The following is a 55160-nucleotide window of genomic DNA, read 5'->3' as shown; positions in this document are numbered from 1 at the left end:
TTGATGTGGCTCACCGACCTGTTCCTGTCGCTGCCGCAGCTGCCGCTGCTGCTGCTGCTGATCTATCTGTTCCGCGACGGGCTGAAGCAGGTGTTCGGGCCCGAAGGCGGCATCTTCATCTTGATCGTGCTCGTGATCGGAGGTCTGCGCTGGATGCCGGTGGCGCGGCTGGTGCGTGCCCAGTTCTTGTCGCTCCGCGAAAAGGAGTTCGTCGAAGCCGCCCGTGCGCTCGGTGCCAGTCCGGTGCGGCAGGTGGTACGGCACATCCTGCCCAATGCGGTCGGCCCGGTGATCATCGCCGGTACCATCGACGTCGCCGCCGCGATCATCGCGGAATCGACGCTGTCCTTCCTCGGCCTCGGCTTCCCGCCGGATACCCCGACCTGGGGCCGGCTGCTGTTTGACGCCAAGGATTTTCTCGACATCGGCCCGCACTGGGCGCTGTTTCCGGGCGGCGCGATCTTCGTCGCGGTGGTGGCCATCAACTTCATCGGCGACGGTCTGCGCGACGCGCTCGATGCGCGACGGGTGATCTGATGGCGCCGCTGCTCGAGATCAAGGGCCTGAAAACCCACTTCTCCACGGACGACGGCATCCTCCAGGCCGTCGACGGTGTCGACATCTCCATCAACAAGGGCGAGACGCTCTGCGTCGTCGGCGAATCCGGCTGCGGCAAGACCGTGACCGCGATGTCGATCCTGAAGCTGATCGCGATGCCGCCGGGCCGGATCGCGGCGGGCCAGATCATCTTCGAGGGGCGCGATCTGGTGCCGCTGACCAGCAACCAACTCGACGAGATCAGGGCGAAGGAGATCGGCTTCATCTTCCAGGAGCCGATGACCTCGCTCAATCCGGTGCTCACCATCGGCGAGCAGATCGCAGAGAGCCTGCGGCGGCACGAAGCGGTGACCAGGAAACAGGCGCTCGAGCGCACCATCGAGATGCTGAAACTGGTGCAGATCCCGAACGCCGAAGGCCGCGTGCACAATTATCCGCATCAGTTTTCCGGCGGCATGCGCCAGCGCGTGATGATCGCGATGGCGCTCGCCTGCAAGCCGAAGCTGATCATCGCCGACGAGCCCACCACCGCGCTCGACGTCACCATCCAGGCGCAGATCCTCGACCTCTTGCAGGACATGAAGGACCGCTTCGGCATGGCGGTGATGCTGATCACCCATGCCATGGGCGTCGTCGCCGAGACCGCGCAGCGCGTCGTCGTGATGTATGCCGGCAAGGTGGTGGAGGAGGCGCCCGTCGACGATCTCTTCGGCGATCCCCGTCACCCCTATACGCAAGGCTTGATCCGCTCGATCCCGCGCATCGATCTCGACAGCGAGCACAAGACGCGGCTCGAGGCGATCGGCGGCTCTGTGCCGATCCTGATCAACCCGCCGGCCGGCTGCCGCTTCGCGCCGCGCTGCAAGTTCGCTATGAATGTCTGCACCGAGAAGGAGCCGCTGCTGCGCGAGATCGCGCCCGGTCACCGCATGGCCTGTCATCTCGGAGATACTAGCGTGGGAGCCGCGTCATGAGCGAGCCCTTGCTCCGCGTCAGCGGCCTGAAGAAACATTTCCCGGTGCTCGGCGGCCTCTTGTCGCGCCAGGTCGGCACCGTCTATGCGGTCGACGGCGTGTCGTTCTCGGTCAACCGCGGCGAGACGCTCGGCCTCGTCGGCGAATCCGGTTGCGGCAAGTCGACGACCGGGCGCTGCGTGCTGCGCCTGATCGAGCCGACCGACGGCGAGGTCACCTTCGACGGCCAGAACGTACGCAAGCTCGGCGGCAACGATCTGCGCGCGATGCGGCGGAACATGCAGCTGGTGTTCCAGGATCCGTTCGCCTCGCTCAATCCGCGCATGACGGTCGGGGCCATTCTCGGCGAGGCCTTTACCATCCACAATCTCGCCTCCTCCTCGAAAGAGCGCGAGGAGCGCGTTGCGGGGCTTCTGGTCAAGGTCGGGCTCAAGGCCGAGCACATGCGGCGCTATCCGCATGAATTCTCCGGCGGCCAGCGCCAGCGCATCGTGATCGCGCGCGCGCTCGCGGTCGAGCCGAAGCTGATCGTCTGCGACGAGCCGGTCTCCGCGCTCGACGTGTCGATCCAGGCCCAGGTCATCAACCTGCTGGAGGACCTTCAGGCCGAGCTGAACCTGACCTATCTGTTCGTCGCGCACGATCTCTCGGTGGTCGAGCACATCTCCGACCGCGTCGCGGTGATGTATCTCGGCCGCATCGTCGAGCTCGCGAAAGCCAGCGACCTCTACCGCAACCCGCAGCATCCCTACACCAGGGCGCTACTGTCGGCGGTGCCGGTGCCAGATCCAAAACTCAAGCGCGAGCGCATCCGCCTCAAGGGCGACGTGCCGAGCCCGATGAAGCCGCCCTCCGGGTGTCACTTCCACACCCGCTGCCCGATCGCCCAGCCACGCTGCGCGGAAAGCGCGCCGCCGCTGAAGGAGGGCGCGGGCGGCCATTTCGTGGCGTGCCATCTGGCGTAGTGCTATGAATCCGTAGACGGCCGATCAGCTCACGCGCTTTTCGCGGGCCATGCTATCACCTGGCCCGACATCACCAGCCGGTCTCGGCCGCTCTCCTTGGCGACGTAGAGCGCACGGTCGGCGGCGGCGACCAGCGTACTAGAGTCCATCGCGGTCTGGGACGGAAGAGCCGCGGCGCCGCCGATGCTCGCAGTCACCAGCCGCGAAGGCGGATTTTGCGCGTGCAGCATGGCGAGATCGAGCAGCGCCTGGCGAATCGCTTCGCCGACCTCGGCGCAGCCTTCAGGACCGGTGTTCGGCAGCAGCACGGCGAATTCCTCGCCGCCATAGCGCGCCGCGAGGTCGGCCGGACGCCTGGCCTGGGCGGATAAAATCCGGGCCAGCGCGCGCAGGCAGGCGTCGCCCGCCAGATGCCCATAGAGATCGTTGAATTTCTTGAAATGATCGACATCGATCAGTAGCAGCGAGAGCTGGGTTCCGTCGCGCCGAGCCCGCGCCCATTCGTCGGCAAGGTGGTCGTCGAAGGCGCGACGGTTGGCGAGGCCGGTGAGACCGTCAGTGATTGCCAGCGAGGCGAGCCTGTCCTGAAGATCCTTCTGCTCGGTCATGTCGCGCACGACCGCGACGACGCCGTCGATCACGCCGCTGTCGGACGCCACGGTGACGTGTAGCGCCGCCTCGGCCCAGATCTCGCCTTTGTCGCGATGACGCTGCCGATAGACGAACCGCGCTTCCTCCGCCTCGCCATTCTTCAGCGCGGCGATGGCCTGCTCAACTCGTTCCATGTCGTCGGCGTGAATGCCGGCCAGGGCCGAGGTGCCCATCAGTTCTTCGGCCGACCAGCCGGTGATGCGCGCGCAGGCGGGAGAGACGTAGAGCAACCGGTTATCCAGCCCGATGCGGGTCACCATGTCGCTGGATTGCTCGGCCAGCAGGCGGAAATTGGCTTCCTTGGCGACCAGGGCCTGTGCCGTGCGCTGCCGCTGCAGCAACTGACGGACCAGATAGTAGCCGATCACCGCGATCAAGAGGACGAGTCCGAGGACGAAGCTCATGCGTGCTGCTGCCGCGCGTCGCCAGGGGGCGAGCACGTCGGCCTGCGACTTGCTCGCCAGCACCATCAGGGGATAGCGGCTGCTGCGCTGGTAGTAGCTCAGCCGCTCCGCGCCATCGAGCGGCGATTTGAAGTAATAGACCGCTGCGGCGGGGCGGCTTTTCCAGCTTCTGAACAAGGGCGCATCGGACAGGTCGCGTCCGACGAAGGCGCCGCTCTCGTCACGGCTGCGCGCCAGCATGATGCCGCTGTCGTTGAGCAGAGATGCCGAGCCGTTCGGCCCGATGTCGAACCGCTCGTAGAATTTGACGAAATAGCTGACGTCGATCGTGAGCAGGGCGACGCCGGCGAAGCCGCCGTCGGAATCGTTGATCCGACGGGATGCGGTGACGATCCACTGACCGCCGGAGCGGCTCTTGACGGGTCGCCCGATCAGCGTGCCCGTGTCCGTAGAATCGCGATGGCGTTGGAAATATTCACGGTCGCTGTTGTTGAGCTTGGAGAAATCGAGGTGCTCCGTCGTGGCGAGCCAGCGGCCGGTCGCATCATAGATGAAGATGCCGCGGATGCGTTCCGATGATTTGCGGGTGGGCAGATAGGCCTGGAGCTTCATGATCGTGTCCGGGCCCATCCCGTCGATCTCGAGCCGGTGGACCAGCCCGACAAGAATCGTATCGGCAAGCTCGAACGTGTCGTCCGCGTGCTGGATCAGCGACTGAGCGAGGTTGGTGACGTCGATTTCGGCGTTCCTCAGATCGGCGTTGCGCGCCTCCCATTCGCGCCACGCACTCAGGCCGAGGATAGCCACGCAAGTCAGCACGACGAATCCGGCCGCCCAGAGCGGAAGGCGCGTCTTGCCGAGTTCGCGGCTTGTGACCATCAGGCTTGCTCCAAATCGGAGCAAACCTCTCACTTTCACCTTAACGGCCTGTTGCAATATCCGCGATGATTGTGCGGGGTCCGTACTGGACCGGGAACATGGCCGACATCGAGTTCCACTCTCGTCGGCCCGCGTTCATCATGGTACCGCGGCGCGATGGGCGGCCTGACGTCTCATCCTTCCAACGTGAAGCCGACGCGCAGCGTCACCTGAAAATGACGCACGGCGCCGTTCTCGACATGGCCGCGCGTTTGCACGACCTCGAACCATCTTATTTCGCGAACGGTCTTGGAAGCGCGGCTGATCGCATTCTTGATTGCATCCTCGATCGAGGTCTCGGACGATCCGACGAGGTCGAGGATCTTGTAGACGTGATCGTGCTCGGCTGTGGGCATGGCCTTCCCTCATTTGGTATCTTGCCATCCGAAAAAATGCGTATGGCGGAACGTGCGCAGGCGAGCATGCCTGGCCCACGGTCTGAACGGTCGTGGGAGCTTCGGGTTCCTTGCTCCGCGATGGCCCGCATGCACCAGGCGAGGTGGAGCGGCCGGCGCTGGCCTGCTAAGCGCTGGGTATGGACACGGCGCGACGCGACAGGACGATCGGCTCACTCTGCCTGTGCGTAACGGCGTTCGGCTGGGCGTTGAACTGGCCGCTGATGAAGCTGCTGCTGCAGCAATGGCCGCCTTTGTTCGCGCGCGGCCTTGCGGGTGTTTGCGCCTCGCTCATTCTCGGCACCCTGGTGCTGATCCGGAAGGAATCCTTCGCCGTCCCGCGCGAGGCGGTGCCGCCCCTCTTGTTTGCGACCTTCACCAACGTCTTGGCCTGGATGGGTCTCGGCACGGTCGCGATGAAATATGTGAGCGTGAGCGAGGGCGCGCTGCTCGCCTATACGATGCCGATCTGGGCGATGCTGTTCGCCTGGCCGGTGCTGCACACGCGGCCGGCGCGACGAGATGTTCTCGGGCTTGTCCTCGGCATTGCCGGCGTCACGCTGCTCCTGAGCGGCGACGGTCTTGCGTTCAGCACCGACAAGCTGGTCGGCATTGCGCTCGCACTGCTCTGCGCCATCCTGTTCGCGCTCGGCAATGTGCTCAACCGCAAGCCGCTGCCGATGCCGCCGCTGGTCGTCGTCGCCTGGCAGGTCGGGCTGGGCTGCGCCACGATGCTGGTCCTCGGCGTGCTGTTCGAGCGCCCTGACGTCACCGCCATCACTCCGCTGGGGCTCGGCTGCTTCGTCTACATGACGCTGGTGCCGATGGGCCTCTGCTACGTCACCTGGTTCGAGACGCTGCGCCGTCTGCCCCCAACCACGGCGTCGACCGGCATGCTGATCGTGCCCGTGATCGGCGTCGTCTCAGCGGCGATCATTCTCGGCGAGCCGCTCGGCTATCGCGAATGGACGGCGATGGCGCTCACGCTCGGCGGCGTGACGCTGGCGTTGCAGCGGGGGTAGCAGAGCGCGCTGGCTCGCACCTACGGATCCAGCTCCGTATCCCAGTACAGATAGTCCAGCCAGCTGTCGTGCAGATAGTTCGGCGGAAACAGCCGGCCGTTGCGGTGGAGCTGGTGCACGGTGGGCGCGAACGCGGTCTGGCGCGGAAACATTTTGGACTGCGCCGGTGTGAGATTGCCCTTGCGCAAATTACACGGCGAGCACGCCGCGACCACGTTCTCCCAGGTGGTCTGGCCGCCTTTGCTGCGCGGGATGATGTGATCGAAGGTGAGGTCTTCGGGCGAGCCGCAATATTGGCAGGCGAAACGATCGCGCAGGAAGACGTTGAAGCGGGTGAAGGCGGGGTGGGTGGTCGGCTTGACGAAGGATTTGAGCGAGACGACGCTGGGCAGCTGCATTTCCAGCGTGGGACTTCGAACCGCCTGATCGTAATGTGCGACGATGTTGACGCGGTCGAGGAACACCGCCTTGATCGCGTCTTGCCACGACCACAACGACAGTGGGTAGTAACTCAGCGGCCGGAAGTCCGCATTCAGCACCAACACCGGCCAACTGCCTTGCGAGACATGTGCGTTCAAGTAACGCTCCCGGCCTCCAATATACGCTGCGAAGCAGCATGTAGTGACATACTACATGCAGCGTGACGGGATTGTGAAGCCCGTTGAGCGACTTATTCAAGCGCAAGCAATGCGGCGGCGGGGTGGCAAACGGGCTCAAAAAGCCGCGATCCAGGGGGCGCGCGGAACCGCCCCAGCATGGGCTGCCGTTGCCATGGCAGCTACTCCCGTACCCGCTCCAGCTTCTGCAGGCACCGCGTCGCGCGCACCACAGCAGGCATCTCCTCGTCTGGGAAGCTCGTCGTCCAGTTGGTGACGCCGACCTCGCCGACATAGATATCGCCCTTCGAGTCCAGCGCGATGCCGTGCGGCGCCAGGAATTTGCCGCTGGCGACGCCCGGCCCCTCCTCGCCGCCGAGCCGCGCGATGCGATTTCCCTTGGCGTCCACGATCGACAGCCGCGGGCCGAGATTGGGTACATTGCGGTTGATGGCGAGGCCGGGGCCGAGCTCGCCGATCACGAAGGTCGGGCTCTTGGCCCCGCCGCAACAGCACAGCGCGCAGGGTCGGTGCAGATTGTTCCACTGCGTCTCGTATTTGCCCTCGCCGTCGAACACCTGGACGCGGTGGTTCTCGCGATCGGCGACATAGACCCAGCCGTCGGCATCGGTGGCGATATTGTGCACGATGTTGAACTGACCGGGATCAGTGCCCGGCTCGCCCCAGCTCTTGATCAGCTTGCCGTCGGGCGTGAATTTGTGCACGCGCGCATTGCCATAGCCGTCGGAGACGTAGATCTCGCCCTTCGGCGACAGCGCGGTGTGGGTGCAGCGGTGGAACGGCTCGCCGCTCATGAACGGCGCCGGCTTTGCAGGAATGCCGATCGTCAGCAGCACCTTGCCGTCAGTGGTGCATTTGCGCACGGTATGGTCGCCGTCGTCGGTGCAATAGAGATTGTCGTCGGCGTCGATATGTAGGCCGTGCGCGCGCGAGAACAGGCCTTCGCCAAAACTGCGCAGGAAATTGCCCTCCCGGTCCAGCACCACCATCGGGTGGGCGCCGCGGTTGAAGACGTAGACGCGGTCCTTGCTGTCGACCGCCACCGAGGCGACGTCGGTGAGCTGCCAGCCGTCCGGCAATTTCGCGAAGTTGTCGACGACGCGGTAGCGGTGCTCGCCGGTGCCGAGAATGGCTGGCATTGATCTCTCCTCTTGTCATTCCGGGGCGCGCGAAGCGTGACCTATGATGCGCAATTGCGCATCTGAGAATCCATTGGGCAGCATACTCTGTGGTTAGATGGATTCCGGGTTCGCGCTTCGCGCGCCCCGGAATGACGGCTGTAGCTAAATTCGTGCCAAAATCCCTTCCTCGATCGCCTTGATCTGCAGCGCCAGATACTTCGAGTTGATCCGGCATTGCGCCAGGCTCCCGGCGATGAACCAGAGGCCGGGCTGCCTGGTGCGCGCATACATGTTGCGCAGCTCGAAGCCTTCGCCAAAACCCCAGATCGGCCCGACGCGGTCGGCGATGCCGTCGCCGAACAGCTTGCGCACCAGATATTCCTGCGGCTTGTAGCCGGTCGAGAGCACGACCAGGTCGGCGGTAATGATCGAGCCGTCCTTCATCCGCGCGCCCTCAGCGTTGAAGCTTTCGATGTCGGAGAACTGCCTGAGGCTGATCTTGCCCTCGACGATCAGGTTGGAGCAGCCGACGTTGAAGTAATAGCCGCCGCCGCGGGTGAGGTATTTGAACTGCCAGCCGGTGCCGGCTTCGCCGAAATCGAGCTTGAAGCCGACGCGCGCGAGGCCGTCGAGTAGCTCCTTGTCGAGCTGCTTGGATTGCTCGGTCAGCATCACATGCGTCTTCTTCGCGAGCGGCGTCGGCATCGAGGCCGCAATCAGATCGTTGTCCTCGAGCGTGCCCTCGTTGTAGGTCGCGTAGGCCAGCTGCGCCGACGGCTCGATGTTGGTGACCAGCGTCGGCGAACGCTGCACCAGCGTCACCTCGGCGCCGCTGGAATGAAGATCCTGCGCGATGTCATGACCGCTGTTGCCGGTGCCGATGACGATGGCGCGCTTGCCGGTCCAGTTCTCGCCGTCCTCGTAGCCGCTGGAATGCACCAGCGTCCCCTTGAAATTGTCGAGGGTCGGAATGTCGGGAATGTTGGCGATGCCGCTGACGCCGGTCGCCATGATCACATGGCGCGGATGCATGGTGCGCTTGCTGCCGTCGGCGCGTCGCAGCGTGACGGTCCAGTGGCCCTTGGCCTCGTCATAGGCGCCACCCTCGAACTCGGTGCCGGTCCAGAAGTTCAGCTCCATCGCATCGACATAGGCCTCGAACCAGTTGGCGAGCTTGTCCTTGGGGATATAGACCGGCCAGTTCGGCGGAAACGGCATATAGGGCAGGTGATTCACCTGCACCTGGTTGTGCAGGGTCAGCGCGTGATAGCGCTTGCGCCAATTGTCGCCGATCCGCATCTCGCGATCGACGATCAGGGTGTCGACCTTCAGCTGCTTCAGCCGCGCGGCAATCGCGAGCCCGGCCTGGCCACCGCCGACCACCAGCACGGCCGGATCGTGATCGGCATAGGCGCGCGCAGCGTTGCGCTGGTCGAGCCAGTTCGGCCCGCGGAAGTCGCGAGAATAGGCCTGCCCCCGCGGCCGCGAGGTGCCGAGCTGTTCCTCGAAGCCTTTCAATTCGTCGAGCGCGGTGAGCAGCGTCCAGGCTTTCAGGCTGTCGTCAGGGCCGTCGGGAATGAGCCGGACAATGCCGCTGCCGCGGCCGAGCGCGGTCTCAAAATTGAAGATCGCTTCGATGTTGTTGGTGCCGGCGCGCGTCACCCAGCGCGGCGGCGCCCGGTTCGGCGCGATCTTGAAATTGCTGGGCGCCGCCTTGGGCGCGCGCGCCGCAAGCTCCTGCGCGATCGCATCGCGGCCCGCGATGGTCTGCAGGTTCCAGCTCAGCGCCAGCACGTCGCGCCAGAAGCCGTCGGCGAGGAAGAGCGGGCCCAGCGTCGCGGGATCAGGTCTGCTTAAGGTGCGCTCGAAGTCGTCGAGCCAGGCCTGTGCGGCGATGGAAATATCCTGCGTCCGGTCCAGCATGCGCGACCTCATGGCCGTCTTCGCGGCGTTTCCTCAGAGATCGAACGCTATACGGTTTCGCCGCCCACCAAAAGCCGCGGACCTGAGCGAGGCCGGCATGCGGCCCTGCCCGGACGGAATATGGCCCGGAATTCCGCACGTGCGGACGCGGCCGGAGAACGACTTAAGCGCCGGCCGGCCTGTGGTCCGCCCAATAGGGGTCGCGCAGCTTGCGCTTGAAGATCTTTCCGGTTGCCTCGCGGGGCAGCGCATCCAGGAACTTGACCTCCTTCGGCACTTTGAAGTTGGCCAGACGCTCGCGCAAGAAAGCCTGCACCGCGGCGGCCGAGAGCTGCTCGGCCCTGTCGGGCTCGATGCAGGCGCACAGCCGCTCGCCATATTCCGCGTCCGGGATGCCGAACACGGCGCAATCGCGCACGCCGGGCATCGCGATCAACACGTTCTCGATCTCGGCGGGATAGATGTTGACGCCGCCCGAGATCACCATGTCGCGCTTGCGGTCGCAGAGGAACAGATAGCCGTCCTCATCGAGATAGCCGACGTCGCCGACGCTGACGAGACCGTCGCGCCCGGCCTCGGCGCGCGCCTGCGCCTTGCCGTGATAGTCGAAATCCGGCACCGCGGTCTGGCGCATGTAGATCTCGCCGACCTCACCAGCATCGCAGAGGCTGCCGTCGTCGCGAAAGATCTTGACGATGCCACCTTCGATGGCGCGGCCGACCGTGCCGGGCTTCTTCAGCGCCTCTTCGGCCGAGTGCCAGACCGGGATGCCGGTCTCAGTCGAGCCGAAATATTCGTTGATGACCGGTCCCCACCACTCGATCATGGCCCGCTTCACCTCGGGCGGGCAGGGCGCCGCGCCGTGCACAACGAAGCGCAGCGACGACAGGTCGTAGCGCTGCCTGACCGCTTCGGGCAGGCGCAGCAGACGGACGAACATGGTCGGCACCATGTGGATATGCGTCACACGGTGGCGCTCGATCAGCGCCAGCAGCTCCTCGGCGTCGAACCGCGGCTGAAGCACGATGGTGCAGCCGTTGCGGAAGGCCATCATGCCGTAGGAATGCGGCGCCGAGTGGTACATGGGACCGTTGATCAGCACGACCTGGCCCTCGCGCGGCTTGATGCCGTAGGCGATCGCGCCGACCCGCTCGGAGGCGGCGGCCTGCTCCGGCGGCATCGGCATGCGCCGCACGCCCTTCGGCATGCCTGTGGTCCCCGACGTGTAGATCATCGCCGCGGCCCGGCGCGGCGGCTCCTCTGTTTCCGTGTGGCCGTCGCGCCAGCGGTCCCAATCGGTCAGGCCCGAAGAGACCTCGGTCAGCTCACGGGGAATGGCGAAGGTCGCCGCCAGCTCGGGCGGGGTTGCGACCACGAGCAGGCGGACCTCCTCCGGAATGCCGCCGCGGATTTGTGGCAGCAGGTCGGCGTGGCAGATCAGGATCTTCGCGCCACTGTCGGTCAGGATGTAGCGGACCTCCTCGGCCTTCAGGTGCCAATTGATTGGCACCACGGGGCTGCCCAGTGCGGCCGAGGCCGCGACCACCTCGAACAAGGCGAAGTCGTTGCGCAGCATCATGGCAACCGGTGCGCCTGCGGCAAGGTCGAGGGCGCGCAGCCCGCTCGCCGCGCGTCTGATGCGCGCCTGGATCTCGTCATGGCCGATCCGGCGTTCGCCGCTGATGATCATGGTCATTCCCATTCCGTTGGAGTCAGCGATCGTCCAGCACGTCGCCGAAGCCGACCCAGCTCTTGCCGTTGAAGCGCCGCAGCTGCAGCTGCTGGAACGGCAGATAGTCGTCGGCGGCGGTGCTGACGGATATGCCGGGCAGCAGCAGCGGCAGCTTCACCTCTTTCAGCGAGGCGGACTGGCGCATGATGTTGTCGCGGCTGAAATCGTCCTTGCACGCCTTCAGCACCGTCATCAGCAGCGTCGCGTAATGGTAGCCGGCCGCATAGTTGGAGTTGGAGAGATCCGCGTTCGGCATGTACTGCTTCATGAAGGCGAAATACTCCTTCACGCCGGGATCGCTGGCCCATTGCGGGTCCATCGTGTCCTTCTGGTTGCTCGACGAGATCAGGCCGACGGCGTTGTCGAGCCCGGCCGGCTCCAGGAACGAGATCGACGAGGCCGAGGTCGGCACGAAGAACAGCTCGGGCTTCCAGCCGAGCTCGGCGACGCCCTTGATCATCTGCGAGGTGAACTTGCCGAGCACGACGCCGAACAGCACGTCGGCGCCCGATGCCTTCAGGGTCGAGAGCTGCGAGCTGATCGTCGGCGCGCTGGTCTCGTAGGTCGCTTCCGCAACGATCATGCCGGCAGCCTTGTCGCCGAGCGCGCGCTTGAAGCCGGCGACGTAGTCGCGGCCGAAATCGTCGTTCTGGGAGAGGATGGCGATCTTGGCGCCCGGCTTGGTGCGCAGCACGTGCTTGGCATAGACCACGCCTTCGGATTCATAGGCGGCCATGCCGGGCATGGTCCATGGATATTTCTGCGGATCGGCCCATTTGGTCGCGCCGGAAAGCACGAACAGCTGCGGCACCTTCTTGCCGTTGAGGTAGCGATGCACGGCGCTGTTGGTGGCGGTGCCGAGCGAGCCGAACAGCATCAGCACCTCGTCCTGCTCCACCAGCTTCCGGGTCTGCTCGACCGTCTTCGGCGGCGAATAGGCGTCGTCCAGCGTGATGAACTTGATCTTGCGGCCGTTGATGCCGCCTTCGGCATTGATCTTCTCGAAGTACGCCTCCTGCGTCCGCCCGATCGCGCCGAAGCCCGAGGCCGGGCCGCTATAGGGCAGGGTCTGTCCGATGCGGATCTCCGTGCCTTCGGCGCGGGCGCTGTCCGTGGCGAGTGCCAGCAGGGACAGACCGATCAGTGCGGCTGCCAGCTTCATGATATCCTCCCGTTTGTCTTGTCAGTTGGAGACGTCAGGCGCTGACGCGCAGCAGGAAATCCTGCCTCGCCTGATCGAATTCACGCTTCATGCGGTCGACGAGCTCCGCGACGGGCGGGGCATCGGTGATCTGGCCGATGCCCTGGCCCGATCCCCAGATGTCGCGCCACGCCTTGGATTTCATGTTGCCGCCGGAGCCGAAATTCATTTTCGTTTTGTCTGCGGCGGGGAGGTTGTCCGGATCGAGGCCGGCGGCAGCGATCGACGGACCGAGATAATTGCCGTGCACGCCGGTGAACAGGTTGGTGTAGACGATGTCGTGCGCGGCGTGCTGCGTCAGCGCCGATTTGTAGGCTTGGTCGGCATTGGCTTCCTGCGTCGCGATGAAGCGCGTGCCCATATAGGCGAGGTCGGCGCCCAGCGTCAGCGCCGAGGCGATGCCATAGCCGTCGCTGATCGCGCCCGACAGCAGGACGGCGCCGTCAAACCATTGCTTGACCTCGCGCACCAGCGCAAAGGGCGACAGCGTGCCGGCGTGCCCGCCCGCACCGGCGCAGACCAGGATCAGGCCGTCGACGCCCTGCTCGGCCGCTTTGCGCGCGTGCTTGACGTTGATGACGTCGTGGAACACCAGTCCGCCATAGGAATGCGCGGCCTCGACGATCTCCGCCGGCGGCCGCAGCGAGGTGATGATGATCGGCGCCTTGTGCTTGACGCAGGTCTCCATGTCCTTCATCAGCCGGTCGTTGGAGGCATGGCAGATCTGGTTGACGGCGTAGGGCGCGACCTTCTTGCCGGGATTGCGCGATTTGTACTCGCCGAGCTCGTCTTCGATCCGGCTCAGCCATTCGCCGAGCTTCTCGACCGGACGGGCATTGAGCGCGGGAAAGGAGCCGACGACGCCCGCCTTGCACTGGGCGATCACCAGTTCCGGGCCGGAGACGATGAACAGCGGCGAGCCGACCACGGGCAGCTCGAGCGAATCCTTCAAGAGATTGGGCAGTGCCATCATGTCCTCCCGAAACGCGGCCCCGCCAGCGGGCGGATCACGAGGCGTTTCCGTTTTGATTGTCGCGCGGGCGGATGGGCCGCCCGTGGCCGCGGATTTGATCCCATTATAAGGTTGGACGGCGCCGCCCGGGCCGTTCAATAATGAACGGACGATCATTCAGGTATGAACAGGGCCGCCGATGGATTGGGACCTTTGCAAGACCTTCGTCGCGGTCGCCGATACCGGCAGCTTCACCGCCGCCGCCCGCCGCCTGCACACCAGCCATCCCACCGTCAGCCGCAAGATCGCGGCGCTGGAAGCCCAGCTCGGCACCAGATTGGTGGCGCGGGCTGCCGATGGCCTGGCGCTGACCGCGGATGGACGGACCTTGCGCGAGCACGCCGAGGCCATGGCGGCCGCAGCGCTGCGGGCCGAAACCGCAGTGGCGGCGGGTGGACACAAGGCGCGCGGCATCGTCAAGCTGTCGATCGGCGCGACGCTGGCCTCGCACTGGCTGATGCCGCGCTTGCCAGCCTTCCTGCGCGCGCACGATCATATCCAGCTCGAGATCATCACCCATCCATTTCCGGCGAGCGTGCGCCGGCGTGAGGCGGACGTGGTGCTGCGGCCCTTCGATACCGGGGAGGAGAACCTGGTCGGCCGCAAGATCGGCCGTCTCGGCACCGGCTTCTATGCCTCGCGCGATTATGCCGCCGGGCGGTCCCTGCCGGAAAGGCGCGGCGATTGGAAGGAGCACAGCGTCATCGGCTTCGCCGACCAGACGTCCAATGCGCAGCTTGCGCGCTGGAGCGACGTCGTCACGCGGCAGGCAAGGGTGGCGATGCGCTGCTCGTCCCAGGGGGACATGCTGGCGGCGGTCCGCGCCGGCATCGGAATCTCCGCGCTGTCGTGCTTCGTCGCCGAAGCCTATTCCGATCTCGTGCGCGTCGCCCCGCAGAAGCTCGCCAGCGTTGCGGATCTCTGGCTGCTGGCCCATCCCGACCTCGTCGAGCTGCCGGCGGTGCGCGCCGTAATCGAATTCGTCGCCGAATGCGCCCGGACCGACCGCGCGCGGCTGCGGGGTTAGCCCGATTCCGCGAGCACGCCCTCGCGCTTCTTCACCGCGCGGTAATAGCTCCACCACAGATGCGCCGCCGCACCGCGCAGCGGACGCCAGGGCTCGGCGATCGGCGCCATCTGCTTCTCCGTCGGCCGCGCCTTGAGGCCGAGGCCGATACGGATGCCTTCCTGCACGGCGAGGTCGCCGGCCGGCCAGGCATCGCCGTGGCCGAGACAGAACAGCAGGTAGAGGTCGGCCGTCCAGGGGCCGATGCCGGGCAGCGCGATCAGGGTGTGATGCGCCGCGTCGGCATCCTCCTCCGCGAGCACGTCGAGGTTCAGCCGCTGCGCGGCGATCTCGCGGGCGAGATGCTTGAGCGTCTTGATCTTGGCGGCGGACAGGCCGAGCCGCCCCAGCCGGTCGGCGCGGGCGCGGCGCACGGCGTCATGGTCGAACGGATCGAATGCGGCCGACAGCCGCCCCCAGATCGCCGCGGCGCTCGCGGTGGAGAGCTGCTGCCCGCAGACGATGTGCGCGAGCCCCGTAAACCCGGGCTCGCGCCGCCGCAACGCCGGCATGCCCGCGATCTCGAGCACGGGCTTGAGCCGCGGATCGCGCTTGATCAGCGCGTGGACGGCCTCTTCGAGATCGGACTGGGTTTCGAGGTGGATGGTCATGGCGGGCGGGTTCTCTCCAGCGTCATGGCGGGCTTGTCCGGCCATCCACGTCTTTCTCACCGCGAGGCACTGTGTAGCATGAGCGGTGGTCGTGGTGTTTGTTCGTGACGTTGACACCATCGGTCTGTGGTACCGAAGAACGTGGATGGCCGGGACAAGCCCGGCCATGACGAGATTCATGTGATGGCACCACCCGTTTTCCGATTCGCCCCGAGCCCGAACGGCTTCCTGCATCTCGGCCACGCCTATTCCGCGCTGCTCAATTTCGACCGAGCGCGCGAGTCCGGCGGCCGATTGCTGCTGCGAATCGAGGACATCGACGCGACGCGGTGCCGGCCGGAGTTCGAGGCGGCGATCTACGAGGATCTCGCCTGGCTTGGGATTGCCTGGGAGACCCCGGTGCGGCGTCAATCCGAACATCTCGCCGATTATCGCGCTGCGCTGGACAAGCTCTCTGCGCTCGGTCTCGTCTATCCCGCCTTCGAAAGCCGCGCCGAGATCGCAAGGCTGGTGGCGGCGCGCGAGGCCGGCCGGCCGTGGCCACGTGATCCCGACGGCGCGCCGCTTTATCCGGGCGAAGCCAAATCGCTCTCGGCTGACGCGCGCGCGCAGCTGATCGCCTCGGGCGCGCCCTATGCGCTGCGGCTCGACATGGCGGCCGCCTGCCGCCGCGCCGCCGGCCTGAGCTGGAACGAACTCGGCGAGGGGCCGGACGGCGAGCGCGGCATCGTCCCGGCGCGGCCGGAGGCCTGGGGCGATGTCATCCTGGCCCGCAAGGAGACGCCGACCAGCTACCATCTCTCGGTGGTCGTCGACGACGCGCTCCAGGGCGCCAGCGAGATCGTGCGGGGCCAAGACCTGTTTTACGCCACGGCGGTGCACCGCTTGCTCCAGGTTCTGCTCGGCCTGCCCGAGCCGGCCTATCGCCATCACCGGCTGATTCGGGATGAGGCGGGCCGGAAGCTGTCGAAATCGAGCCGCTCGACCGGTCTGCGCGAATTGCGTTCGGCCGGCCTCACGCCTGCCGCGATCTGCCAGCTGGTGGGATTACGTTAAGTTTCTCTGGGGGTTAGCGAAACGTCGCCGTGACTCCGGGCGTTCCTCCGTGCCATGCTTGGCCAGCGCGGGGTTCGAAGAGGGTACTTCGAAGGGGATTCATGGCGGCGAAGACGCGTCCAGTGCGCACCACCCGGACGTCCAGGCGGCGGCCGCTTCGGAAGCGGCCCAAGGCGGCCGGCCAGTTGCGCAAGCGCAGCACCAAGGCGGCTGCGCCTGATGTCGTCCAGGCGGCGCTGGCCGCGTTTGCCCATGAGGTCCGCACCCCCCTGACCGGCATTCTCGCGATCAGCGACCTGCTCGCGACCTCCGATCTCGGCGAGCGGGAGCGGCGCTGGGCCGACACCATCAAGGCCGGCGCCGAGCATCTGGCGAGCCTCGCCACGCTGTTCGTGGATGCTGCCAGAACGGAGAAGGGCGGCAGCACGCCGCGCCAGGATCTGTTCGATCTCAAGGCGCTCGCCCGCACCGCCGGCGATTCCCTGGCCGGCCGCGCCGCGGCCAAAGGTCTCCAGGCCAAGGTCGAGATCGCCGACAAGATCCCAGGGCTCGTGGTCGGTGATTCCGTCCGCCTGCGCGCCGCGCTCGAGAACCTGATCGACAACGCCGTGAAATTTACCGACCAGGGCGGAGTGGCCCTCGCCGTCGAGCCGTGGCGTCCCGCCAAAGGCAAAGCAAAGGGCAGGTTCGGCGTCGCCTTCGCCGTGTCCGACAGCGGCATCGGCCTGACCATGGCCGAGATCAAGCGGCTGTTCCGCCCGTTCACCCAGGCCAATGTCACGATTGCCGCACGCTTCGGCGGCGCCGGCTTGGGGCTCTCCTCGGTCAAGCAATTGGCGCGGGCGATGGGCGGCGACATCACCGTCGCTCCGCGCCGCGGTGGCGGCGCCACCTTCACATTGACGGTGTCGCTGGACTTGGCGGGACGGGGCAAGACCCGCAAGGCAAAGGACGGCAGCGAGCCCGAGGCGGCCGCTGCGCTTCGCGTTCTCAGCGTCGAGGACAATCCGTTCGGCCGCGTCGTGCTCAACACCATTTTGACCGAGCTCGGCCATCACGCCGAGTTCATCGGGCGCGGTGAGGACACCGTGAACCGGCTGGAGCAGGGCGCATTCGACGCGGTGCTGATGGACATGGTGCTGCCGGGCATCGACGGCATCGAGGCCATCCGGCGGATCCGCAGGCTGCCAACGCCGCTGGCTCGGATCCCGATCATCGGCGTGTCCGGCCGCGGCGAGGACGAGGCCGCCTCGCGCGAAGCCGGGGCCGACGCCTTCCTGGTCAAGCCTGTGTCTCCGAGGGCTTTAGCGACTGCGCTGCTTGAAGCGACACGCCGTGAGGAAGCCGCGACTTGATGATCGCGGCATTGAGCTCGCCGCCGTAAACGAAGATCGCGGCGATGAAGTACAGAAACACCAGCGCGATGATCACCGAGGCGAGCCCCGCATACATGGTCACGTAGTTGTTGGCAAAGCGGGCCAGGTATTGGCCGAACACGATGCTGGAGATCAGTGACGCCACGATGGTGAAGACGATGCCGGGCAGTATCTGCAGGAAGCTGCGCCGTCCCGCCGGCAGCCAGGCGTGCAGGATGATCAGCGCCACCACCAGCGCGCCGATGGAGATGCCGTAGCGCACCCAGGTGAGGATGCTCTCGTTGGATTCGACGAACAGCGGAATGTGGCGCCGCGCCGCCTCGATAATGAGCGGACCGAGCACGATCAGGAACGCCATAGCGAGCGCCGTGAAGGCCGCAATGATCGTATAGGCAATCGACTCCAGCCGAAGCCAGTACCAGCTTCGCATCTCCACCACCGCATAGGCGCGGTTGAGCGCGACCCGCAGCGCCTCGACGCCGTTCGAGGCGAAATAGACCGACAGCGCCGCGCCGATGGTCAGAAGGCCGGTCCGAGTGGTGGTCAGCACGTCATGCACCTCGCCCGAGATCGAATCGGCGACCTGCTTGGGCCAGACCTGGAGCATCAGGCTAGCGGCCTGGTCGGCGAGTTCCTTGGAGCCGAAGAAGCCGGCGAGCGCGGTCAGCACGATCAGGAATGGGAACAGCGCCATCAGCGTCGAGAGCGCGATGTGGCTCGCGATCGCCCAGCCGTCATCGGCGAGGAACGTGTAGAACGCGTCCTCAGCGACGCAGTAGATGTAGCGGATGGCTTTCACTTGGCACCTACGCCGCTGCTGTCTCCTTCTGAACGTAGGGAGAGGCCAGGAGAACAAGCAATGGGCGCAAATCGAAAAATCATCGCGCTACCATCTGATATTCTTGGCCCAAAAGCCAGTTCGCGAAGCCCCCTTTGTCATTCCGGGGCGCGCGCAGCGCGAGGCCGGAATCCATCTAGCCGCGGCGCAAGTGGCGCGATGGATTCCGGGCTCGACGCGCCGGGTCTCGCTTCGCTCGATCCCGCCGCGTCGCCCCGGAATGACGAGCTGGGGAGATGGCGGACCGGCACACACGGTGTTATCTACCCTCAAATGGCATCTTTTCTGAGTACTTTCATCCTGCCGGCCGCAGCCGGCGCCGTGGCGCTGGTGCTGCTGCTCGGGCTCATCAACATGATGCGCGGCGGCTCGCCCAACACCTCGCAGAAGCTGATGCGTTGGCGCGTGCTGCTTCAGTTCGTGGCGATCATCGTCGCGATGCTCGCGGTCTGGGCGATGGGACGCTGATCATGGTGGTGCTGAACCGCATCTACACGAAGACCGGTGACGATGGCACGACGGCGCTCGGAACCGGAGAGCGGCGTCCGAAATACGATCTGCGCATCGAGGCCTATGGCACCGTCGACGAGACCAACGCGGCGATCGGCGTGGTCAGGCTCTACACCGCGGAGATGCCCGAGCTCGATGCGATGCTCGGCCGCATCCAGAACGATCTGTTCGATCTTGGTGCCGATCTCGCCGTGCCGGAGCGGGAAGGCAAGGCCGAGCGGCTGCGGGTGGTGGCGAGCCAGGTCGAGCGGCTCGAGCGCGACATCGACGCGCTCAACGACAAGCTTGCGCCGCTGACCTCCTTCGTGCTTCCCGGCGGCGCGCCGGCCGCGGCCCATCTGCATGTGGCGCGCACGATATGCCGCAGGGCGGAACGCGTGATCGTGGAACTGGCGGCCCAGCCGGGCGAGCCGGTCAGCGCGGCTGGCATCCATTATATGAACCGTCTGTCCGACTTTCTGTTCGTGGCCAGCCGGGCCGTGAATGGCAATGGCGCCGGCGACGTGCTCTGGGTTCCCGGCCAGAACCGCTGACCCATCGCGCTCGGCGCATTTCAGAAGGCCAAAATTAGACCCGTTCGCGCGTTGACCGGGGCAGATCAGGCCTTTAGGTTCCGCGCCAGTTGATAACCCCCCTCCCAAATTGAGTGAAAGAGGATCGATGAAGGTCTTAGTGCCGGTAAAGCGGGTGGTCGATTACAACGTCAAGGTCCGCGTCAAGGGCGATGGATCGGGCGTTGAACTCGCCAACGTCAAGATGTCCATGAACCCCTTCGACGAAATCGCTGTCGAGGAAGCGCTGCGCCTGAAAGAAGCCGGCAAGGCCACCGAGGTCGTGGTGGTCTCGATTGGACCTGCGCAGGCGTCCGAGACGATCCGCACCGGTCTTGCCATGGGCGCCGATCGCGGCATCCTGGTGAAGGCGGACGGCACCGTCGAGCCGCTCGCCGTCGCCAAGATCCTGAAGAAGGTTGCGGACGAAGAGCAGCCGGGCCTGATCATTCTCGGCAAGCAGGCGATCGACGATGACTCGAACCAGACCGGCCAGATGCTGGCCGCGCTGCTCGGCTGGTCGCAGGCGACCTTCGCCTCCAAGCTCGAGGTCGAAGGTACCGACTTCAAGGTGACGCGTGAAGTCGATGGCGGTCTGCAGACCGTGAAGCTGAAGGGACCGGCGATCGTCACCACCGATCTCCGCCTCAACGAGCCGCGCTACGCCTCGCTGCCCAACATCATGAAGGCGAAGAAGAAGCCGATCGCGGAGAAGACGGTCGCCGATTACGGCGTCGACATCGCCGCGCGCCTCGAAGTTCTGAAGACGGCTGAGCCCGCGGGCCGCAAGGCCGGCGTCAAGGTCAAGGACGTCGCCGAGCTGGTGTCGAAACTCAAGAACGAAGCCGGGGTGCTCTGATGACGACGCTTCTGATTGCCGAACACGACAATGCGTCGCTCAAGGACGCCACCAACAAGGCCCTGACCGCAGCTGCCGCGCTTGGCGCGGATGTCGAGGTGCTGGTCGCCGGCCAGAACGCCAAGGCCGCGGCGGATGCCGCTGCCAAGCTCGCTGGCGTGAAGAAGGTGCTGCTCGCCGATGGCGACCTCTACGCGCACGATCTCGCCGAGCCGCTGGCTGCGCTGGTGGTGTCGCTGGCGTCCGGCTATGACGCCATCGTCGCGCCGGCGACCTCGCGCTTCAAGAACGTGATGCCCCGCATCGCCGCTCTGCTCGACGTCATGCAGGTCTCGGAGATCACCAAGGTGGTCGCGCCCGATACCTATGAGCGCCCGATCTACGCCGGCAACGCCATCCAGACGGTGAAGTCGAAGGACGCCAAGAAGGTCATCACGGTCCGCACCTCGACCTTCGCCGCAGCAGGCGAGGGCGGCAGCGCCCCGGTCGAGACCGTGGCGGCGGCGGCCGATCCGGGCCTGTCGACTTTCGTCGGTGAGGAAGTCGCCAAGAGCGATCGCCCCGAGCTGACCTCGGCCAAGATCATCGTCTCCGGTGGCCGCGCCATGCAGAGCCGCGAGAACTTTGCCAAGTACATCGAGCCGCTCGCGGACAAGCTTGGGGCCGGTGTCGGTGCCTCGCGCGCCGCGGTCGATGCCGGCTATGCGCCGAACGACTGGCAGGTCGGCCAGACCGGCAAGGTGGTGGCCCCCGAGCTCTATGTCGCGGTCGGCATTTCCGGCGCGATCCAGCATCTGGCCGGCATGAAGGACTCCAAGGTGATCGTTGCGATCAACAAGGACGAGGACGCGCCGATCTTCCAGGTCGCCGACTATGGCCTGGTCGCCGATCTCTACCAGGCGGTTCCGGAGCTGACGGCCGAACTCGGCAAGCTCGGCAAGTAAAAGGCATCGAAAACACCGGCCGGAGGTATAAACTCCGGCCGGTGTTGCGTTTCTGAGGCGTTTTCTTTGGCGTGGGCGCGCCTTGGAGACGATCCAATCTAGGTTTCGAGCCAAGGTTCTGATTAAATCGGACCTCCCGGCTCGAGGGGAAAAAGGCAGGGCGCGCCCCCCGCGCGCCGTTCCGGTGGATGACAATATGGCGGCAGTGATCAAGAAGGTCGGCGTGATCGGCGCGGGTCAGATGGGCAATGGCATCGCGCATGTCGCGGCGCTCGCTGGCTTCGACGTGGTGCTCAACGACGTTTCGGCCGACCGCCTCAAGTCGGGCATGGCCACCATCAACGGCAATCTGGCGCGCCAGGTCTCCAAGAAGGCCGTCACCGAGGACGACAGGGCCAAGGCGATTGCGCGTATCAAGCTAGCCGAGAAGCTGGACGATCTCGCCGATTGCGACCTCGTCATCGAGACCGCGGTCGAGAAGGAAGAGGTCAAGCGCAAGATCTTCCACGAGCTCTGCGCCGTATTGAAGCCGGAGGCGATCGTCGCCTCCGATACGTCCTCGATCTCGATCACGCGCCTCGCCGCCGCCACCGACCGCCCGGAGCGCTTCATCGGCATTCACTTCATGAATCCAGTGCCGTTGATGGAACTGGTCGAGCTGATCCGCGGCATCGCCACCGACGACGCCACCTTCGAGACCGCCAAGGACTTCGTCGGCAAGCTCGGCAAGCAGGTCGCGGTCTCCGAGGATTTCCCGGCCTTCATCGTCAACCGCATCCTGCTGCCGATGATCAACGAGGCGATCTACACGCTGTATGAAGGCGTCGGCAACGTCGAGGCGATCGACGCGGCGATGAAACTGGGCGCCCACCATCCCATGGGTCCGCTCGAGCTTGCCGATTTCATCGGGCTCGACACCTGCCTCTCCATCATGCAGGTGCTGCACGAGGGGCTAGCCGACTCCAAGTACCGCCCGTGCCCGCTGCTGGTCAAATACGTCGAGGCCGGCTGGCTCGGCCGCAAGACCCAGCGCGGCTTCTACGACTACCGCGGCGCCAAGCCGGTGCCGACGCGGTAAGGTGGCCTTGTGCCCCGGACGCAGCGCGGAGCGCTGCAGAGCCGAGGCCCAGGAGCCGCGCGCTGAAGGCTAGGTCCCGGCTCTGCGGTGCGTCACTTGCGTGCCGCCCCTTGTCCGGGACACGATTGCCCGTACTGCTCCATGACAATTCATGTCGCGTTAACCTCTCGCGCCTAGGTTACGGCCGGCACGAGGGTTCGCGTAATGGACATGATGGCAATGGTCAGCAGCATGCTGGCCGCACAGCAAGGCGCGCTGCAGTCGAATATCGCGGCGACGCTGACCAAGCAGAACGCGGATATGGAGAAATCCACCGTCCTGACGCTGCTCGGCACCGGCCAGCCCTCGCTCGCCAATGTCGCCCCCGGCGTCGGCGGCAATCTCAATGTGACGGCCTAAACCCTTAAAGCGCCGCGGCGGCCTTGCCGGTTGCCGCGCGGATCAGCTTGAGCGCGTCCTCACTCGCCCATTCCGCCGGCCCCGCGATCGTCGCGATTTCACACCCCTGCGGGTCGACCAGCACGGAGGTGGGCATGCCCAGTGCCCGTCCCACGGCCTTAAGATCCTGGAACACCTTGGCTTTCTGGTCGCTGAAATAGGCGAGCCGGGTCAGGTTGGCCTCTTTCAGGAAGGTTTTCGGCTTCTCCAGGTCGCGGGTGTCGATGTTGATCGCCACCACCTCGAAATTCGGGCCCGATAGCTTGCCCTGGAGCTCGTCCAGCGCCGGCATCTCCTTGCGGCAGGGCACGCACCAGGTGGCCCAGAGGTTCACCAGCAGGGTCTTGCCGCGGAAGTCGGACAGCTTCTTCGGCTTGCCCTCGGCATCCTCGAAGGTGAGGTCGGGCAGCTTCAGCGGGGCGCTTGCCATGGTCAGCGCCGCCACCTCGCCATGGGCGAGCGGGGCGATCTTCTGCGCCGTCGCCACCGCCGCCTTGCAGGTCGGATCGCCCAAGGGCGCCCGGCTCGGGCCGAGCCCGTACAGCGCGGCGAAGCCGGCCAGCCCGACGATCGCCACGGCGGCGATGACGAAGGGGATGCGGCGCGTGGCGGAGGGCTTCTGGTCGAGCATATCGTTTGTCATCCGGTCGCAGATATGGCTATCAGGGGCCTCTTAATACGGCTGGCCGCGGCCAGCAAACGTGCGGCAAATCAGGCGTGAGCAGGGGATCATGAGCAACAAGATGTGGGGCGGCCGGTTCTCGGAACGCCCCGACGAGATCATGGAAGAGATCAACGTCTCCATCGACGTCGATCGTCACCTCTTCGCCCAGGACATTGCCGCGTCCAAGGCCCACGCCGCGATGTTGGCCAATCAGGGCATCATCACGGCTTCTGATGCGAAAAATATCGGCAAGGGTCTAGACACAATCCTGTCAGAGATCGGCAAGGGCGGCTTCGAATTCAAGCGCGCGCTCGAGGACATCCATATGAATGTCGAGAGCCGCCTGTCGGAGCTGATCGGCCCGGCCGCCGGAAGGCTGCACACCGCGCGTTCGCGCAACGACCAGGTCGCCACCGACTTCCGTCTGTTCGTCCGCGACGTCATCGACGAGACCGATGCCGCGCTCGCCGCGTTCCAGCAGGCCCTGGTGGACCGCGCGCTGGAGCACGCCGCAACCGTGATGCCCGGCTTCACGCATCTGCAAACGGCGCAGCCCGTCACGTTCGGCCATCACCTGCTGGCTTATGTCGAGATGGCGGCGCGCGACCGCGGCCGCTTCCAGGACGCCCGCAAGCGCCTGAACGAATCGCCGCTGGGCGCGGCTGCGCTCGCCGGCACCTCGTTCCCGATCGACCGCCATGCCACCGCGAAGGCGCTCCTGTTCGACCGCCCGATGGCGAACTCGCTCGATGCCGTCTCCGACCGCGATTTCGTGCTGGAGACGCTGTCGGCCGCCTCGATCTGCGCCGTGCACATGTCGCGCTTTGCCGAGGAGATCGTGATCTGGACCTCGCCGCTGGTCGGCATGATCCGGCTCAGCGACAAGTTCACCACGGGATCCTCGATCATGCCGCAGAAGCGCAACCCGGATGCCGCCGAGCTGGTGCGCGCCAAGACCGGCCGCGTCATCGGCGCGCTCAACGGCCTCCTGATCGTCATGAAGGGCCTGCCGCTCGCCTATCAAAAGGACATGCAGGAGGACAAGCAGGGCGCCATGGAGGGTTTTGCCGCGCTGTCGCTGGCAATCCGCGCCATGACCGGCATGGTCCGTGATCTCGTTCCGGACGAAGCCAAGATGAAGGCGGCCGCGGGCGAGGGCTATGCCACGGCGACCGACCTCGCCGACTGGCTGGTGCGGACGCTGAAGATGCCGTTCCGCCAGGCGCACCACGTCACGGGCCGCATCGTCGCCAAGGCCGCCGAGGGGGGCGTCGCGCTGCACGAGCTGCCGCTCAAGGAAATGCAGGCGATCGAGCCCAAAATCACCAAGGACGTGCTCGGCGTGCTGTCGGTCGAATCGTCGGTGAAGAGCCGCACCAGCTTTGGCGGCACCGCGCCGAAGAACGTGGCGTCCCAGGCCAAGGCCTGGGCGAAGCGGCTGGAAAAAGAGCGAAAATTGGGCTGAGGGCAAAATTTCGCTTATGTTTCATGGTCATCCGGCTCTCGCCAGAACGCGCCAATCTCTGTATGGTGCGCCGCGCGTAGTGGGGATTTTCGTCGTGACGTCAAAGTTTCGCCCGGCCGGCTCGGGGTGGGCCATCATTGTCTTGAGCCTGACGGCGCTCGCGCTTGCAGGTTGCGGCCGCAAGGGCCCGCTGGATCTGCCGCCGACCGCCTCCAACGCCCCCGCAGCCACCGGCACCGCACCCGTCGAGCCCGAGACCGCGGCCCAGAAGGCGCCGAGCCTGTTCGAACCCACGGCCAGCGCGGATGCCGCGCCCGCGGCGGCCAAGGGCCGGAAGAAATCGTTTATTCTCGACCCGCTCCTGGACGAACCTCCCGGCAAGAAATAAGCCGGGACAACCGAGCCTGCGCCATGAACCATTTCGACTATCGCAACGGCGTGCTGCACGCCGAGGCGGTGAACCTGTCCGAGCTGGCTGCCACCGTCGGCACGCCGTTCTACTGCTATTCGACCGCAACGCTGGAGCGGCATTACCGCGTCTTCACCGAGGCCTTTGCCGGCGAGAAGGTGCTGGTCTGCTACGCCATGAAGGCGAACTCCAACCAGTCGGTGCTGCGGACGCTGGCCAAGCTCGGCGCCGGCGCCGACGTGGTTTCGGGCGGCGAGCTGAAGCGCGCTTTGGCCGCCGGCATTCCCGCCAGCAAGATCGTCTTCTCCGGCGTCGGCAAGACCGAGGCAGAGCTGCGCGCGGCGCTCGCCGCCGACATCCTCTGCCTCAACGTCGAATCCGAGCCGGAGCTCGAGCTGCTGTCGCGACTCGCGACCGAGATGGGCAAGACCGCGCGCATCTCGCTCCGCGTCAATCCCGACGTCGATGCCGGCACACATGCAAAGATCTCCACCGGCAAGTCCGAGAACAAGTTCGGCATCCCGATCGTGCATGCCCGCGAGGTCTATGCGCGCGCGGCGAAGCTGCCCGGAATCAAGGTGACCGGCACCGACGTGCATATCGGCAGCCAGATCACCGACCTGTCCGGCATGGAGACCGCGTTCCGCATCCTCTCCGAATTCGTACAGGAGCTGCGCGGCGACGGCCACGACATCAGCCACGTCGATTTCGGCGGCGGTCTCGGCATTCCCTATTACATGGATCGCGAGGCGCCGCCGGCGCCGGCCGCCTATGCCGCCATGGTCAGGCGCGTCAGCCACAATCTCGGCTGCACGCTGATGTTCGAGCCGGGCCGCATGATCGTCGGCAATGCCGGCATTCTGGTCGCCAAGGTGATCTATGTGAAGCACGGCGACGGCAAGAATTTCGTCATCATCGACGCGGCCATGAACGACCTGATCCGCCCGACACTGTACGAGGCGCATCACGACATCCTGGCGGTGAAGCAGCCCGCCAAGGGCGCCGCCACCATCAAGGCCGATGTCGTCGGCCCGGTCTGCGAGACCGGCGACTATCTTGCCCTCGACCGCACGTTGCCGACGCCCGCGCCCGGCGATCTCCTCGCCATCATGACCGCAGGCGCCTATGGCGCGGTGCAGGCCGGAACCTACAACACCCGGCCCTTGGTGCCGGAGGTGCTGGTGAAGGGCGACCAATACGCCGTGGTGCGCCCGCGCATCGAGGTGGAGCAGCTCATTGCAATGGACACGCCGGCGCCGTGGCTGTGAGGCCGCTACCAAAACCTGCAAAACAACCCCATGCACAGTAGACTGGGGGTTTCGGAATGATGCGTGGCCGTCGGGCAAAACCGCTTGAACTGTCGAGCAGATTCAGCACGACCGCGCTATTTCGCTGAACGTCAGTTTTTTCCGCCTACGATCACACCCGCTTTCTTCTCGATCGGCTTGATGGCCGCGGTGAAATCGGACTCGGCGCCTTCGGCGCGGATCACCGTTTCCCACAGCCGCCCGACCGCGTCGGCGACCTCCATCGACAGGCCGAGCTGCTTCATCTCCTCCAGCGCCAGCCGGACGTCCTTCACCATCAATCCCGTGGCGAAGCCGAAGTCGAAGGTGCGCGGCAGCACCGCGCGCGGAAACTTGTCGCGGCTCGCGGTGTTCATGCCCGAGCCGGCATTGATGACGTCGATCATCACGGCGGGATCGAGCCCGGCCTTCACGCCCATCACCACGGCTTCCGACGTCGCCACGATCGCGGTCGCCGACAGAAAATTGTTGGCCAGCTTCATGGTCTGCGCCGCGCCCGGCTTCTCGCCGATGAAGAACACCTTTCCGATCACCTCAAGCGCAGGCTTGAGCAGCGCGAACTCGGCTTTCGGGCCTGACACCATCACGGCAAGCGTGCCCTTCTCGGCGCCGCCGACGCCGCCGGAGACGGGACAGTCGATCTGCACGATGCCGCGCTCGGCGAGCAGCCCGTGAATCTTCACAGCCATTGCCGAGCCGACGGTGGAGAGATCGACGAAGCGTTTGGCGCGCCTGCCCTCGATCACGCCGTTCGCTCCCGTTGCGACGTCGAGTGAAGCCTGCAGCGAAGGCAAACTCGCCATGACGGTCTCGGCCTGGTCAGCGACGTCCTTCGGCGACGACGCGGCAAGGGCACCGCGCGCGACCAGCTTGCCGATAACCTCCTTGCGCGTGTCGAATACGACGAGCCTGTGCCCCGCCTCGATCAACCGCCGCGCCATCGGGAAACCCATGTTTCCGAGCCCGATGAATCCGATGTCCATGGTGTTTCCCTTTGGTTGTTGTTGAAAACGCGCACACCGCCCTCGATGTCGTCCCGGACAAGCGCGCCCTAAAGCGCGCGCCGGTCCGGGACTCATAACCACAGGGAGGAATCGTCGCGCAAAGGCGCCGCTCCGAGTCGTCGTAGCCACATCGTCCTGTGGCTATGGGTCCCGGGCTCGCGCTTCGCGCGCCCCGGGACGACAGTTGAGATTGGCGCTGGGTCTCACGCCTTCCCGTCGATCTCCGCGAACACTTCGCGCGCGATGCGGAAGCTGTCGACCGCGGCGGGCATGCCGCCATAGATCGCGACCTGCATCAGGATCTCGCGGATCTCCTCGCGGGTGACGCCGTTGGTCAGCGCGCCCTTCAGGTGCGCGCGAAACTCGTGCTGACGGTTGAGGATCGCGATCATAGCGATGTTGAGCATGCTGCGGGTCTTGCGCGGCAGCTCCTCGCGGCCCCACACCGTGCCCCAGCAATATTCGTTGAGCATCTCCTGGAACGGGCGGTTGAAATCGTCGACGTTCTTCAGGGCGTTGTTGACATAGGCCTCGCCCAGCACAGCTTTGCGGACTTCCAGGCCCTTGTCGTGCATCTTCTTGTCCATGGCGTTTCCTTCGTTTCCCTCGAGATTGGCGCGCGGAAATTACGGGGTTGCACCCGGCCAGTCACGTCCTCGTGTTATGCGGGAAAAGGAGGCGCTCCCGTACGGGAACGGATGCCTCAGTGCTGCCGTTGTGATAGGCTCTGCTCTACCGGGCAACCTGGAGAGTTGATTGAACGGCGTCACCCCCGAGCCGTCAGACCCGATCCGCAACGGCGATGCGCTGTCGCGGCTGAAGCTGGCGCAGGCCCTTGATCGGGCAACTTATGCCATCGCGTGGGAGCGTGCCTGGCCCAATGCGGCGCGCCTTCTGACCGTCGTCGGCCTGTTCCTGGTGGTGTCCTGGGCCGGCCTCTGGCTGGCGCTGCCGTTCACGGCCAGGGCCGTCGGTCTCGCCCTCTTCGCCGCGATCGCGGCGGCCGCCCTGTTCCCGCTGATTCGCTTCCGCTGGCCGAGCCGCGAAGAAGCGCTCGCCCGGCTCGACCGTGGCTCCGGCATCCGGCACCGCCCGGCCACCACGCTCACGGACACGCTGACCTCACAGGACCCGGTCGCGCAGGCGCTGTGGCAGGCGCAGCGCGAGCGCACGCTCGCCTCCATCAAGCGCATCCGCGCCGGTGTGCCGCAGCCCCGGCTCGCGCTTCACGACCCCTGGGCGCTGCGTGCCCTCGTGATGGTGATGCTGGTCGCGACCTTCTTTGCCGCGGGTGACGAGCGTGCGATGCGCCTTGGCGCCGCCTTCGACTGGAACGGGGTGTTGCCCCCGGCCAATGTTCGCGTCGATGCCTGGGTCACGCCGCCGCTCTACACCGGCAGGCCGCCGGTCATCCTGTCGGCCGCCAACAAGGAAGCGGCGGCGCTGCCCGCCAGCGGCCCGCTCGCCGTTCCCGCCGGCTCGACCCTGATCGTGCGCTCCTCCGGCGGCAATTTGGATGTCGCCGTCTCCGGCGGCCTCAAGGAGGTCGCCCCGGCTGAAGCCGGCCCCAAGGGAACCAACGAAAAGCATTTCGCGATTTCCGGCGACGGCACCGCGCAGGTCCGGGCGCCCTCCGGTCAGCCGCAATGGGCGTTCGCCGCCACGCCGGATCGTCCACCGACGATCGCGCTCGCGAAGGACCCGGAGCGCCAGGCGCGCGGCGCGCTCCAGCTCTCCTACAAGATCGAGGACGATTACGGCGTCACCGGCGCCGAGGCGAAATTCGCCCCGCGGCCGACCGACGCCAAAGATGGTGTCAAGGATGGCCCTAAGGATGGTCCGAAGGCCGCCGTCGGCGATGGCGACAGCAGGACGGCGCCGCGGCCGCTGTTCCAGCCGCCGAAATTCCCGCTCGCGCTGCCGAATGCGCGCACCCGCAACGGCGTCGGGCAATCCGTGAAGGATCTCAGCGAGGATCCCTATGCCGGCGCCGAGGTCACGCTGACGCTCACGGCCAAGGACGAGGCCGGCAACGAGGCCGCCAGCGAGCCGTTCAACATGCGCCTGCCCGAGCGGCTCTTCACCAAGCCGCTGGCCCGTGCATTGATCGAGCAGCGCCGCATCCTCGCGCTCGACGCCAACAAGAATTCGGACGTCTATGCCGCGCTCGACGGGCTGATGATCGCGCCCGAGATGTTCACGCCGGAGCCGGGACAATATCTCGGACTGCACAGCGTGGCCCGGCAGCTCGAAGCGGCGCGTACCGACGATGCCTTGCGCGAGGTCGTGGCGAGCCTGTGGGCGCTTGCGGTGACGATCGAGGACGGCAAGATCTCCGACGTCGAGAAGGCGTTGCGCGCGGCTCAGGAAGCGCTGAAGCAGGCGCTGGAGCGCGGCGCGAGCGACGAGGAGATCAAGAAGCTCACGCAGGATCTGCGTCAGGCGCTGAACGATTTCATGCGCCAGCTCGCCGAGCAGTTCCGCAACAACAATGACCCGCAGCAGCTGGCGCGGCCGCTCGATCCGAACACCAAGGTCCTGCGTCAGCAGGATCTGCAGAACATGATCGATCGGATGGAGCGCCTGTCGCGCTCCGGCGACAAGGATGCGGCCAAGCAGTTGCTCGACCAGCTCCAGCAGATGCTGGAAGGCCTGCAGATGGCGCAGCCGGGGCAGTCCGGCGAGAGTGACATGGAGCAGGCGCTCAATGAGCTCGGCGACATGATCCGCAAGCAGCAGCAATTGCGCGACAAGACGTTCAAGCAGGGCCAGGATTCCCGGCGCGACCGCTCGCGCGGCAAGCAGCAGCAGGGCGATCAGTCCATGTCGGAGCTGCAGCAGGACCAGCAGGGACTGCGCGATCGCCTGAAGAAGCTGCAGGACGAGCTTGCCAAGCGCGGCCTCACTCAGAAGGGGCAGAAGGGTCAGCAGGGCCAGCAGGCACAGAAGGGCCAGAAGGGTCAGCAAGGCGAGCAGGGCCAGCCCGGCCAGAACGGCGATCAGGATGGCGACCAGGGCGATGACGGCAGCCTGGATGCAGCCGACGGTGCCATGGGCGATGCCGGATCAAAGCTCGGCGAGGGTAATGCCGACGGCGCCGTGGACTCGCAGGGCAAGGCACTCGACGCCATGCGCAAGGGTGCGCAGAAGATGGCCGAGGCGATGCAGCAGGGCGATGGCGACGGCCAGGGCGACGGCCCCGGCCAGCGTGCCGGCCGGCAGCAGAGCGGCGGCAACCAGACCGATCCGCTCGGCCGGCCGCTGCATGGGCGCGAATATGGCGACGATTATACGGTCAAGATTCCCGGCGAGATCGACACGCAGCGTGTCCGCCGCATTCTCGAAGAGCTCCGCCGCCGTCTCGGCGATCCCTCGCGGCCGCAGATCGAGCTCGATTATCTCGAGCGGCTGCTGAAGGAGTTTTGAGGGACGGCTCAGTTCTCGTAGCCCGGATGAGCGCAGCGACATCCGGGGCAGTGTTCCCGCATATTAGCTGCGCTGATGCGGGCTACGATCGCGCCACAGTTTTCGTCATTGCGAGCGCAGCGAAGCAATCCAGAGTCTTTCCGCGACGGCAGTCTGGATTGCTTCGCTGCGCTCGCAATGACGATATGGGGATACCGCCGACGCTAGCCCTTCTTCGCCGCCAGCGCGTCGGCGACCGCCGTGCGGATATCGGCGACCGAGAACGGCTTGGTCACGACGTCATGCACCAGCGCGTTCAGGTTCGAGGCGCGCTCGCGCTGGTCGGCAAAGCCGGTCATCAGCAGGATGGTCAGGTCGGGAAAATCGCGCGCCGCGGAGAGCGCCAGCGCGATGCCGTCCATCACCGGCATCTGGATGTCGGTGAGCAACAGGTCGAAGGCGCCATCCTCGCGGGTCAGGATCTCCAGCGCCTCTGCGCCGTCCTGGGCGGTGACGGTCTCGTGGCCGTCCATGGCAATGGCGCGCGCCACCAGCGCGCGCATCGAATCCTCGTCGTCGGCGATCAAGATCTTCGGCATGAGACGAACCTTGGTATCAACCTCCCCTGGGGGCGATTATACGCTGCCGCCGGCAATGTCGCGCCGGTTGAAGAAACGAACGTCGATGTTGCGGCCCTCCGGCGGCGGTGAGGCCAGGCGCGAGCGGAAGAAGGCGCGCTCACCTGGCCGCAGCACGGTCTGCTCCAGCACCGTGTTCCAGGCATAGATCTCCGAGCCTTGGGCGTCGCGCACGGCAAAGCGCAGCCGCGGAATGTCGAGCGGCTTCTTGCCGTCGCCGACGATGACGCCCTCGATCACCAACACCTGTTTACCGTCCACGGTCTCGCTGGAGAGCTTGACGTCCTTGAAGGCGAGACCCCGCAAGTTCACCTCGAGCCCGACCATCTTGTAGAACGCTGCCGTCTGCGGCAGCAGCCGCACCACGTCGCCGCGCCAGAGCACCAGTGCCAGCACCAGCGCGCCCATCGCGGCGCAGGCGGTCGGCAGGCCAAGATAGGATTTGCGCGGAGCTGTGGTGGCGACCGGGCGGCTCACCCGCGCGCCGCGGCGGGGGAACAGGCTGCGGAACCAGGACTGGTGTTGCGCGCCGACGGCCTCCTCTTCGGCCTGCCGGGCCGCTGCCGACCATTCGTCCTCGGTCTCGCGGGTCTCCTCATTCGGCCAGTCGCTGGCGATCGAGGGACTATCGACGACCGGCGTATCAGTGGCGCCGTCGTCCTTGGCATAGGAGTTCCATTGTTCGGCGAGGTCGGACTGGTCGTCGGCTCGGCTGGCCGCGGCCATGGCCGGAACGGACGCCTCCTCGATGGCATCCTCGGCGTGGGCGATCCAGGTCTCCTTGCAGCGGGAGCAGCGGACCGCCCGCCCGCTCGCCCCAAGGCTCGCGAGCTTGATGGCGTAGGATGTCATACAATGGGGGCAGACGATATGCATGGACGAGCCTTGATGCATGAACGAAGGTCTTGACGATGCCACGGTCGCGGAGACCGGGCGCCCCTTATGCTACTGGGCGACCGTTAACGAACCGGAAACCATAACGGCGGCAAAACCCGTTGATCGCGTATGGCGGAGCGCCGCAAGGCGGCCCGCGCCTCCTCTCGAACGGAGCTGAGCTTGGTTCGGTTCGAAAATGTCGGATTGCGTTACGGTCTGGGGCCGGAGATTTTGCGCGACCTCACCTTCCAGATCCCCGCGCATTCCTTCCAGTTTCTCACCGGACCGTCCGGCGCCGGCAAGACGTCGCTGCTGCGCCTGTTGTTCCTGTCGCATCGACCGACGCGGGGCCTCGTCAATCTGTTCGGCCACGACATCTCGCAGCTCGGCAAGGACGAAATCGCAGACCTGCGCAAGCGCATCGGCATCGTACTCCAGGATTTTCGCCTGCTCGATCACATGACGACCTATGAGAACGTCGCGCTGCCATTCCGCGTCATGGGCCGCAGCGAGTCGAGCTACCGCAAGGAGGTGATCGATCTGTTGCGCTGGGTCGGCCTCGGCGACCGCATGGACGCGCTGCCGCCGATCCTGTCGGGCGGCGAGAAGCAGCGCGCCGCGATCGCGCGCGCCGTGATCTCGCGGCCGCAGCTGCTGCTCGCGGACGAGCCGACCGGCAGCGTCGATCCGACGCTCGGCCGCCGCCTGCTGCGACTCTTCATCGAGCTCAACAAATCAGGCACCGCCGTCATCATCGCCACCCACGACATCGGCCTGATGGACCAGTACGAGGCGCGGCGCCTGGTGCTGCACCAGGGACGGCTGCACGTCTATGAGTAGGCTGGACGAGCGCGGCGTGCTGGTCGATCTCGGGCAGGAGCGTCCGCAGCTTCCGGCCAAGGCGCGCAACATGTCGCCGATCGTGCCGCGCGCCTCGATCCACGGCAGAGCGCTGCTCGCGGTGGTCGCCATCATGACGTTCCTCGCCTCGATGGCCACGGGCACGGTGCTGCTGGTGAGTGCCTCCGCGGCCGAATGGCAGTCGGACGTCGCGAGCGAAATCACCATCCAGGTTCGCCCGCAGGCCGGCCGCGATCTCGACCGCGACACCGCCGCCGTGGCGGAAGCGATGCGCACGCAAGCCGGCATCGTCGAGGTCAAGCCGTTCACCAGGGACGAGAGCGGCAAGCTGCTCGAGCCCTGGCTCGGCACCGGCCTGTCGATGGACGATCTGCCGGTGCCGCGCATGATCATCGCGCGCGTGCAGCCGGGCACGCCGCTCGATCTCGGCGCCTTGCGCGCGCGCGTGGCGCAGGTCGCGCCGGGCGCCAGCGTCGACGATCACCGCGCCTGGATCGAGCGCATGCGCCTGATGACGAACGCCACCGTGCTGGCCGGCCTCGGCATCCTCGCGCTCGTCATCGTCGCAACCATCATCTCGGTGTCGTTCGCGACGCGCGGCGCAATGGCGGCGAACCGTCCGATCGTCGAGGTCCTGCATTTCGTTGGCGCCGGCGACCGCTACATCGCCAACCACTTCCTGCGTCATTTCCTCAGGCTGGGCCTGGAGGGCGGCGTGATCGGCGGCGGTGCCGCCATGCTGATGTTCGGCTTCTCCGAGTCCATCGCAGGCTGGTTTTCCGGGACTCCCGTCGGCGACCAGTTCGCCGCGCTGCTCGGCACCTTCTCGCTGCGCCCCTCCGGCTACATCGTGCTCGCGGTTCAGGCCGTCCTGATCGGCGCCATTACCGCAGTCGCCTCGCGCCAAACGCTGTTCGCGACATTGAACGATGTTGATTGAGTTTCTTTTCTTCCCTTCTCCCCTTGTGGGAGAAGGTGGCGCGAAGCGCCGGATGAGGGGTTCTGTCCACGCGTACAAATGTCGAGGTGAATGCGCGGAGAGAACCCCTCACCCGTCTCGCCGCTTTCGCCATAGCCGATGCAAAGCATCGGCGTTCTTAAGAACGGCGGCCGGCGGCCGCCTATGCCACCCTCTCCCACAAGGGGAGAGGGTGAAGAAACCGGACTCCACTTCGCCTCAAAACGTCATAAAATTAGATCGGGAAGGGATCACCGACATCGCATGAGCTCGCCGACCGACGATCGATCGCCGAAACTGCCGCGCGGCTGGCTGCGCGCGGCAATCGTGTCGACGATCGCGCTCGCCTTCGTCGGCGCGGCGGCGGGCTTCATTGCGTTCCTGGCGCAATTGCGCGGGGCCGAGAAAGTACCCGATCGCAAGGCGGACGGCATCGTGGTCCTGACCGGCGGCTCCTCGCGGGTATCGGACGCGATGGAGCTGCTGGCTGCCGGCTACGGCAGGCGGCTCCTGATTTCCGGCGTGCATCCGACCTCGACGGCGAACGACATCTCCCGCACCTTGCCGGAGAATCAGTCCTTCATGACCTGCTGCGTCGACCTCGACCGCACCGCGCTCTCGACCCGCGGCAACGCCGCGGAGGCGCGGCGCTGGGCCGAGGGGCGCCGGTTTACGTCTCTGATCGTGGTCACCTCGAACTATCACATGCCGCGCGCGCTGGTGGAATTCTCGCATGCGATGCCGCGGACGACGCTGATCCCGTTCGCGGTGGTCGGCGAAAAATGGCGCGAGGAGCCGTGGTGGATCTCAGGCTCGACGCTGCGGCTGCTCCTGTCCGAATACGTCAAGTACGTTGCGGCCGAGCTCAGGGTGCGGCTGGAGGATTTCGGGTTGACCTTTGGCCTGAGATGTCGGAGCAGCCTGCAGGTCAGCAACCGAAGCGGCCCGCCACCGCGCAGGCCAATTGATCGGACCATCGATGTTCCTGATTTTCCTGCGATCGCTCGTGTTCAACGTGCTGTTCTACGCCGTGCTGGTTTGTCTGGCGATCGTTGCGCTGCCGACCTTTGCATTGCCGCCGCGCGCCATGCTGACGGTGGCGCAATGGTGGGCCAAGGCCACGCTGGTCCTGATGCGCCTGGTCTGCAACATCAAGGTGGAATTCCGCGGGGTGGAGAAGATCCCGACAGGACCGCTGCTGATCGTGGCCAAGCATCAGTCGTTCTGGGAGACTTTCGTGCTGCCGGGCTTTTTCAATCGCCCGATCTTCATCCTCAAGCGCCAGCTGATGCAGATCCCGGTGTTCGGCCAGTTCCTGGTCAAGACCGGGATGATCGCGATCGACCGCAATGCCGGCGTGAAGGCGCTGCTCGATATGACGCGGCGCGCGCGCGAGGCGGTGCGCAGTGGAAAGCAGCTCGTGATCTTTCCGGAAGGCACGCGCCGTGCGCCGGGCGCGCCGCCCGATTACAAGACCGGTTTTGCGCAGATCTATTCCTCCTGCGGCGTGCCGTGCCTGCCGATCGCGCTCAATTCCGGCCTGTTCTGGCCGCGCCGCACCTTCATGCGCTACCCGGGCACGCTGGTGGTCGAGTTTCTCGAACCGTTGCCGCCGGGCCTGCCGAAGGACGAGTTTCTCGCACGCGTGCAAGCGGCGATCGAGGACGCGACCGCCCGGCTCGTCGAAGCAGGACGGAAGGAGCAGGAGCAGTTGATCGGCTCGGCGCCGAGCTACGCGCCGACCGGCTAAAGCGCGATGAGATTGGGATGAATCTTCATCGCGCTCTAGGTTGTTGTTTACGCATGATCTTTCCGGAAAACCGCTTCGCACTTTTCCGGGTCATGCTTTAGCGGCTTTCCCGATCCTGGTCCCGAGCCGCCGCGTGCAGGGAATGCGCATCACCATGCAGCATCAATGCAAGCTGATGCAGCTGCGTGTCGCGAAAGCCTTCGGCCTCGATCGCCTTCACCGTCGCGGTGACGTAGTCGCGGTTGGCGCCGGACTGGCCGTGGCCCTGGACGACATGGCGGTGCTGCTCGGCGAGCGAGAGGCGGCCGGCATATTGCACATGACCGCGGTCGACGACGTAGGCGAGCGCGGCGACGCGCTGGCGTGCATCGTTCTCCAGCCACACCGAGCGCATCACCTCGCGATAGACCGAGGTGACCTGCTCGCGTGCGCGCAAATAGGCGACCACTTCGGCACGGTTCTTCTCGGCGACACGGAAGGCGATGCCGCGGCAGGCGCCGCCGCGGTCGAGTCCGAGCACCAGGCCCGGCTTCTCCGGCGTGCCGCGATGCACGAAGGAATAGACGCAGAGCGCGCGATGCTCGCCGACCAGCCGCGCCGGGACGCGCTCCTCGAAATCGAAGCCCGGCCGCCACATCAGCGAGCCGTAGCCGAACACCCAGAGGTCGCCCTTGGCTGTGGTGACGGAGGGGAGGGTGATTTCGGACATTTCGGGGACGGCTACCAGAACCCTGCGCCCAAGCGAAGCGATTTCTGCGCCTTTCGTCGCAGGCCCGCCCCGCTTACATTTGCCTGAATCTGGCGTCAAAGGGTCGCCGCATGTCCAATATGACCGTTGCCACTGGCCGCCGCTCCCGCTGGGGCCTTTTCATTGCCCCCGTTCTCGTCCTGGTCCTCGCCGTCGGCTGGACCTGCTTCTGGTTCTATGCGGCGTGGCAGGCCGAAATCGTCGCCGACGCCTGGCGGGCGCAGGAGGCCAAGGCCGGCCGCATCTATGATTGTGCCAAGCGCTCGATCGCCGGCTTCCCGTTCCGCTTCGAGGTCCAGTGCTCCGGCGCCAGCGTCGCCCTGGTCTCGCAGAACGCGAGCAAGACGCCGTTCACGGCCAAGCTCGACAACATCCTGGTCGTGGCCCAGGTCTACGACCCCAAGCGCATCATCGCCGAATTCGCAGCGCCCGCCACGCTGATCGACGGCATTACGCAAAACACCTTCACCGTGAATTGGAGCAAGGGCCGCGCCAGTGTGGCGGGTCTGCCGGCTGTGCCGGATCGCGCTTCCATCGTGTTCGACGACCCCAGCCTCAACCGTCTCGATGGCAGCGTGCAGGTGCCGCTTGCGCGCGCCAAGCAGGTCGAGCTGCACGGGCGCCTTGCCGATGGCTCGCCGGCCGATCATCCGGTGATCGAGACCGTGCTCCATGTCGCGCAGGGCAGCATCCAGGGCGTGCATCCGCTGCTCTCCGAGCCGTTCGAGGCGGACACCCGCGCCAAGATCACCGGCCTCTCCGACCTCACGCCCAAACCGTGGCCGCAGCGCTTCCGCGAGATCCAGGCCGCCGGCGGTCACATCGAGATCGTGCAGTCGCGCATTCAGCAGGGCGAGATGATCGCGGTCGCGGCCGGCACGCTCGGCCTGTCGCCCAACGGCCGACTCGACGGCGAATTGCAGATGACGGTGACCGGCCTCGAGCGCGTGATCCCGGCGCTCGGCATCGAGAAGATGCTGGAGGAGGGCGTGCCGCAGGCCACGCTGGACCGCGTTGTGCCGGGCGTGAAGTCGCAGGACCTCAACAATCTGTTCGGCGCGCTCGACCGCGCCGTGCCGGGCCTCGGCAAGGTCATCAAGCAGAACGCCAATGCCGGCGTTGCCGCCGGCATCAATTCGATCGGTACCGAGAGCACGCTGGAAGGCAAGAAAGCGCGGAGCTTCCCGCTGAAATTCGTCGACGGTGCCGTGCTGCTCGGCCCGGTCAAGGTCGGCCAGATCCCGCCGCTGTATTAGTTGGCTCCCGTAGCCCGGATGGAGCGCAGCGCAATCCGGGGTGCTTGATCACAGCTGGCACTGTCCCGGATTACGCTTGTGCTCCATCCGGGCTACGCAGCTTTGTCCGGGCTACAGGCTCACGGCTTCTTCAGCGCCGCATGCGGCCGTCCGAAATCGGGCGCTGCGGAATCCTGGCCGATCTCGACGATGCCGCGGCGGATGGCGCGGGTGCGGGTGAAGTGGTCGAACAGCGCCTCCCCGTCGCCGCGGCGGATCGCGCGGGTGAGCTTTGCCAGATCCTCGGTGAAGGTGCCGAGCATCTCCAGCACGGCCTCCTTGTTGGCGAGGAAGACGTCGCGCCACATCGTCGGATCGGACGCCGCGATGCGGGTGAAATCGCGAAAACCGCCGGCGGAGAATTTGATCACCTCGGATTCCGTCACCTGCGCCAATTCGTCGGCGGTGCCGACGATGGTGTAGGCGATCAGATGCGGCAGGTGGCTGGTGATCGCGAGCACGAGGTCGTGATGATCCGGCGTCATCACCTCGACCTTGGCGCCCATCGCCGCCCAGAACGCGCGCAGGTGATCGGTCGCCGCTGCGTCGCTGCCATCAGGCGGGGTCAGGATGCACCAGCGGTTGATGAAGAGCTCGGCGAAGCCCGAATCCGGGCCGGAATGCTCGGTGCCTGCCACCGGATGCGCCGGCACGAAATGAATGCCGCCCGGCAGATGCGGGGCCATGTCGCGGACCACAGCGCCCTTGACCGAGCCGACGTCGGAGACGATCGCACCCGGCTTGAGATGCGGCGCGATCTCCTGCGCTACGGGTCCGCAGGCGCCGACGGGAATGCAGAGGATGACGAGATCGGCATCCCTCACGGCCTCCGCATTGGTCGCCACCACCTGATCGACGATGCCGAGCTCGGCGACACGCGCGCGTGTCTTCTCCGAGCGTGCGGTGGTGACGATTTCACCGGCAAGCCCCTGGAGCTTCGCAGCGCGGGCGATCGAGCCGCCGATCAGGCCGAAGCCGATCAGCGCCACGCGCTGGAAGTGCGCCTGCGCGCTCATTTGCCGCCCATGAAGTCGCGCAAGCCTTCGACGACGAGGCGGTTGGCCTCCTCGGTGCCGATGGTCATGCGCAGCGCATGCGGCAGGCCGTAATTCTTCAAGCCGCGCAGCACGAGCCCCCGCTTGGTCAGGAAGGCATCGGCGTCATCGGCGGTCCTGCCCTTATCGGTCGGGAAGTGGATCAGCACGAAATTGGCGACGCTCGGCGTCACCTTCAGCCCGAGCTTGCCGATCTCCTCGGTGAGCCAGTTGCGCCAGGTCTCGGTGAACTGCTTCGACATCGCCTGATGCGCGGTATCCTCGATCGCGGCGACCGCGGCATACATCGCCGGCGTCGACACGTTGAAGGGACCGCGGATGCGATTGACCGCGTCGATGACGTGCTCGGGCCCGAACATCCAGCCGATGCGCAGCGCGGCAAGACCGTGGATCTTGGAGAAGGTGTGCGTCACCACCGTGTTCTCGGTGGTGGCGACGAGCTCGATTCCCATCTCATAGTCGTTGCGCGAGACGTAGTCGCAATAGGCGGCGTCCAGCACCAGCAGCACGTGCGAGGGCAGGCCGGCGCGCAGCCGCTTGACCTCGTCGAACGGAAGATAGGTGCCGGTCGGGTTGTTGGGGTTGGCGAGCCAGACCAGCTTCGTCTTCGGCGTCACGGCCTTCAGGATGGCGTCGACGTCGGCGGTGAGGTTGGTCTCCTGGGCGATGACGTTCCTGGCGCCGACCGCCATCGTCGCGATCGGGTAGACCAGGAAGCCGTGTGTCGTCGAGATCGCCTCGTCGCCCTGGCTGAGATAGGTGTGCGCGAGCAGATTGAGGATCTCGTCCGAGCCGGCGCCGCAGATGATGCGGTTGGGATCGAGCCCGAACGAGCGGCCGATCGCCTCGCGCAGCACGCGCGAGGTGCCTTCCGGGTAGTCCTCCAGATGATCTGCCACGCGCTTGAAGGCTTCGATCGCCTTGGGCGAGGGCCCGAACGGCGTCTCGTTGGCGGAGAGTTTGAACACCTTGCGGCCCGGCTCCGGCACCGGGCTCTTGCCGGGCGTGTAGGGCGCAATATCGAGAATGCCGGGATTCGGCACGGGGCGGGACATCTTGGACTCCGGATAGGCTGGGCTGCTCGCGATTTTACGATTTCGGCCCGGTCGGGGGCACCGTATAGCGCGTTGCGTGGCTGCCGACGAGGGCCACAGAGCGCACCGAGGCCCCCGCCTCGATCAGGGCAGCCCTGATCTTGTCGATGCTGGTCGCGCCGGTGACCGAGACCAAGAGCGCCGCGCCGTCGAAGGCGGTATCTGGCACGGCCACGATCTCGGCGAGCGGCGACAGCGCGCGGGCGACCTCGGCGTTCCATCCCGATACGCGCACGCTGAAGGTCTCGACCTCCGTCACCAGGGCGCTGTCGGCGACGCGCGAGATCGCGAACACCGGCAATGCGGCCGGATGATCGGCACGCTCGATGAAGGGCATCCGCGCGATGATCTTTGGTGCGCCGTCCGCTTCCAGCTCCAGCCACCATGGCGTGCGGCTCGAGGTCGCCGAGACCATTGCCAGATCACCCTTGGATTTCGCTACCGCCTCGACCGCGGCCTGTGCGCTGAAATGCGCGACGTAAGGCACGGTGAAGCCGAAATTGAAGCGCACGGAATCGCGCATCGCCGCCTCGCTGGCCGAGATGTCGGCATGCACCGAGAACGGCGCCTGTACGTAAGTGAAGGTCGAGATGATGACGCGCCAGATGCTCTCGACCGTGTCGAGCGGCAGGATGCCGCGATGACGCTGCACGATCTCGCGCATCATGGCAGCCTCGCGCGCGGGCCGGAACGCCGAGCCGACCTCCTGGGTCTGCTTCACCTGGATCAGGCGATCGATGATCTCGCCGCGCTGCATGAGGAGGCGATGCATGCCCTCGTCAATCGCGTCGATCTCCTTGCGCAGTTCCTGCAGCGATGGTGGCGCGGGCGGACGTTGGGACATGTCTGGTCGTCGATCGTTCCGATGGGGATGTCCTGATTAGGCAGTCGTGGCGGCGAAAGCAAAGAGAAATGACGTGCTTTGCGGGCGTCGCGGCAGAGGCGAATTGGGCCGATCCGGGCCGCGACTTGACGAAAACCGCCCAAGACGGTAGCTTTTGCCCGTTCCGTGGTCATTTGAGCCGGCCGGCTTGCAGCCACGTTAAAAAACTCGCTAAACAGGCCGGGGACGCTTCCGATCCCGGCCGAACCTATCGTTCAGGCCGGGTTTTTCATGGCCTGATGTCAGCGGCGCGGTCGAGCAGCCAGTCGCAAACGAGGTCGATGTCCGAGATGGGTAGCGTCAAGTCGATACCGAGTCCTGCGATCAGCGCCGACGAGCGGTCGCACGAGGTCGATCATCCAAGCTCGCTGGTTGCGCATTTCGGCACCGAGCAGCCGCTGCGGCTCGATTGCGGCGTCGATCTCACCCCGTTCCAGATCGCCTACCAGACCTATGGCGAGCTCAATGCCGATCGCTCCAACGCCGTGCTGATCTGTCATGCGTTGACCGGCGACCAGCATGTCGCCAACGTACATCCCGTCACCGGCAAGCCGGGCTGGTGGGAGACGCTGGTCGGTCCCGGCCGACCCATCGATCCCAAGCACTACTTCATCATCTGCTCCAACGTGATCGGCGGCTGTATGGGCTCGACCGGGCCGGCGTCGATCAATCCCGCCACCGGCAAGGTCTGGGGCCTGGACTTCCCCGTCATCACCATTCCGGACATGGTGCGCGCGCAGGCGATGCTGATCGACCGGCTCGGCATCGACACGCTGTTTGCCGTCGTCGGCGGCTCGATGGGCGGCATGCAGGTGCTGCAATGGACCGCCGCCTATCCTAGCCGCGTGTACTCCGCGCTGGCGATCGCCTGCGCGACGCGGCACTCGGCGCAGAACATCGCCTTCCACGAGCTCGGCCGCCAGGCCGTGATGGCCGACCCCGACTGGCATGGCGGCGGCTATGCCGATCGCGGGATCCATCCGCATCGCGGGCTCGCGGTGGCGCGGATGGCGGCGCACATCACCTATCTCTCGGACGCGGCGCTGCACCGCAAGTTCGGCCGGCGCATGCAGGACCGCGAGCTGCCGACCTTCTCGTTCGACGCCGACTTCCAGGTCGAATCCTATCTGCGTTATCAAGGCTCGTCCTTCGTCGAGCGCTTCGACGCCAATTCCTATCTCTACCTGACGCGGGCGATGGACTATTTCGACATCGCCGCCGACCATGGCGGCGTGCTGGCCAAGGCCTTCGCCGACATCAAGACCCGGTTCTGCGTGGTCTCCTTCACCAGCGACTGGCTGTTTCCGACCTCGGAATCGCGCGCACTGGTGCACGCGCTGAACGCTTCGAGCGCGCGGGTGTCCTTCGCCGAGATCGAGACCGATCGCGGCCATGACGCCTTCCTGCTCGACGTGCCCGAATTTTTCGACATCTCCCGCGCCTTCCTGCAATCGGCAGGCAAGGCCCGCGGGCTCAGCCTCGAGGACCGTTAGCGATGTCCGTGCAGGAAGTGTTGCCGCTGGACGGCGTCGCCGCCAGGCCATCCGGTGATTATCGCGCCGATCATCGGCTGGTCGCCGAGATGGTCAAGCCGGGCTCGAAAGTGCTCGACGTCGGCTGCGGCGACGGCGATCTGCTTCAGCTGCTGGAGACCCGCGGCATCGACGGCCGCGGCATCGAATTGTCGCGCGAAGGCGTCAACCGCTGCGTCGCCAAGGGGCTCGCGGTGGTGCAGGGCGATGCCGACACCGATCTCGTCAATTATCCCGACGATGCCTTCGACTACGTGATCCTGTCGCAGACGCTGCAGGCGACGCGGCAGCCGAAGGTCGTGCTGGAGAACCTGCTGCGCATCGGCCGCCGCGCCATCGTCTCGTTCCCGAATTTCGGCTTCTGGAAGATGCGGCTCCAGCTCCTGATCGGCGGCCACATGCCGCGCACGGAGAATCTGCCGGCGACCTGGTACGACACCGCCAACATCCATTTCTGCACCATCAAGGATTTCGTGCAGCTCTGCGACGAGATCAACGTCAAGATGGAGCGCTCGGTCGCGCTCGATCTCTACGGCCGCCCGGTGCCGCTGAACCTGCCCTGGTGGGTGTGGAACATGTTCGGCGAGCAGGCGGTGTTCTTGCTGAGCCGCGGCGGGGGGAAGTAGTTTCTCTCCGTCATTCCGGGGCGATGCGAAGCATCGAGCCCGGAATCCATCGTCCAACAGCGCCTGCAGCCCGATGGATTCCGGGCCTGCGCCTTCGGCGCATCCCGGAATGACAGCTAGTGGGAAAGCAGCGACCGCGGGTCCCGCACCGGCCAACGTCCTGCTTCCACCAGCGTCACGAACCGCTCGACACTCTCGTTGAACAGCGCGGGCTCCTCCAGGTTCAGCACGTGGCCGGACTTCGGAAACATCGCGAGCCCCGCCGCGGGCAGGTGCTTCTTCAGGAACAGGCTGGCGCCCACGCAGGGCTCGTCCTCGTCGCCGCAGATGATCAGCGCGGGTGTTGCCGCGCCTCTGATCGCGTCCGTCATCGTGTAGATCGAGGGACGGCCGCCCTGGAATCCGCGCATGGTGCGCGCCGATCCCTTGGCATCGTGCCGCGCCAGTGCGGCGTAGAAATCGGCATGCCCGCGTGGATCCTTCACCAGGAACGGAATCCGGCTCGGCGCCTCGCGCGTGACTTTCGCGACCTCCACCGATCCCAGCGTCTCGAACTGCTCGGCATTGGCGCGGCACTGCGTGCGCCAGGTCTCCAGGTTCTCGAGCTCCGAGCCGGAGCCGACGCCGGCCAGCGTCATCGACAGTGCGCGCTGCGGCGCGTTCAACCCGATCTGCAACGAGGAATAGGCGCCCATCGAAAGACCGACGAGATGCGCGCGCTCGATGCCGAGATGATCGAGCACCGCAAGCGCATCGGTGTAGAAATGCGTGTAGGTGTAGACCTCGCCGTCAGGCACGTCCGACGGCGTGTAGCCGCGCGCCGAATAGGTGATGCAGCGATGGCCACGCGAGAAGTAGCGCATCTGCGGCTCCCAATTGGTGTAGTCGGCCGCGAACTCGTGCAGAAAAAGTATCGGCGTTCCCTGGCCCGCCTCCTCGAAATAGATGCGGACGCCGTCCCTGGTCGTGGCGTGGGGCATTAACCGTTTCCCTCTGTTTCAAGCCGTGTTCGAGGATCGCAGTTAATTCTGTTGTCGGCAATGCGGCAGCAGCGCCGAGCACAAACACAAAATCATTGCAGCCATTCGCGGGCGTTGCGTCTTTTTCTCGCCACATCGGGCGGCTTAACGGCCAAACGGATGTCGGCCATTGCACGGGCCGGCGGGAAGTGGGGGTGTCAAGAAGGATGAAGAATGTTCGAGTTGTTTGCGTCTCGCCTGTCGCGTTGTGTTGTCGCGCTGGCGCTGTTCTTCGCGGCGTTCGCCGTGTTCGTTTCTCCGGCCTCGGCACGGCCGTATCATCGTCATAGCGCAGAGCGGCACGGTTACGTGCATCACGCCAGACATCATCACCACCGTCACTATCGCCATCATGCCCGCAGTTCGCGCTTCGAGCGCAGCGCGGCGCAATTGCAGGCAAGCGGCTTCGCCGACACCCAGGCGAGCTATGATCCGAATGCCAATGCCAGCGGTGCCGGCATGAACGGAGGCTTCAGCGGAGGATCGGGTCTCGTCTCCGAGGCGCGCCGCCATATCGGCGGCAATCCGACCGGGCGCGGCCGCCTGTGGTGCGCGCGCTTCATGAACATGGTGCTGGAGCATACCGGCCATCGGGGCACCGGCTCCGACATGGCGAGCTCGTTCGCGCGCTACGGCACGCGCATCTCCGGACCGCAGGTCGGTGCCATCGCCGTGATGTCGCGCGGCCGCCGCGGCGGTCATGTCGGCATCATCACCGGCATCGACGCGCAGGGTAATCCGATCATGATCTCCGGCAACAACGGCAACCGAGTCCGCGAAGCCCCGGTCTCGCGCGGCAAGATCTATGCGTATGTGATGCCGAACTGACGGTGGAGCTGTAGCGACGGTCTCGTAGGGTGGGCAAAGCGAAGCGTGCCCACCACCTCCCTCCGCTCGACGAGATGGTGGGCAAGAGCGCCTTTGCCCACCCTACGGCAGCGGAGTTAGCTCACAGCAGCTTCGGCTCTTCCACCGCCACCACATCGCCGACGCCGACGTCACCGTCGGCGATCACCTCGGCATAGATGCCGCAGTCCATATGGCCGAGATGGCGCGAGAGCGTGGGCGGGATTTCGAGATCGCGCTTGGCGGTCTCGGGGTCGACATTGGTGGCCGGGCAGCGGACGATGCGCTTGATCACCTTCAGCCGGGCCTGTCCGATCGCGAGCGTCTGGCCGACGAGGTCGAGCTCCGACCAGGCCGGCCAGCCTTTCACGTAGAGATTGGCGCGGAAGCGCAGCGGGTGCACGGCGACGCCGCCGAGCATGGTCTCGATGGCGCGGACGCTGCTCAGATTGATGATGGAGACGACCTTGCGGGCGACGTCGGAGAAGCTGTGGTCGCGGCCGGAGAGAATTTTGGGCGGGCCCTTCAACTCGGGTTGGAAGTTCTCGCGAAAATAGGCCTCGATGGCGGCGCGCCCGGCGGCGGTCTCGAGATCGCCGCTGGCGACGATCTGGCCGTCCTTGCGGATGGTCAGCACGTTGGTTTCGTCGTCGAACCGGCTGTCGAGCGCGGCCAGCCGCTCATTGCGCGCCAGCATCAGAAACTGGATTTTCGGCTTCCATTCGGGCGCCTCGGGGTCGAACCCGCTCGGGCCGTTCTCGATGGCGTAGCGGCGGTCGGCCGGCAGGGTCTGGCCGACCCGCAAAGTGACGCGCGACAGGCGTTCCGGCGTCAGGCCCTTGATCGGGTAGCGGTAGAGGCCGGTGATCTCGGCGGTATGGCTGGCTGTCATGCCGCTACTTAAGGGATTCGGCCCGCCACCGCCAAGCCCGCTCCCGCGCGCACGAAATTGTGAAGTTGCCTCTTTCGCATCCGCAACCTGCTTCCCACATCTGGCCCAGGCCGGCGGCATCGCCGGCAAAAGACGACCGTTACCGGTTGAGAAACGTCAATGCGGTAATTGGAAACCCAATGAAGATGCCGTTTGGGGTGCCTTACAGGGCCCCGAGGGCAGGCCGAGGGACAGAAAAGATGAATATCGAGAAGTATACCGAACGCTCCAGGGGCTTCATCCAGTCCGCGCAGTCGCTCGCGATGCGCGAGGGGCACCAGCAGTTCTCAACCCTGCATGTGCTGAAGGTCCTGCTGGACGATAATGAGGGGCTCGCAGCCGGTCTGATCGACCGCGCTGGCGGCAATTCCCGCGCAATCCTGAAGGCGACCGAGGACGCCCTCAACAAGGTGCCGAAGGTCTCCGGCGGCGGTGCCGGGCAGATCTATCTCGCGCCCGAGCTGGCCCGCACTTTCGATGCGGCCGAAAAGGCCGGCGAGAAGGCCGGCGATAGCTTCGTCACGGTCGAGCGGCTTTTGCTCGGGCTCACGCTGGAAAAGACCAGCGAGGCCGGCACCATCCTGAGCAAAGGCGGCGTCACGCCGCAAAACCTCAACGCGGCGATCGAGGCGCTGCGCAAGGGCCGCACGGCCGACAGCGCGACCGCTGAGAACGCTTATGATGCCCTGAAGAAGTATGCCCGCGACCTGACCCAGGCCGCGCGCGACGGCAAGCTCGATCCGGTCATCGGCCGTGACGAGGAGATCCGTCGCACCATCCAGGTGCTGTCGCGGAGGACCAAGAACAATCCCGTCCTGATCGGCGAGCCCGGCGTCGGCAAGACCGCCATCGCCGAAGGCCTTGCGCTGCGCATCGTCAATGGCGACGTGCCGGAGAGCCTCAAGGACAAGAAGCTGCTCGCGCTCGACCTCGGCGCACTGATCGCCGGTGCGAAGTATCGCGGCGAGTTCGAGGAGCGGCTGAAGGCCGTGCTGCAGGAAGTGACCGGCAGCGAGGGCACCTTCATCCTGTTCATCGACGAGATGCACACGCTGATCGGCGCCGGCAAGGGCGACGGCGCGATGGACGCCTCCAACCTGCTCAAGCCGGCGCTTGCGCGCGGCGAGCTGCACTGCATCGGCGCGACCACGCTCGACGAATATCAGAAGCACGTCGAGAAGGACGCCGCGCTGGCGCGGCGCTTCCAGCCGATCTTCGTCAGCGAGCCCTCGGTCGAGGACACCATCTCGATCCTGCGCGGCCTGAAGGACAAGTATGAGCAGCATCACGGCGTGCGGATCACCGATTCCGCGCTTGTTGCGGCGACGACGCTGTCCAACCGCTACATCACCGACCGCTTCCTGCCTGACAAGGCGATCGACCTCATGGACGAGGCCGCGGCGCGGCTGAAGATGCAGGTCGATTCCAAGCCGGAAGAGCTGGATTCGCTCGACCGCGAGATCATCCGGCTCAAGATCGAGCAGGAGGCGCTGAAGAAGGAAAGCGATGTCGGCTCCAAGTCCCGGCTCCAGACCCTGGAGAAGGACCTGGCCGAGCTCGAGGAGAAGTCGGCGGCGCTGACGGCGCGCTGGAGCGCGGAGAAGAACAAGCTCTCCGACGCCCAGAAGCTGAAGGCCGAGCTCGACGGCTTGCGTGTCGAGCTCGCCAATGCGCAGCGGCGCGGCGAATTCCAGAAGGCCGGCGAGCTGGCCTATGGACGGATCCCGCAGCTCGAGAAGCAGCTTGCCGATATCGAAGCCAAGGAGAACTCGGGCGAGATGGTGGAGGAGGCGGTCACCGCCAACCACATCGCGCAGGTGGTCTCGCGCTGGACCGGCGTGCCCGTCGACAAGATGCTGGAAGGCGAGAAGGAGAAGCTCCTGAAGATGGAGGAGCAGCTCGGCAAGCGCGTCGTCGGCCAGGCCGAGGCCGTGCGTGCGGTCGCAACCGCCGTGCGCCGCTCGCGTGCGGGCTTGCAGGACCCGAACCGCCCCACCGGCTCGTTCATGTTCTTAGGGCCGACCGGCGTCGGCAAGACCGAGCTGACCAAGGCTCTCGCGGAGTACCTGTTCAACGACGAGACCGCGATGGTCCGCCTCGACATGTCCGAATACATGGAGAAGCACTCGGTCTCGCGGCTGATCGGCGCGCCTCCCGGCTATGTCGGCTATGACGAGGGCGGCGCGCTCACCGAGGCGGTGCGGCGCCGGCCCTACCAGGTCGTGCTGTTCGACGAGATCGAGAAGGCGCATCCTGACGTCTTCAACGTGCTGTTGCAGGTGCTCGACGACGGCCGCCTGACCGACGGCCAGGGCCGCACCGTCGACTTCCGCAACACGCTGATCATCATGACCTCGAACCTTGGTTCGGAATATCTGGTGAACCAGCCGGAGGGCGAGGACACCTCGGCCGTGCGCGAGCAGGTGATGGGAATGGTGCGGGCGCACTTCCGCCCCGAATTCCTCAACCGTGTCGACGAGATCATCCTGTTCCACCGGCTGCAGCGCAGCGAGATGGGCCGCATCGTCGAGATCCAGTTCGCGCGGCTGCAGAAGCTCCTGACCGATCGCAAGATCGTGCTGAGCCTCGATGCCGCGGGCCGCGACTGGCTCGCTGCCAAGGGCTGGGATCCCGCCTACGGCGCAAGGCCCTTGAAGCGGGTGATCCAGCGCTACCTCCAGGACCCGCTCGCCGAGATGATCCTCGCCGGCGACGTCAGGGACGGCGACAATGTCGCGATCTCGTCCGAAGGCAACGTGCTGACCTTCAACGGCAAGGCGCCGCAGACCGCCGAGATCACCCAGTTCGAGGCGCCGGTGGCGAAGCGGAAGCTGAACTGATGAAATACACGCCCTCCGCGCCAAACTCGCGGAGGGCGTTTTCAATCCGCTAAGAACGCGTCCACCACTGCCTGATCGCGGTCGTAGACCCAGCATTCGCTCAGCAGGCCTTCACGCACGGCATAGACCAGCAACCGTTCCAGTTCAGCCGTGCGACCGTCCCGGCTGAATGATTCCCGTGCGAGAATGGCGCCGCGCCGCGGCCCGGCCATCACGTCATCGATGGCGAGCAGTTTTCGGTTGGAGCGGCGTGCGACCTCGGCCAGAGTGGCAAGCGCGGCCGCCTTGCCGCGGTGAGTGCCGGCGAGCGGATTATGGCCGGCATAGTTCAGCATGAATTCATCGTGGTAGCAGGCGGCGATCGCGGCGCGGTCACCGGCCTGCCAGGCGGTCGCGTAGCGCGTGACGGCGGCGCGGATCGCGGCGATTTGTGCGGCGTCATCTACCAGAACTCTGTCCATCGATATGATCTCCCGGGTCATCGGCAGCGCTGTGCCGGTGCGCTATGATGAGGCATGACCTCGCCTTCCGGCTTTCAGGAACTGGCTATCAGCACGCCGCCCAGCGGCGGACCAAAGAGGGCGCGGATGCTCGATTGGGACGCGCGGGTGCTCTATCTCGGTCCAGCCTTCGGGCTGACGCCCCACCGCAATGCCACCGGCGTGCTGGCCGTCGCGCTCGACGGGGCGATAGGCGTAGCTAACGATCCGAGGGCGCGCTCACCGTCTTATCGCCAGACCCGCAGCGTGCTGATCATGCCCAACAGTCTGCACCATCTCCGCACCGATGCTGGACGGATGGCCTTCCTCTATGTCGATCCCCTCGGCCGCGATATCGAGGCGCTTCGCTCACGAATGAAGGAGGTCGGATCGAGGGCCGCGTTCGACATGATCGACGAGAGGTCGGTCGTCGCGCTGTTCGGCGCCATCGCGGAGCGACGCCTCGCATCTGAGGACGCGCAGCAAGCAGCCCGCGATATGCTTGGGATCGGATCAAGCGCGCAGCCGGATGCGAGAATTGCCGCCGCCATCGAGCGGATGCGCGAGCAGCCCAGCGGTTCGCACACCCTTGCTGAACTCGGCCGCAGGGCCGGACTTTCGTCCTCGCGCTTCCTGCATCTTTTCAAGGACGTCACGGGTGTGCCGCTCCGCCGCTACCGGATCTGGTCCCGGATCGGCGCTGCCGCGCGGGCGGTCGCACAAGGCCAATCGCTGACCGAGGCCGCGCATGACGCGGGCTTTTCCAGCTCCGCGCATTTCAGCACGGCCTTCCGCGACATGTTCGGTATGATGCCGTCGGAATTGTTCGCACGGGTGCGTGCGGGTTAATCTCTGCAACGTGCTGCTGCAGGTACTCGACGACGGCCCGCTGGCCGAGGGCCAGGGCCGTACCGTCGATTCCGCGACATGCTGATCATCATGGCCTCGAACCTCGGTCCGAGTATCTCGTGAACCAGCCGGAGGGTGAGGATCTGAAATGAAAGCCGCCCCGGAGGGTCACCTCTCCGGGGCGTCCTGTTTTGCTGTCTGGCTAGTTGCCAGGGGCCGAGGCAGAGCGCGGCTCGACGCCGTCCTCCTCGTCCTCCTCCAGCTCCGACAAAATATCCACCAGCTCGCGCACCCGGCCCTGCGCCAGCGGGCGCAGATCGTTGATCATCGGCTCATCGTTGGCGAGCCAGGCCTGGGCCTCAGCAAGCTCCTCAGCGGTCGCGCCGGTCCCGATGATCTGGGCAATGGTGACGTCATCGGCGCGGTCCACGGCCTTGACGACATCGTCGCGTGAGAGGCGCGTCATGAGCGATCCTCCTGCTGGCTTCCGTCAGCGTCTAACCGGGGAACCGGCGTGACGGTTCCCGCCAGTCCCGTGCACTTAGCTCCTACTTCTTCACCACCTTGTAGATCGCATTCTCGACATCCGAGCTGACGTAGATCGCGCCCGTCGCGCCGACTGCGACGCCGGTGGGGATATGCGTCGGCAAGCCGCCGGGGGCGCCGGTCAGGCCGATCGGGAGATTGGCTGCGATCTCGGTGACCTTGCCGGATTCCGGCACGATCTCGATCAGCCGCTTGGCGCCGACTTCGGCGACGATCAGCTTGCCGTCGCCGGTGCGCGCGATGCCTTCTGGCATCTTCAGATCCTTGGCGATCACGGTCTTTTCGCCGGTGCTGTTGATTTTGGAGATGATGCCAGCAAAAGCCTCGGTGACGTAAACCTCGTCGCCGGCCCCGCGGACGAGACCCATCGGACCCTCGAGCGCGCCGATCAGCGTGGTGCGATCCTTGCCGTGCTCGCCGCTCACCTTGACCAGCGACTTGGTGCCGAGCTCGGCTACCAGGATGCTGCCGTCCGCGAGCACGACCGCGTCATGCGGCGCCTTGAAGTCGTGCAGCATGTCGCGCGTCGCGCCGGTCTTGCCGTCGATCACCTGCACGGTGCCGGTGAACCAGCTCGACAGGACCACGTCGTTGCCCTTCGCCGTCGCGCTCATCGGATATTCGAGCGTCGTGCCAGCGGCGTGCATGCGCGCCTTTTCGGTGACCTCGCCGGTCACGCCGTCCACCGTGCGATAGGCGAACAGGTCTGCGACGTGGATCGTGTCCTTGCCGTTCTCCGAGGTGACGCCGATGCCGCCGGGCAAAGCGAGCTTGCCGATGATGATCTGCTTGGCATGACCAGTCGCGGGATCGACCTCCTGGATGCCGTTGTCGGCCATGTTGGAGACGTAGATGCGGTCCTTGTCGTCGATGGCGAGATTGTCCAGCGACGGCTTCAGCTGCGCGACCATGGTCTTGGCGCCCGATTTGGGATCGACCCGGACGAGCTGGCCGAGCGCGGTGTCGATCACGACGAGATTGCCCTTGGAATCGAAGTTCACGGCGGCCGGGATCTTGAAGCCGTCGGCGACGACACTCAGCTCGGCCTTGTCGACGTCGACCCTTGCGACCTGGCCCTTGAACCAGAGCGGACCATAGAGCTTGTCGTCGGGACCGAACTCGAAGCCGTTGAGGCCGCCCATCTTCTCCATGATCTGGCGGGGCGGTTTGACGCCCTCGACGTCGATCTCGTAGAGCGCATCGCCGAGGAAAACGGTGGTGGCGTAGAGCCTGCCGTCCTTGCGGAAGGCGAGCGAGTTGATGCCGGGCAGCCCGGACGCGAGCTTCTTGATCGGACCGTCGCCCTTGCGCGCATAGAGATCGCCGGCGAGGAAGCCGGTCCAGGCCATGGTGCCGTCGGGCGCGAATGCAATGTCGTCGGCCATCCCCACCGGTGCCGGGATTGCAACCTTGGCGCTGCCGCCGGCAATGTCGACCTCGTAGAGCGCAGCGCCCGCGACGCTGCCGGCAAACAAATGGCCGGCCTTGTCGACACCGAGCCCGTGCACGCCGTGGAATGCCGAGCCCGGCACGAGTCTCGTGACCTCCCAGCCGTCGGCCGATGCGCTCGTTGTGGCGAACAGCGCAGCAATCAGGGCTGCGCAGGCGAGCCTGTTTCTCATGGCGTGACCTCCCATTTTTTGGAAAGTATTCGCCCGTCCTGCGGCTTTGGCAAACGAAACTTGACGTTGTGACGCCGCGAAGCGGCCTCGCTGCGCAGCGTACTTGCTTGAAATCCTGTTTGAAAATACCGGTCTTCTCGGCGCGTTGCCGGCTTACCGGTTGGTGACCTGCAGCGGCCCGCCGGTGGCGTCCGACATCCGGGCGATGGCGCCGCCGCGGCCGCTCATCATGCCGTCGAGCCGGTCGCGCTCCTTCTCGAAGCTTGCCAGCATCGGGCCCTCCAGCGAACGGCCGCGCGGCAGCTTCACGCGCATCGGATCGACGAAGCGGCCGTTGACGAGGATCTCGTAGTGGACGTGCGGGCCGGTCGACAGGCCGGAGGAGCCGACGAAACCGATCACCTGGCCCTGCCGCACCTTCTTGCCGGGCTCCATGCCCTTGGCGAAGGCAGACATGTGGCCGTAGGCGGTCTCGTAGCCGTTGGAATGCTTGATGCGGATGTACTTGCCATAGCCGCCCTCGGGGCCGGCCTTCTCGATCATGCCGTTGCCGGAGGCGAAGATCGGCGTGCCGTAGGAGGTGGACCAGTCGACGCCGGTATGCATCTTCACGTAGCCGAGGATCGGGTGGCGGCGGCCGCCGAAGCCGGAGCGCATGATGGCGTTGTTGACGGGCTTTCTGACCAGGAACTTCTTCGCGCTCTTGCCGGTCTCGTCGTAATAGTCGACAAGGCCGTCGTCGGGGCTCTGGTAGCGGTAGTATTTCTTGGTCTCGCCGCCGACGGTGAGCGAGGCGAACAGCACCTCGTTCTTCTCGGTCGCGGTCACGCCCTCGTCCTCGCCCGCGTAAAACACGTCGAAGGAATCTCCGGGCTGCACCTTGCGCTGGAAATCGACGTCGTAGGAGTAGATCTTGATCATGTCCTCGATGACGGGCATCGGGACCTTGTTGCGCATCGCGGTCTCGTAGATGCTCTGGTAGAGCCGCACGCCGGAGCCGTCATCGTCATCCTCGTCGTCGCTGCTGGCGTTGGCCGCAGTATCGGCGACGGTATTCATGCTGGAGACGTCGACGGCGACGTATTTGCCGAGATCGGACAGCGCCGCGATCGCTTCCACCATCGTGTCGTTTGCAACCACGACGCGATAGGGCTGCAGGCGGGCGCCGGGACTTGCGGGCGCCATCAGGATGCGGAGCTTCTCGCCTTCCTTCAGGCCGCCGTCGCGGCCGCGCGGTCCGAGCGTCGCGGTGATCGCCTTGATCTCGTCGGCATTGGCGCCGAGATCGCGCAGCACGCCGGCGACGCTGTCGCCCTTCTTGACCATGTGGACGCGTTCGCCGTTGGGATTGCCGCCGGTGATCTGCTCCTTGGTCTTGGGCAGCAGCGTGACGTTCTCCGGCACCACGCGCGTCTCGAAGCCGGCATAGGGATCGGACGGCGAGGCCTCGGCGGCGTAGGCGGTTCTGATGTCGGAAGGACCGGTCGCGCCGGAGATGTCGGCAGCCGTGTTGGCGAGCGAGGCGTAGCGCACCCCGCCATTGCCGCGCCAATTGGCGGCATCGCGCACCCGCATCAGGATGTCGTCGAGTGCCACCACAGCGGAAATCTTGGCCTTCGGCAGCACCGGCGACAGGTCCTTGGTGACGAAGGACACTTCCGCGTCGGGCTCGACGGCTTCGGGATTGTTGGGATCGTCGGACGCCGTCTTCGGGTCGGAGCCGACATCGGTCAGCAGGCGCTGGGCGTTGAACGGCGGGATCTTCGCCGACAGATCGCTCGTCGTCATCGACAGATTGCCGGCGATCCGCACGAACGGACGCACCCGCATCACGTCACGGTTGCCGACGCGGGCAACCGTCGAGACGCGCATCACGTTGCGCGAGGCGGTGGATTCGCTCGGCGGCGGCAGGCGGTCGCTCTTGTGCAGCGTGGCGGCACGATCGGCGGCGCCGAATGCTCCGCGCAGCGCGCCTTCGACCCTCTCCGGCACCTTGGCGAAGGTCATCTCGCCGTCGAGCGAAGCGAAAACGGCGCCGCCGATCAGGGCTGCGCCGCAGAGTCCGGTCAAAATTGTCCCGCTGAACCATTGCACCGAGACGCGGCGGCGGTCGATCACCGCGGCTTCAGAACCATCGACGGACAGCGGCGGCTCGTGGCCGAGATCGATGATCCCGGTCTCACGCCCGTAAGTGCCGCGTGACGTCCTGTGGTTCAACCCAAGTCCCCCAACTCAACGACCCAAGATGCCCGGTTTCGAACCTGTCCCAGGCTGCCCTCTTGAACGGGGATCGCCGGAGCAGGCAAGCCGCACAACTGTCCGCGCCCAGAAAGCCCCTTGATGGGGCCGGCCGAAATTACGAACAGCTGGACGGGTAAAGCTCTCTCGATGTCTTTCGAATGCCGAAGGAAGGTCGCGTCATTTGCAACATCGCCTTCCTCTGACCCCATGAAAATCGCCGGCAGCCCCCACAGGCGTCCCCGCGATTCAAGCTTGTCTCTTATCAGAACGCCGCGGGATTGTGGCTCAAGTACGGCGCCAAATATGGAAAAAGTTTCCTAAATGCCGGGCCGTAAAGGCCCCCGTGAGATCACGGGCTGAGCTCGAGCGGGGTGGGGGACAGGGCCCCATCTAGCGG

At 65.8% G+C, this 55160-nt stretch carries 52 protein-coding genes, 2 pseudogenes and 1 riboswitch (1 of these 55 running past the window's edge); of the genes and pseudogenes, 28 read left to right on the top strand and 26 right to left on the bottom strand.

Features of this window, described 5'->3' with window-relative positions; genetic code table 11:
• The 3 genes in view from I6F16_RS27210 to I6F16_RS27200 are tightly spaced (each overlapping or abutting the next) and all read left to right on the top strand, a layout consistent with a single transcriptional unit that may run on beyond the window.
• Positions 1-537, top strand: the 3' portion of a protein-coding gene (locus I6F16_RS27210) for an ABC transporter permease (RefSeq protein WP_035996800.1). Its footprint begins 381 nt before the window's first position; the window shows 537 of its 918 coding nt (coding positions 382-918); its start codon lies beyond the left edge, outside the window; the stop codon is at positions 535-537.
• Positions 537-1532: an ABC transporter ATP-binding protein gene (locus I6F16_RS27205; protein WP_035996773.1), complete on the top strand. Its 996-nt coding sequence runs from the start codon at positions 537-539 to the stop codon at positions 1530-1532. The genes I6F16_RS27210 and I6F16_RS27205 overlap by 1 nt, the downstream gene beginning before the upstream one ends.
• Positions 1529-2497 (top strand): dipeptide ABC transporter ATP-binding protein, encoded by a 969-nt coding sequence (locus tag I6F16_RS27200; protein ID WP_036020704.1) that lies wholly within the window; start codon positions 1529-1531, stop codon positions 2495-2497. The genes I6F16_RS27205 and I6F16_RS27200 overlap by 4 nt, the downstream gene beginning before the upstream one ends.
• A gap of 29 nt (positions 2498-2526) precedes the next feature.
• On the opposite strand, the gene I6F16_RS27195 is transcribed toward I6F16_RS27200, so the two are convergent.
• Both I6F16_RS27195 and I6F16_RS27190 read right to left on the bottom strand, forming a co-directional pair.
• On the bottom strand, positions 2527-4431 hold the full coding sequence (locus I6F16_RS27195; RefSeq protein WP_036020705.1) for a diguanylate cyclase: 1905 nt from the start codon (positions 4429-4431) through the stop codon (positions 2527-2529).
• A gap of 173 nt (positions 4432-4604) precedes the next feature.
• The gene (locus tag I6F16_RS27190; protein ID WP_036020706.1) at positions 4605-4826 is read right to left on the bottom strand and encodes a dodecin; all 222 of its coding nucleotides are present in this window, start codon (positions 4824-4826) and stop codon (positions 4605-4607) included.
• A gap of 179 nt (positions 4827-5005) precedes the next feature.
• Between I6F16_RS27190 and I6F16_RS27185 the strand changes: the two genes are divergently transcribed.
• Positions 5006-5887: a DMT family transporter gene (locus I6F16_RS27185; RefSeq protein ID WP_036020708.1), complete on the top strand. Its 882-nt coding sequence runs from the start codon at positions 5006-5008 to the stop codon at positions 5885-5887.
• A gap of 20 nt (positions 5888-5907) precedes the next feature.
• On the opposite strand, the gene I6F16_RS27180 is transcribed toward I6F16_RS27185, so the two are convergent.
• The 6 genes from I6F16_RS27180 to I6F16_RS27155 all read right to left on the bottom strand — a co-directional run bounded on the left by I6F16_RS27180 (position 5908) and on the right by I6F16_RS27155 (position 13451).
• Entirely contained in the window at positions 5908-6465 is a 558-nt protein-coding gene (locus I6F16_RS27180) for an HNH endonuclease (protein WP_057028390.1), read from the bottom strand.
• A gap of 200 nt (positions 6466-6665) precedes the next feature.
• Positions 6666-7643, bottom strand: a complete 978-nt coding sequence (locus I6F16_RS27175; protein ID WP_225113028.1) for a peptidyl-alpha-hydroxyglycine alpha-amidating lyase family protein — start codon at positions 7641-7643, stop codon at positions 6666-6668.
• Positions 7644-7787: 144 nt separating this feature from the next.
• Positions 7788-9548, bottom strand: a complete 1761-nt coding sequence (locus tag I6F16_RS27170) for an NAD(P)/FAD-dependent oxidoreductase (protein ID WP_036020728.1) — start codon at positions 9546-9548, stop codon at positions 7788-7790.
• 163 nt (positions 9549-9711) lie between these two features.
• Positions 9712-11238 (bottom strand): acyl-CoA synthetase, encoded by a 1527-nt coding sequence (locus I6F16_RS27165; protein WP_225113052.1) that lies wholly within the window; start codon positions 11236-11238, stop codon positions 9712-9714.
• A 22-nt stretch (positions 11239-11260) separates the two neighbouring features.
• Entirely contained in the window at positions 11261-12442 is a 1182-nt protein-coding gene (locus tag I6F16_RS27160) for an ABC transporter substrate-binding protein (protein WP_225113029.1), read from the bottom strand.
• Between the two features lie 34 nt (positions 12443-12476).
• Positions 12477-13451, bottom strand: a complete 975-nt coding sequence (locus I6F16_RS27155; protein ID WP_225113030.1) for a nitronate monooxygenase family protein — start codon at positions 13449-13451, stop codon at positions 12477-12479.
• 181 nt (positions 13452-13632) lie between these two features.
• Between I6F16_RS27155 and I6F16_RS27150 the strand changes: the two genes are divergently transcribed.
• The gene (locus tag I6F16_RS27150; RefSeq protein WP_035996816.1) at positions 13633-14520 is read left to right on the top strand and encodes a LysR family transcriptional regulator; all 888 of its coding nucleotides are present in this window, start codon (positions 13633-13635) and stop codon (positions 14518-14520) included.
• Here the strand turns inward: I6F16_RS27150 and I6F16_RS27145 are convergent.
• Positions 14517-15170: a DNA-3-methyladenine glycosylase 2 family protein gene (locus tag I6F16_RS27145; protein WP_225113031.1), complete on the bottom strand. Its 654-nt coding sequence runs from the start codon at positions 15168-15170 to the stop codon at positions 14517-14519. The genes I6F16_RS27150 and I6F16_RS27145 overlap by 4 nt on opposite strands.
• Positions 15171-15353: 183 nt before the next feature.
• Here I6F16_RS27145 and gluQRS point away from each other — a divergent pair, with 183 nt between their 5' ends.
• Together gluQRS and I6F16_RS27135 are read left to right on the top strand one after the other, a co-directional pair.
• Complete coding sequence (gluQRS, locus tag I6F16_RS27140) at positions 15354-16226, top strand: tRNA glutamyl-Q(34) synthetase GluQRS (protein ID WP_225113032.1); 873 nt, start codon at positions 15354-15356, stop codon at positions 16224-16226.
• 101 nt (positions 16227-16327) lie between these two features.
• Positions 16328-17581: an ATP-binding protein gene (locus I6F16_RS27135; protein WP_225113033.1), complete on the top strand. Its 1254-nt coding sequence runs from the start codon at positions 16328-16330 to the stop codon at positions 17579-17581.
• On the opposite strand, the gene I6F16_RS27130 is transcribed toward I6F16_RS27135, so the two are convergent.
• Positions 17508-18401, bottom strand: a complete 894-nt coding sequence (locus I6F16_RS27130) for a YihY/virulence factor BrkB family protein (RefSeq protein ID WP_109142243.1) — start codon at positions 18399-18401, stop codon at positions 17508-17510. The two genes, I6F16_RS27135 and I6F16_RS27130, sit on opposite strands and share 74 nt — an antisense overlap.
• Before the next feature lie 312 nt (positions 18402-18713).
• On the opposite strand from I6F16_RS27130, the gene I6F16_RS27125 reads away from it, so the two are divergent.
• The 6 genes from I6F16_RS27125 to I6F16_RS27100 all read left to right on the top strand — a co-directional run bounded on the left by I6F16_RS27125 (position 18714) and on the right by I6F16_RS27100 (position 22781).
• Entirely contained in the window at positions 18714-18908 is a 195-nt protein-coding gene (locus I6F16_RS27125; protein WP_036020744.1) for a twin transmembrane helix small protein, read from the top strand.
• Between the two features lie 2 nt (positions 18909-18910).
• Positions 18911-19483, top strand: a complete 573-nt coding sequence (locus I6F16_RS27120; RefSeq protein ID WP_225113034.1) for a cob(I)yrinic acid a,c-diamide adenosyltransferase — start codon at positions 18911-18913, stop codon at positions 19481-19483.
• Positions 19484-19610: 127 nt separating this feature from the next.
• A complete protein-coding gene (locus tag I6F16_RS27115; protein WP_036020746.1) occupies positions 19611-20360 on the top strand; it encodes an electron transfer flavoprotein subunit beta/FixA family protein in 750 nt (249 codons plus the stop codon).
• On the top strand, positions 20360-21304 hold the full coding sequence (locus I6F16_RS27110; protein WP_036020748.1) for an FAD-binding protein: 945 nt from the start codon (positions 20360-20362) through the stop codon (positions 21302-21304). The genes I6F16_RS27115 and I6F16_RS27110 overlap by 1 nt, the downstream gene beginning before the upstream one ends.
• A 196-nt stretch (positions 21305-21500) precedes the next feature.
• Positions 21501-22382: a 3-hydroxybutyryl-CoA dehydrogenase gene (locus tag I6F16_RS27105; protein ID WP_035996839.1), complete on the top strand. Its 882-nt coding sequence runs from the start codon at positions 21501-21503 to the stop codon at positions 22380-22382.
• A gap of 204 nt (positions 22383-22586) precedes the next feature.
• Complete coding sequence (locus I6F16_RS27100; protein WP_036020754.1) at positions 22587-22781, top strand: hypothetical protein; 195 nt, start codon at positions 22587-22589, stop codon at positions 22779-22781.
• A gap of 4 nt (positions 22782-22785) precedes the next feature.
• Here I6F16_RS27100 and I6F16_RS27095 read toward each other — a convergent pair whose 3' ends face one another.
• The gene (locus tag I6F16_RS27095) at positions 22786-23451 is read right to left on the bottom strand and encodes a TlpA disulfide reductase family protein (protein WP_225113053.1); all 666 of its coding nucleotides are present in this window, start codon (positions 23449-23451) and stop codon (positions 22786-22788) included.
• Positions 23452-23551: 100 nt separating this feature from the next.
• On the opposite strand from I6F16_RS27095, the gene argH reads away from it, so the two are divergent.
• The 3 genes from argH to lysA all read left to right on the top strand — a co-directional run bounded on the left by argH (position 23552) and on the right by lysA (position 26626).
• A complete protein-coding gene (argH, locus tag I6F16_RS27090; protein ID WP_225113035.1) occupies positions 23552-24949 on the top strand; it encodes an argininosuccinate lyase in 1398 nt (465 codons plus the stop codon).
• Positions 24950-25043: 94 nt separating this feature from the next.
• Positions 25044-25337: a lipoprotein gene (locus I6F16_RS27085; protein WP_225113036.1), complete on the top strand. Its 294-nt coding sequence runs from the start codon at positions 25044-25046 to the stop codon at positions 25335-25337.
• Between the two features lie 23 nt (positions 25338-25360).
• Positions 25361-26626 (top strand): diaminopimelate decarboxylase, encoded by a 1266-nt coding sequence (gene lysA, locus I6F16_RS27080; protein ID WP_225113037.1) that lies wholly within the window; start codon positions 25361-25363, stop codon positions 26624-26626.
• Between the two features lie 131 nt (positions 26627-26757).
• On the opposite strand, the gene I6F16_RS27075 is transcribed toward lysA, so the two are convergent.
• Positions 26758-27648 carry an NAD(P)-dependent oxidoreductase gene (locus I6F16_RS27075; RefSeq protein ID WP_225174169.1) on the bottom strand — a complete coding sequence of 297 codons (891 nt, stop codon included), beginning with the start codon at positions 27646-27648 and terminating at the stop codon, positions 26758-26760.
• Positions 27649-27872: 224 nt separating this feature from the next.
• On the bottom strand, positions 27873-28256 hold the full coding sequence (locus I6F16_RS27070) for a carboxymuconolactone decarboxylase family protein (RefSeq protein ID WP_028134137.1): 384 nt from the start codon (positions 28254-28256) through the stop codon (positions 27873-27875).
• Positions 28257-28425: 169 nt separating this feature from the next.
• On the opposite strand from I6F16_RS27070, the gene I6F16_RS27065 reads away from it, so the two are divergent.
• On the top strand, positions 28426-31095 hold the full coding sequence (locus I6F16_RS27065; protein WP_225174168.1) for a TIGR02302 family protein: 2670 nt from the start codon (positions 28426-28428) through the stop codon (positions 31093-31095).
• Between the two features lie 203 nt (positions 31096-31298).
• Here I6F16_RS27065 and I6F16_RS27060 read toward each other — a convergent pair whose 3' ends face one another.
• Together I6F16_RS27060 and I6F16_RS27055 are read right to left on the bottom strand one after the other, a co-directional pair.
• Complete coding sequence (locus I6F16_RS27060; protein WP_035996894.1) at positions 31299-31673, bottom strand: response regulator; 375 nt, start codon at positions 31671-31673, stop codon at positions 31299-31301.
• Between the two features lie 36 nt (positions 31674-31709).
• Positions 31710-32588, bottom strand: a complete 879-nt coding sequence (locus tag I6F16_RS27055; RefSeq protein WP_225174167.1) for an MJ0042-type zinc finger domain-containing protein — start codon at positions 32586-32588, stop codon at positions 31710-31712.
• Positions 32589-32768: 180 nt separating this feature from the next.
• Here I6F16_RS27055 and ftsE point away from each other — a divergent pair, with 180 nt between their 5' ends.
• Both ftsE and I6F16_RS27045 read left to right on the top strand, forming a co-directional pair.
• On the top strand, positions 32769-33428 hold the full coding sequence (gene ftsE / locus I6F16_RS27050; protein WP_057028593.1) for a cell division ATP-binding protein FtsE: 660 nt from the start codon (positions 32769-32771) through the stop codon (positions 33426-33428).
• Entirely contained in the window at positions 33421-34389 is a 969-nt protein-coding gene (locus tag I6F16_RS27045) for an ABC transporter permease (protein ID WP_225174166.1), read from the top strand. Before ftsE ends, I6F16_RS27045 begins: the two co-directional genes overlap by 8 nt.
• Before the next feature lie 269 nt (positions 34390-34658).
• Here the strand turns inward: I6F16_RS27045 and I6F16_RS38235 are convergent, their stop codons facing one another.
• The gene (locus tag I6F16_RS38235; RefSeq protein WP_346656594.1) at positions 34659-34781 is read right to left on the bottom strand and encodes a hypothetical protein; all 123 of its coding nucleotides are present in this window, start codon (positions 34779-34781) and stop codon (positions 34659-34661) included.
• Between I6F16_RS38235 and I6F16_RS27040 the strand changes: the two are divergent.
• Both I6F16_RS27040 and I6F16_RS27035 read left to right on the top strand, forming a co-directional pair.
• Positions 34735-35375 (top strand): annotated as a pseudogene (locus I6F16_RS27040) (YdcF family protein). The gene I6F16_RS38235 and the pseudogene I6F16_RS27040 sit on opposite strands and share 47 nt — an antisense overlap.
• 11 nt (positions 35376-35386) lie before the next feature.
• A complete protein-coding gene (locus I6F16_RS27035; protein ID WP_225134267.1) occupies positions 35387-36157 on the top strand; it encodes a lysophospholipid acyltransferase family protein in 771 nt (256 codons plus the stop codon).
• A gap of 97 nt (positions 36158-36254) precedes the next feature.
• Here I6F16_RS27035 and I6F16_RS27030 read toward each other — a convergent pair whose 3' ends face one another.
• Positions 36255-36866: a gamma-glutamylcyclotransferase gene (locus tag I6F16_RS27030; RefSeq protein ID WP_109142250.1), complete on the bottom strand. Its 612-nt coding sequence runs from the start codon at positions 36864-36866 to the stop codon at positions 36255-36257.
• 110 nt (positions 36867-36976) lie between these two features.
• On the opposite strand from I6F16_RS27030, the gene I6F16_RS27025 reads away from it, so the two are divergent.
• The gene (locus I6F16_RS27025; RefSeq protein ID WP_225174165.1) at positions 36977-38161 is read left to right on the top strand and encodes a DUF2125 domain-containing protein; all 1185 of its coding nucleotides are present in this window, start codon (positions 36977-36979) and stop codon (positions 38159-38161) included.
• Positions 38162-38280: 119 nt separating this feature from the next.
• Here I6F16_RS27025 and I6F16_RS27020 read toward each other — a convergent pair whose 3' ends face one another.
• Genes I6F16_RS27020 through I6F16_RS27010 form a run of 3 tightly spaced genes read right to left on the bottom strand, consistent with a single transcriptional unit; the run spans position 38281 to position 41193 of the window.
• Positions 38281-39216 carry a prephenate/arogenate dehydrogenase family protein gene (locus tag I6F16_RS27020; protein WP_035996931.1) on the bottom strand — a complete coding sequence of 312 codons (936 nt, stop codon included), beginning with the start codon at positions 39214-39216 and terminating at the stop codon, positions 38281-38283.
• Positions 39213-40310, bottom strand: coding sequence for a histidinol-phosphate transaminase (hisC, locus tag I6F16_RS27015; RefSeq protein WP_057028373.1), 1098 nt, complete (start codon positions 40308-40310; stop codon positions 39213-39215). Before hisC ends, I6F16_RS27020 begins: the two co-directional genes overlap by 4 nt.
• Before the next feature lie 34 nt (positions 40311-40344).
• Positions 40345-41193 carry a chorismate mutase gene (locus I6F16_RS27010; protein WP_036040392.1) on the bottom strand — a complete coding sequence of 283 codons (849 nt, stop codon included), beginning with the start codon at positions 41191-41193 and terminating at the stop codon, positions 40345-40347.
• A 155-nt stretch (positions 41194-41348) separates the two neighbouring features.
• Positions 41349-41428: riboswitch (SAM riboswitch) on the top strand.
• Between the two features lie 94 nt (positions 41429-41522).
• Between I6F16_RS27010 and I6F16_RS27005 the strand changes: the two genes are divergently transcribed.
• Both I6F16_RS27005 and metW read left to right on the top strand, forming a co-directional pair.
• Positions 41523-42725, top strand: a complete 1203-nt coding sequence (locus I6F16_RS27005) for a homoserine O-acetyltransferase (protein ID WP_225174181.1) — start codon at positions 41523-41525, stop codon at positions 42723-42725.
• Between the two features lie 2 nt (positions 42726-42727).
• Positions 42728-43390: a methionine biosynthesis protein MetW gene (gene metW, locus I6F16_RS27000; RefSeq protein WP_035996939.1), complete on the top strand. Its 663-nt coding sequence runs from the start codon at positions 42728-42730 to the stop codon at positions 43388-43390.
• A gap of 116 nt (positions 43391-43506) precedes the next feature.
• Here metW and I6F16_RS26995 read toward each other — a convergent pair whose 3' ends face one another.
• A complete protein-coding gene (locus I6F16_RS26995) occupies positions 43507-44370 on the bottom strand; it encodes an alpha/beta hydrolase (protein ID WP_225113044.1) in 864 nt (287 codons plus the stop codon).
• A gap of 213 nt (positions 44371-44583) precedes the next feature.
• Here I6F16_RS26995 and I6F16_RS26990 point away from each other — a divergent pair, with 213 nt between their 5' ends.
• Positions 44584-45237 carry a TIGR02594 family protein gene (locus I6F16_RS26990; protein ID WP_109142255.1) on the top strand — a complete coding sequence of 218 codons (654 nt, stop codon included), beginning with the start codon at positions 44584-44586 and terminating at the stop codon, positions 45235-45237.
• Between the two features lie 121 nt (positions 45238-45358).
• Here the strand turns inward: I6F16_RS26990 and I6F16_RS26985 are convergent, their stop codons facing one another.
• The gene (locus tag I6F16_RS26985) at positions 45359-46147 is read right to left on the bottom strand and encodes an MOSC domain-containing protein (RefSeq protein WP_225113045.1); all 789 of its coding nucleotides are present in this window, start codon (positions 46145-46147) and stop codon (positions 45359-45361) included.
• Positions 46148-46386: 239 nt separating this feature from the next.
• Between I6F16_RS26985 and clpB the strand changes: the two genes are divergently transcribed.
• On the top strand, positions 46387-49026 hold the full coding sequence (clpB, locus tag I6F16_RS26980; RefSeq protein WP_225113046.1) for an ATP-dependent chaperone ClpB: 2640 nt from the start codon (positions 46387-46389) through the stop codon (positions 49024-49026).
• Between the two features lie 41 nt (positions 49027-49067).
• On the opposite strand, the gene I6F16_RS26975 is transcribed toward clpB, so the two are convergent.
• Positions 49068-49487, bottom strand: a complete 420-nt coding sequence (locus I6F16_RS26975; RefSeq protein ID WP_225113047.1) for a nuclear transport factor 2 family protein — start codon at positions 49485-49487, stop codon at positions 49068-49070.
• A 54-nt stretch (positions 49488-49541) separates the two neighbouring features.
• Here I6F16_RS26975 and I6F16_RS38230 point away from each other — a divergent pair, with 54 nt between their 5' ends.
• Together I6F16_RS38230 and I6F16_RS26965 are read left to right on the top strand one after the other, a co-directional pair.
• Positions 49542-50354 (top strand): AraC family transcriptional regulator, encoded by an 813-nt coding sequence (locus tag I6F16_RS38230; RefSeq protein WP_346656593.1) that lies wholly within the window; start codon positions 49542-49544, stop codon positions 50352-50354.
• Positions 50353-50497 (top strand): annotated as a pseudogene (locus tag I6F16_RS26965) (AAA family ATPase); the annotation flags it as partial. The gene I6F16_RS38230 and the pseudogene I6F16_RS26965, both read left to right, overlap by 2 nt.
• Positions 50498-50556: 59 nt before the next feature.
• On the opposite strand, the gene I6F16_RS26960 reads toward I6F16_RS26965, so the two are convergent.
• From I6F16_RS26960 to I6F16_RS26950, 3 genes are all read right to left on the bottom strand, one after another.
• On the bottom strand, positions 50557-50820 hold the full coding sequence (locus I6F16_RS26960) for a hypothetical protein (protein WP_035996955.1): 264 nt from the start codon (positions 50818-50820) through the stop codon (positions 50557-50559).
• A gap of 82 nt (positions 50821-50902) precedes the next feature.
• Positions 50903-52522, bottom strand: coding sequence for an SMP-30/gluconolactonase/LRE family protein (locus tag I6F16_RS26955; protein WP_225113048.1), 1620 nt, complete (start codon positions 52520-52522; stop codon positions 50903-50905).
• A gap of 153 nt (positions 52523-52675) precedes the next feature.
• Complete coding sequence (locus I6F16_RS26950) at positions 52676-54739, bottom strand: M23 family metallopeptidase (RefSeq protein WP_036040406.1); 2064 nt, start codon at positions 54737-54739, stop codon at positions 52676-52678.
• Positions 54740-55160 lie beyond the last annotated feature (421 nt).

Origin of the sequence: Bradyrhizobium sp. IC4060, assembly GCF_020193715.1 — a bacterium.
Classification (GTDB): Bacteria; Pseudomonadota; Alphaproteobacteria; order Rhizobiales; family Xanthobacteraceae; genus Bradyrhizobium; species Bradyrhizobium yuanmingense.
Note: the sequence above shows the minus strand (reverse complement) of the source record. Positions and strands in the feature narration are given on the sequence as shown.

What these genes read in the sequence shown, in the direction of transcription:
- I6F16_RS27100 (WP_036020754.1), top strand. Translation starts at nt 22,587, where the DNA reads ATGGACATGATGGCAATGGTCAGCAGCATGCTGGCCGCACAGCAAGGC.
- I6F16_RS26975 (WP_225113047.1), bottom strand. Translation starts at nt 49,487, where the DNA reads ATGGACAGAGTTCTGGTAGATGACGCCGCACAAATCGCCGCGATCCGC.
- I6F16_RS27030 (WP_109142250.1), bottom strand. Translation starts at nt 36,866, where the DNA reads ATGTCCGAAATCACCCTCCCCTCCGTCACCACAGCCAAGGGCGACCTC.
- I6F16_RS27045 (WP_225174166.1), top strand. Translation starts at nt 33,421, where the DNA reads ATGAGTAGGCTGGACGAGCGCGGCGTGCTGGTCGATCTCGGGCAGGAG.
- I6F16_RS27170 (WP_036020728.1), bottom strand. Translation starts at nt 9,548, where the DNA reads ATGCTGGACCGGACGCAGGATATTTCCATCGCCGCACAGGCCTGGCTC.
- I6F16_RS26995 (WP_225113044.1), bottom strand. Translation starts at nt 44,370, where the DNA reads ATGCCCCACGCCACGACCAGGGACGGCGTCCGCATCTATTTCGAGGAG.
- I6F16_RS27110 (WP_036020748.1), top strand. Translation starts at nt 20,360, where the DNA reads ATGACGACGCTTCTGATTGCCGAACACGACAATGCGTCGCTCAAGGAC.
- clpB (WP_225113046.1), top strand. Translation starts at nt 46,387, where the DNA reads ATGAATATCGAGAAGTATACCGAACGCTCCAGGGGCTTCATCCAGTCC.
- I6F16_RS27095 (WP_225113053.1), bottom strand. Translation starts at nt 23,451, where the DNA reads ATGCTCGACCAGAAGCCCTCCGCCACGCGCCGCATCCCCTTCGTCATC.
- I6F16_RS27020 (WP_035996931.1), bottom strand. Translation starts at nt 39,216, where the DNA reads ATGAGCGCGCAGGCGCACTTCCAGCGCGTGGCGCTGATCGGCTTCGGC.
- I6F16_RS27155 (WP_225113030.1), bottom strand. Translation starts at nt 13,451, where the DNA reads ATGGCACTGCCCAATCTCTTGAAGGATTCGCTCGAGCTGCCCGTGGTC.
- I6F16_RS27055 (WP_225174167.1), bottom strand. Translation starts at nt 32,588, where the DNA reads ATGCATATCGTCTGCCCCCATTGTATGACATCCTACGCCATCAAGCTC.
- I6F16_RS38235 (WP_346656594.1), bottom strand. Translation starts at nt 34,781, where the DNA reads ATGAAGCCCGCCGCCGCGCCGACGAAGGCGAGCGCGATCGTCGACACG.
- I6F16_RS27200 (WP_036020704.1), top strand. Translation starts at nt 1,529, where the DNA reads ATGAGCGAGCCCTTGCTCCGCGTCAGCGGCCTGAAGAAACATTTCCCG.
- I6F16_RS27075 (WP_225174169.1), bottom strand. Translation starts at nt 27,648, where the DNA reads ATGGACATCGGATTCATCGGGCTCGGAAACATGGGTTTCCCGATGGCG.
- I6F16_RS27160 (WP_225113029.1), bottom strand. Translation starts at nt 12,442, where the DNA reads ATGAAGCTGGCAGCCGCACTGATCGGTCTGTCCCTGCTGGCACTCGCC.
- metW (WP_035996939.1), top strand. Translation starts at nt 42,728, where the DNA reads ATGTCCGTGCAGGAAGTGTTGCCGCTGGACGGCGTCGCCGCCAGGCCA.
- gluQRS (WP_225113032.1), top strand. Translation starts at nt 15,354, where the DNA reads ATGGCACCACCCGTTTTCCGATTCGCCCCGAGCCCGAACGGCTTCCTG.
- hisC (WP_057028373.1), bottom strand. Translation starts at nt 40,310, where the DNA reads ATGTCCCGCCCCGTGCCGAATCCCGGCATTCTCGATATTGCGCCCTAC.
- I6F16_RS27060 (WP_035996894.1), bottom strand. Translation starts at nt 31,673, where the DNA reads ATGCCGAAGATCTTGATCGCCGACGACGAGGATTCGATGCGCGCGCTG.
- I6F16_RS26960 (WP_035996955.1), bottom strand. Translation starts at nt 50,820, where the DNA reads ATGACGCGCCTCTCACGCGACGATGTCGTCAAGGCCGTGGACCGCGCC.
- argH (WP_225113035.1), top strand. Translation starts at nt 23,552, where the DNA reads ATGAGCAACAAGATGTGGGGCGGCCGGTTCTCGGAACGCCCCGACGAG.
- I6F16_RS27190 (WP_036020706.1), bottom strand. Translation starts at nt 4,826, where the DNA reads ATGCCCACAGCCGAGCACGATCACGTCTACAAGATCCTCGACCTCGTC.
- I6F16_RS27185 (WP_036020708.1), top strand. Translation starts at nt 5,006, where the DNA reads ATGGACACGGCGCGACGCGACAGGACGATCGGCTCACTCTGCCTGTGC.
- I6F16_RS27025 (WP_225174165.1), top strand. Translation starts at nt 36,977, where the DNA reads ATGTCCAATATGACCGTTGCCACTGGCCGCCGCTCCCGCTGGGGCCTT.
- I6F16_RS27125 (WP_036020744.1), top strand. Translation starts at nt 18,714, where the DNA reads ATGGCATCTTTTCTGAGTACTTTCATCCTGCCGGCCGCAGCCGGCGCC.
- I6F16_RS26955 (WP_225113048.1), bottom strand. Translation starts at nt 52,522, where the DNA reads ATGAGAAACAGGCTCGCCTGCGCAGCCCTGATTGCTGCGCTGTTCGCC.
- I6F16_RS27105 (WP_035996839.1), top strand. Translation starts at nt 21,501, where the DNA reads ATGGCGGCAGTGATCAAGAAGGTCGGCGTGATCGGCGCGGGTCAGATG.
- I6F16_RS27165 (WP_225113052.1), bottom strand. Translation starts at nt 11,238, where the DNA reads ATGATCATCAGCGGCGAACGCCGGATCGGCCATGACGAGATCCAGGCG.
- I6F16_RS27120 (WP_225113034.1), top strand. Translation starts at nt 18,911, where the DNA reads ATGGTGGTGCTGAACCGCATCTACACGAAGACCGGTGACGATGGCACG.
- lysA (WP_225113037.1), top strand. Translation starts at nt 25,361, where the DNA reads ATGAACCATTTCGACTATCGCAACGGCGTGCTGCACGCCGAGGCGGTG.
- I6F16_RS27070 (WP_028134137.1), bottom strand. Translation starts at nt 28,256, where the DNA reads ATGGACAAGAAGATGCACGACAAGGGCCTGGAAGTCCGCAAAGCTGTG.
- I6F16_RS27145 (WP_225113031.1), bottom strand. Translation starts at nt 15,170, where the DNA reads ATGACCATCCACCTCGAAACCCAGTCCGATCTCGAAGAGGCCGTCCAC.
- I6F16_RS26985 (WP_225113045.1), bottom strand. Translation starts at nt 46,147, where the DNA reads ATGACAGCCAGCCATACCGCCGAGATCACCGGCCTCTACCGCTACCCG.
- I6F16_RS27005 (WP_225174181.1), top strand. Translation starts at nt 41,523, where the DNA reads ATGGGTAGCGTCAAGTCGATACCGAGTCCTGCGATCAGCGCCGACGAG.
- I6F16_RS26990 (WP_109142255.1), top strand. Translation starts at nt 44,584, where the DNA reads ATGTTCGAGTTGTTTGCGTCTCGCCTGTCGCGTTGTGTTGTCGCGCTG.
- I6F16_RS27150 (WP_035996816.1), top strand. Translation starts at nt 13,633, where the DNA reads ATGGATTGGGACCTTTGCAAGACCTTCGTCGCGGTCGCCGATACCGGC.
- I6F16_RS27115 (WP_036020746.1), top strand. Translation starts at nt 19,611, where the DNA reads ATGAAGGTCTTAGTGCCGGTAAAGCGGGTGGTCGATTACAACGTCAAG.
- I6F16_RS27195 (WP_036020705.1), bottom strand. Translation starts at nt 4,431, where the DNA reads ATGGTCACAAGCCGCGAACTCGGCAAGACGCGCCTTCCGCTCTGGGCG.
- I6F16_RS27010 (WP_036040392.1), bottom strand. Translation starts at nt 41,193, where the DNA reads ATGTCCCAACGTCCGCCCGCGCCACCATCGCTGCAGGAACTGCGCAAG.
- I6F16_RS38230 (WP_346656593.1), top strand. Translation starts at nt 49,542, where the DNA reads ATGACCTCGCCTTCCGGCTTTCAGGAACTGGCTATCAGCACGCCGCCC.
- I6F16_RS27135 (WP_225113033.1), top strand. Translation starts at nt 16,328, where the DNA reads ATGGCGGCGAAGACGCGTCCAGTGCGCACCACCCGGACGTCCAGGCGG.
- I6F16_RS27035 (WP_225134267.1), top strand. Translation starts at nt 35,387, where the DNA reads ATGTTCCTGATTTTCCTGCGATCGCTCGTGTTCAACGTGCTGTTCTAC.
- I6F16_RS27205 (WP_035996773.1), top strand. Translation starts at nt 537, where the DNA reads ATGGCGCCGCTGCTCGAGATCAAGGGCCTGAAAACCCACTTCTCCACG.
- I6F16_RS27175 (WP_225113028.1), bottom strand. Translation starts at nt 7,643, where the DNA reads ATGCCAGCCATTCTCGGCACCGGCGAGCACCGCTACCGCGTCGTCGAC.